56 protein-coding genes, 6 pseudogenes and 1 other annotated feature (1 of these 63 running past the window's edge) are annotated in these 57,671 nt (G+C 40.7%); of the genes and pseudogenes, 42 read left to right on the plus strand and 20 right to left on the minus strand.

Annotated features, from left to right (window positions below; all coding sequences use genetic code 11):
- Window positions 1-192: 192 nt before the first annotated feature.
- From AXI57_RS09360 to AXI57_RS09400, 9 genes are read left to right on the plus strand one after another with little or no spacing between them, the layout of a single operon-like run.
- Entirely contained in the window at window positions 193-4,071 is a 3,879-nt protein-coding gene (locus tag AXI57_RS09360; protein ID WP_061669920.1) for a phage tail tape measure protein, read from the plus strand.
- Window positions 4,071-4,910, plus strand: a complete 840-nt coding sequence (locus AXI57_RS09365; RefSeq protein WP_371845868.1) for a phage tail domain-containing protein — start codon at window positions 4,071-4,073, stop codon at window positions 4,908-4,910. Before AXI57_RS09360 ends, AXI57_RS09365 begins: the two co-directional genes overlap by 1 nt.
- Before the next feature lie 12 nt (window positions 4,911-4,922).
- Window positions 4,923-6,629, plus strand: a complete 1,707-nt coding sequence (locus AXI57_RS09370; RefSeq protein WP_061669921.1) for a phage tail spike protein — start codon at window positions 4,923-4,925, stop codon at window positions 6,627-6,629.
- Between the two features lie 35 nt (window positions 6,630-6,664).
- Window positions 6,665-9,226 carry a peptidase G2 autoproteolytic cleavage domain-containing protein gene (locus AXI57_RS09375; RefSeq protein ID WP_061669922.1) on the plus strand — a complete coding sequence of 854 codons (2,562 nt, stop codon included), beginning with the start codon at window positions 6,665-6,667 and terminating at the stop codon, window positions 9,224-9,226.
- Window positions 9,227-9,241: 15 nt separating this feature from the next.
- Window positions 9,242-10,474, plus strand: coding sequence for a phage baseplate upper protein (locus AXI57_RS09380; RefSeq protein ID WP_061669923.1), 1,233 nt, complete (start codon window positions 9,242-9,244; stop codon window positions 10,472-10,474).
- Window positions 10,471-10,833: a hypothetical protein gene (locus AXI57_RS09385; RefSeq protein ID WP_061669924.1), complete on the plus strand. Its 363-nt coding sequence runs from the start codon at window positions 10,471-10,473 to the stop codon at window positions 10,831-10,833. The genes AXI57_RS09380 and AXI57_RS09385 overlap by 4 nt, the downstream gene beginning before the upstream one ends.
- Window positions 10,830-11,018: an XkdX family protein gene (locus AXI57_RS09390; protein WP_061669925.1), complete on the plus strand. Its 189-nt coding sequence runs from the start codon at window positions 10,830-10,832 to the stop codon at window positions 11,016-11,018. Before AXI57_RS09385 ends, AXI57_RS09390 begins: the two co-directional genes overlap by 4 nt.
- Before the next feature lie 51 nt (window positions 11,019-11,069).
- A complete protein-coding gene (locus AXI57_RS09395) occupies window positions 11,070-11,492 on the plus strand; it encodes a phage holin family protein (protein ID WP_061669926.1) in 423 nt (140 codons plus the stop codon).
- Between the two features lie 49 nt (window positions 11,493-11,541).
- Complete coding sequence (locus AXI57_RS09400; RefSeq protein ID WP_061669927.1) at window positions 11,542-12,342, plus strand: N-acetylmuramoyl-L-alanine amidase; 801 nt, start codon at window positions 11,542-11,544, stop codon at window positions 12,340-12,342.
- Window positions 12,343-12,389: 47 nt separating this feature from the next.
- On the opposite strand, the gene AXI57_RS09405 is transcribed toward AXI57_RS09400, so the two are convergent.
- A complete protein-coding gene (locus AXI57_RS09405) occupies window positions 12,390-13,160 on the minus strand; it encodes a hypothetical protein (protein WP_061669928.1) in 771 nt (256 codons plus the stop codon).
- A 64-nt stretch (window positions 13,161-13,224) separates the two neighbouring features.
- Between AXI57_RS09405 and AXI57_RS09410 the strand changes: the two genes are divergently transcribed.
- Window positions 13,225-13,443: a hypothetical protein gene (locus tag AXI57_RS09410; protein WP_061669929.1), complete on the plus strand. Its 219-nt coding sequence runs from the start codon at window positions 13,225-13,227 to the stop codon at window positions 13,441-13,443.
- A gap of 41 nt (window positions 13,444-13,484) precedes the next feature.
- Here the strand turns inward: AXI57_RS09410 and AXI57_RS22020 are convergent, their stop codons facing one another.
- Both AXI57_RS22020 and AXI57_RS09415 read right to left on the minus strand, forming a co-directional pair.
- Window positions 13,485-13,673: a hypothetical protein gene (locus tag AXI57_RS22020; RefSeq protein ID WP_081112774.1), complete on the minus strand. Its 189-nt coding sequence runs from the start codon at window positions 13,671-13,673 to the stop codon at window positions 13,485-13,487.
- Window positions 13,674-13,729: 56 nt separating this feature from the next.
- The gene (locus tag AXI57_RS09415; RefSeq protein WP_061669930.1) at window positions 13,730-14,305 is read right to left on the minus strand and encodes a hypothetical protein; all 576 of its coding nucleotides are present in this window, start codon (window positions 14,303-14,305) and stop codon (window positions 13,730-13,732) included.
- A 640-nt stretch (window positions 14,306-14,945) separates the two neighbouring features.
- On the opposite strand from AXI57_RS09415, the gene greA reads away from it, so the two are divergent.
- From greA to AXI57_RS09430, 3 genes are all read left to right on the plus strand, one after another.
- Window positions 14,946-15,422: a transcription elongation factor GreA gene (gene greA / locus AXI57_RS09420; protein ID WP_003325331.1), complete on the plus strand. Its 477-nt coding sequence runs from the start codon at window positions 14,946-14,948 to the stop codon at window positions 15,420-15,422.
- 52 nt (window positions 15,423-15,474) lie between these two features.
- Window positions 15,475-17,223, plus strand: a complete 1,749-nt coding sequence (locus AXI57_RS09425; RefSeq protein WP_061669931.1) for a peptidoglycan D,D-transpeptidase FtsI family protein — start codon at window positions 15,475-15,477, stop codon at window positions 17,221-17,223.
- 72 nt (window positions 17,224-17,295) lie between these two features.
- A complete protein-coding gene (locus tag AXI57_RS09430; protein WP_010789315.1) occupies window positions 17,296-17,994 on the plus strand; it encodes a YrrS family protein in 699 nt (232 codons plus the stop codon).
- Between the two features lie 49 nt (window positions 17,995-18,043).
- Here the strand turns inward: AXI57_RS09430 and AXI57_RS09435 are convergent, their stop codons facing one another.
- Window positions 18,044-18,247 carry a YrzA family protein gene (locus AXI57_RS09435; protein ID WP_003325334.1) on the minus strand — a complete coding sequence of 68 codons (204 nt, stop codon included), beginning with the start codon at window positions 18,245-18,247 and terminating at the stop codon, window positions 18,044-18,046.
- Window positions 18,248-18,442: 195 nt separating this feature from the next.
- On the opposite strand from AXI57_RS09435, the gene AXI57_RS09440 reads away from it, so the two are divergent.
- From AXI57_RS09440 to AXI57_RS09460, 5 genes are all read left to right on the plus strand, one after another.
- The gene (locus tag AXI57_RS09440) at window positions 18,443-19,084 is read left to right on the plus strand and encodes a class I SAM-dependent DNA methyltransferase (RefSeq protein ID WP_003325335.1); all 642 of its coding nucleotides are present in this window, start codon (window positions 18,443-18,445) and stop codon (window positions 19,082-19,084) included.
- A 19-nt stretch (window positions 19,085-19,103) separates the two neighbouring features.
- A complete protein-coding gene (mtnN, locus tag AXI57_RS09445; RefSeq protein ID WP_010789313.1) occupies window positions 19,104-19,799 on the plus strand; it encodes a 5'-methylthioadenosine/S-adenosylhomocysteine nucleosidase in 696 nt (231 codons plus the stop codon).
- Between the two features lie 62 nt (window positions 19,800-19,861).
- On the plus strand, window positions 19,862-20,785 hold the full coding sequence (locus tag AXI57_RS09450; RefSeq protein WP_061669932.1) for an O-acetylserine dependent cystathionine beta-synthase: 924 nt from the start codon (window positions 19,862-19,864) through the stop codon (window positions 20,783-20,785).
- Window position 20,786: 1 nt separating this feature from the next.
- On the plus strand, window positions 20,787-21,926 hold the full coding sequence (locus tag AXI57_RS09455; protein ID WP_003325338.1) for a bifunctional cystathionine gamma-lyase/homocysteine desulfhydrase: 1,140 nt from the start codon (window positions 20,787-20,789) through the stop codon (window positions 21,924-21,926).
- A gap of 87 nt (window positions 21,927-22,013) precedes the next feature.
- Window positions 22,014-22,244 (plus strand): YrhC family protein, encoded by a 231-nt coding sequence (locus AXI57_RS09460; protein ID WP_003325340.1) that lies wholly within the window; start codon window positions 22,014-22,016, stop codon window positions 22,242-22,244.
- Window positions 22,245-22,285: 41 nt separating this feature from the next.
- Here the strand turns inward: AXI57_RS09460 and AXI57_RS09465 are convergent, their stop codons facing one another.
- On the minus strand, window positions 22,286-22,765 hold the full coding sequence (locus AXI57_RS09465; RefSeq protein ID WP_003325341.1) for a helical membrane plugin domain-containing protein: 480 nt from the start codon (window positions 22,763-22,765) through the stop codon (window positions 22,286-22,288).
- Window positions 22,766-22,785: 20 nt separating this feature from the next.
- Window positions 22,786-25,728, minus strand: a complete 2,943-nt coding sequence (gene fdhF, locus AXI57_RS09470; RefSeq protein ID WP_087941813.1) for a formate dehydrogenase subunit alpha — start codon at window positions 25,726-25,728, stop codon at window positions 22,786-22,788.
- Window positions 25,729-26,043: 315 nt separating this feature from the next.
- On the opposite strand from fdhF, the gene AXI57_RS09475 reads away from it, so the two are divergent.
- From AXI57_RS09475 to AXI57_RS09495, 8 genes are all read left to right on the plus strand, one after another.
- Window positions 26,044-26,412 carry a Na-translocating system protein MpsC family protein gene (locus AXI57_RS09475; RefSeq protein WP_003325344.1) on the plus strand — a complete coding sequence of 123 codons (369 nt, stop codon included), beginning with the start codon at window positions 26,044-26,046 and terminating at the stop codon, window positions 26,410-26,412.
- A gap of 266 nt (window positions 26,413-26,678) precedes the next feature.
- The gene (locus tag AXI57_RS09480; RefSeq protein WP_003325345.1) at window positions 26,679-27,479 is read left to right on the plus strand and encodes a formate/nitrite transporter family protein; all 801 of its coding nucleotides are present in this window, start codon (window positions 26,679-26,681) and stop codon (window positions 27,477-27,479) included.
- A 154-nt stretch (window positions 27,480-27,633) separates the two neighbouring features.
- The gene (locus tag AXI57_RS22275; protein ID WP_003325346.1) at window positions 27,634-27,759 is read left to right on the plus strand and encodes a hypothetical protein; all 126 of its coding nucleotides are present in this window, start codon (window positions 27,634-27,636) and stop codon (window positions 27,757-27,759) included.
- A 148-nt stretch (window positions 27,760-27,907) separates the two neighbouring features.
- Window positions 27,908-28,057: a YrzI family small protein gene (locus AXI57_RS20810; protein ID WP_003325347.1), complete on the plus strand. Its 150-nt coding sequence runs from the start codon at window positions 27,908-27,910 to the stop codon at window positions 28,055-28,057.
- Window positions 28,058-28,232: 175 nt separating this feature from the next.
- A complete protein-coding gene (locus tag AXI57_RS21330; protein WP_141292145.1) occupies window positions 28,233-28,388 on the plus strand; it encodes a hypothetical protein in 156 nt (51 codons plus the stop codon).
- Between the two features lie 211 nt (window positions 28,389-28,599).
- A complete protein-coding gene (locus AXI57_RS09485; RefSeq protein WP_061669933.1) occupies window positions 28,600-29,175 on the plus strand; it encodes a class I SAM-dependent methyltransferase in 576 nt (191 codons plus the stop codon).
- Window positions 29,176-29,432: 257 nt separating this feature from the next.
- Complete coding sequence (locus tag AXI57_RS09490) at window positions 29,433-30,002, plus strand: transcriptional regulator FatR (RefSeq protein WP_003325349.1); 570 nt, start codon at window positions 29,433-29,435, stop codon at window positions 30,000-30,002.
- A 37-nt stretch (window positions 30,003-30,039) separates the two neighbouring features.
- Window positions 30,040-33,207: a bifunctional cytochrome P450/NADPH--P450 reductase gene (locus AXI57_RS09495; RefSeq protein ID WP_061669934.1), complete on the plus strand. Its 3,168-nt coding sequence runs from the start codon at window positions 30,040-30,042 to the stop codon at window positions 33,205-33,207.
- Between the two features lie 193 nt (window positions 33,208-33,400).
- On the opposite strand, the gene AXI57_RS09500 is transcribed toward AXI57_RS09495, so the two are convergent.
- Window positions 33,401-34,027, minus strand: a complete 627-nt coding sequence (locus tag AXI57_RS09500; protein WP_061669935.1) for a 3'-5' exonuclease — start codon at window positions 34,025-34,027, stop codon at window positions 33,401-33,403.
- Between the two features lie 177 nt (window positions 34,028-34,204).
- A complete protein-coding gene (locus AXI57_RS09505; protein ID WP_061669936.1) occupies window positions 34,205-35,401 on the minus strand; it encodes an MFS transporter in 1,197 nt (398 codons plus the stop codon).
- Window positions 35,402-35,520: 119 nt separating this feature from the next.
- Between AXI57_RS09505 and AXI57_RS09510 the strand changes: the two genes are divergently transcribed.
- Window positions 35,521-36,420 (plus strand): LysR family transcriptional regulator, encoded by a 900-nt coding sequence (locus tag AXI57_RS09510; protein WP_003325353.1) that lies wholly within the window; start codon window positions 35,521-35,523, stop codon window positions 36,418-36,420.
- 33 nt (window positions 36,421-36,453) lie between these two features.
- Here AXI57_RS09510 and AXI57_RS09515 read toward each other — a convergent pair whose 3' ends face one another.
- Window positions 36,454-36,762 (minus strand): YrhK family protein, encoded by a 309-nt coding sequence (locus AXI57_RS09515; protein WP_061669937.1) that lies wholly within the window; start codon window positions 36,760-36,762, stop codon window positions 36,454-36,456.
- Between the two features lie 259 nt (window positions 36,763-37,021).
- Window positions 37,022-37,264, plus strand: a binding site (T-box leader).
- A 74-nt stretch (window positions 37,265-37,338) separates the two neighbouring features.
- Between AXI57_RS09515 and AXI57_RS09520 the strand changes: the two genes are divergently transcribed.
- Window positions 37,339-38,568 (plus strand): MFS transporter, encoded by a 1,230-nt coding sequence (locus AXI57_RS09520; RefSeq protein WP_061670241.1) that lies wholly within the window; start codon window positions 37,339-37,341, stop codon window positions 38,566-38,568.
- Window positions 38,569-38,905: 337 nt separating this feature from the next.
- Entirely contained in the window at window positions 38,906-39,661 is a 756-nt protein-coding gene (locus AXI57_RS09525) for a metal-binding protein ZinT (RefSeq protein ID WP_061669938.1), read from the plus strand.
- 274 nt (window positions 39,662-39,935) lie between these two features.
- Here the strand turns inward: AXI57_RS09525 and AXI57_RS09530 are convergent.
- Window positions 39,936-40,240, minus strand: a pseudogene (locus AXI57_RS09530) (hypothetical protein); the annotation flags it as partial.
- A 75-nt stretch (window positions 40,241-40,315) separates the two neighbouring features.
- Between AXI57_RS09530 and AXI57_RS09535 the strand changes: the two are divergent.
- A complete protein-coding gene (locus AXI57_RS09535; protein ID WP_061669939.1) occupies window positions 40,316-40,723 on the plus strand; it encodes a hypothetical protein in 408 nt (135 codons plus the stop codon).
- A 632-nt stretch (window positions 40,724-41,355) separates the two neighbouring features.
- On the opposite strand, the gene AXI57_RS09540 is transcribed toward AXI57_RS09535, so the two are convergent.
- Both AXI57_RS09540 and AXI57_RS09545 read right to left on the minus strand, forming a co-directional pair.
- Window positions 41,356-42,384: a ketopantoate reductase family protein gene (locus AXI57_RS09540; RefSeq protein WP_061669940.1), complete on the minus strand. Its 1,029-nt coding sequence runs from the start codon at window positions 42,382-42,384 to the stop codon at window positions 41,356-41,358.
- Between the two features lie 13 nt (window positions 42,385-42,397).
- Window positions 42,398-43,144, minus strand: coding sequence for an acetoacetate decarboxylase (locus tag AXI57_RS09545; protein ID WP_061669941.1), 747 nt, complete (start codon window positions 43,142-43,144; stop codon window positions 42,398-42,400).
- 143 nt (window positions 43,145-43,287) lie between these two features.
- Between AXI57_RS09545 and AXI57_RS09550 the strand changes: the two genes are divergently transcribed.
- The 3 genes and pseudogenes from AXI57_RS09550 (at window position 43,288) to AXI57_RS09560 (ending at window position 45,081) form a co-directional block, all read left to right on the plus strand.
- Window positions 43,288-44,172: a LysR family transcriptional regulator gene (locus AXI57_RS09550; RefSeq protein ID WP_061669942.1), complete on the plus strand. Its 885-nt coding sequence runs from the start codon at window positions 43,288-43,290 to the stop codon at window positions 44,170-44,172.
- Between the two features lie 310 nt (window positions 44,173-44,482).
- A pseudogene (locus AXI57_RS09555) lies at window positions 44,483-44,826 on the plus strand (RusA family crossover junction endodeoxyribonuclease); the annotation flags it as partial.
- Between the two features lie 39 nt (window positions 44,827-44,865).
- Entirely contained in the window at window positions 44,866-45,081 is a 216-nt protein-coding gene (locus AXI57_RS09560; RefSeq protein ID WP_061669943.1) for an XtrA/YqaO family protein, read from the plus strand.
- Between the two features lie 674 nt (window positions 45,082-45,755).
- Here AXI57_RS09560 and AXI57_RS09565 read toward each other — a convergent pair.
- On the minus strand, window positions 45,756-45,881 hold the full coding sequence (locus tag AXI57_RS09565) for a YjcZ family sporulation protein (RefSeq protein WP_061669944.1): 126 nt from the start codon (window positions 45,879-45,881) through the stop codon (window positions 45,756-45,758).
- A 180-nt stretch (window positions 45,882-46,061) separates the two neighbouring features.
- Here AXI57_RS09565 and terS point away from each other — a divergent pair.
- Window positions 46,062-46,388, plus strand: a pseudogene (gene terS / locus AXI57_RS22025) (phage terminase small subunit); the annotation flags it as partial.
- Window positions 46,389-46,551: 163 nt separating this feature from the next.
- On the plus strand, window positions 46,552-46,818 hold the full coding sequence (locus AXI57_RS20815) for an ABC-2 transporter permease (protein WP_238380183.1): 267 nt from the start codon (window positions 46,552-46,554) through the stop codon (window positions 46,816-46,818).
- Window positions 46,819-47,528: 710 nt separating this feature from the next.
- On the opposite strand, the gene AXI57_RS09575 is transcribed toward AXI57_RS20815, so the two are convergent.
- Window positions 47,529-47,735, minus strand: a complete 207-nt coding sequence (locus tag AXI57_RS09575; protein ID WP_081112771.1) for a chromosome partitioning protein ParA — start codon at window positions 47,733-47,735, stop codon at window positions 47,529-47,531.
- Between the two features lie 51 nt (window positions 47,736-47,786).
- Between AXI57_RS09575 and AXI57_RS21565 the strand changes: the two are divergent.
- Both AXI57_RS21565 and AXI57_RS09580 read left to right on the plus strand, forming a co-directional pair.
- Window positions 47,787-47,861, plus strand: a pseudogene (locus AXI57_RS21565) (sigma-70 family RNA polymerase sigma factor); the annotation flags it as partial.
- Window positions 47,862-47,960: 99 nt separating this feature from the next.
- Window positions 47,961-48,224 (plus strand): barstar family protein, encoded by a 264-nt coding sequence (locus AXI57_RS09580; RefSeq protein ID WP_061670242.1) that lies wholly within the window; start codon window positions 47,961-47,963, stop codon window positions 48,222-48,224.
- A 791-nt stretch (window positions 48,225-49,015) separates the two neighbouring features.
- Here the strand turns inward: AXI57_RS09580 and AXI57_RS09585 are convergent.
- Complete coding sequence (locus AXI57_RS09585) at window positions 49,016-49,576, minus strand: TetR/AcrR family transcriptional regulator (protein WP_061669945.1); 561 nt, start codon at window positions 49,574-49,576, stop codon at window positions 49,016-49,018.
- 178 nt (window positions 49,577-49,754) lie between these two features.
- Between AXI57_RS09585 and AXI57_RS09590 the strand changes: the two genes are divergently transcribed.
- Together AXI57_RS09590 and AXI57_RS09595 are read left to right on the plus strand one after the other, a co-directional pair.
- The gene (locus AXI57_RS09590; protein ID WP_238380178.1) at window positions 49,755-50,345 is read left to right on the plus strand and encodes a GNAT family N-acetyltransferase; all 591 of its coding nucleotides are present in this window, start codon (window positions 49,755-49,757) and stop codon (window positions 50,343-50,345) included.
- Between the two features lie 178 nt (window positions 50,346-50,523).
- Window positions 50,524-51,759: a cytochrome P450 family protein gene (locus AXI57_RS09595; RefSeq protein WP_061669946.1), complete on the plus strand. Its 1,236-nt coding sequence runs from the start codon at window positions 50,524-50,526 to the stop codon at window positions 51,757-51,759.
- 564 nt (window positions 51,760-52,323) lie between these two features.
- Here the strand turns inward: AXI57_RS09595 and AXI57_RS09600 are convergent.
- The 4 genes from AXI57_RS09600 to AXI57_RS09615 all read right to left on the minus strand — a co-directional run bounded on the left by AXI57_RS09600 (window position 52,324) and on the right by AXI57_RS09615 (window position 55,741).
- A complete protein-coding gene (locus AXI57_RS09600) occupies window positions 52,324-52,851 on the minus strand; it encodes a PadR family transcriptional regulator (protein WP_061669947.1) in 528 nt (175 codons plus the stop codon).
- The gene (locus AXI57_RS09605; RefSeq protein WP_061669948.1) at window positions 52,848-53,690 is read right to left on the minus strand and encodes a sialate O-acetylesterase; all 843 of its coding nucleotides are present in this window, start codon (window positions 53,688-53,690) and stop codon (window positions 52,848-52,850) included. Before AXI57_RS09605 ends, AXI57_RS09600 begins: the two co-directional genes overlap by 4 nt.
- Before the next feature lie 563 nt (window positions 53,691-54,253).
- Window positions 54,254-54,994: an oxygen-insensitive NADPH nitroreductase gene (gene nfsA / locus AXI57_RS09610; protein ID WP_061669949.1), complete on the minus strand. Its 741-nt coding sequence runs from the start codon at window positions 54,992-54,994 to the stop codon at window positions 54,254-54,256.
- Between the two features lie 387 nt (window positions 54,995-55,381).
- Window positions 55,382-55,741, minus strand: a complete 360-nt coding sequence (locus AXI57_RS09615) for a winged helix-turn-helix transcriptional regulator (protein ID WP_061669950.1) — start codon at window positions 55,739-55,741, stop codon at window positions 55,382-55,384.
- A gap of 224 nt (window positions 55,742-55,965) precedes the next feature.
- Here AXI57_RS09615 and AXI57_RS09620 point away from each other — a divergent pair, with 224 nt between their 5' ends.
- From AXI57_RS09620 to AXI57_RS22035, 3 genes and pseudogenes are all read left to right on the plus strand, one after another.
- A complete protein-coding gene (locus tag AXI57_RS09620; RefSeq protein WP_061669951.1) occupies window positions 55,966-56,700 on the plus strand; it encodes an NADPH-dependent F420 reductase in 735 nt (244 codons plus the stop codon).
- A gap of 241 nt (window positions 56,701-56,941) precedes the next feature.
- Window positions 56,942-57,049, plus strand: a pseudogene (locus tag AXI57_RS22485) (hypothetical protein); the annotation flags it as partial.
- Window positions 57,036-57,242, plus strand: a pseudogene (locus AXI57_RS22035) (recombinase family protein); the annotation flags it as partial. The pseudogenes AXI57_RS22485 and AXI57_RS22035, both read left to right, overlap by 14 nt.
- Before the next feature lie 423 nt (window positions 57,243-57,665).
- Here the strand turns inward: AXI57_RS22035 and AXI57_RS09630 are convergent.
- Window positions 57,666-57,671: the final stretch of a LysR family transcriptional regulator gene (locus tag AXI57_RS09630; protein ID WP_061669953.1), read on the minus strand. It continues 885 nt past the right edge of the window; 6 of the gene's 891 nt are visible here — the last part of the coding sequence; its start codon lies beyond the right edge, outside the window; the stop codon is at window positions 57,666-57,668.

Genomic DNA, 57,671 nt, shown 5'->3' on the forward strand with positions numbered 1-57,671 from the left:
TCTGAGTCAGTCCTTGATATGTATAACGCCCTTGAGGAAATAGGATATACACAGAATCAAATTGACGAAATGGACATTGTATATCATCTGAAAAGACTGGCTCGGAGAAAATCACAAGAAAACAAAACGAAGGCAAAAAATAATGAAGAGCCTATGTATATTGACCAATTTCTCGGATAAGGAGGTGCCCGATTGAGCAAAGACATAAAGGTCAAACTGTATTCGAATTCGTCTGAGTTTAAAAAAGAAATGAGCGCCTGTGCTGTTCAGATGAAGAATTTGAAGTCGGAATTTGAAAAAAACCGTACGGCAGTTGGTGTGTGGGGAAACGAATTAAAAACTGCTCAAGTAACCGAAAAATCATTAACACAACAATTGGAAACTCATAAACGCAGAGTAAAGGCTCTTGAAAAAGCTTACGCAGACTCAGCGATAAAAAAAGGGAAAGATACAAAAGAAACGCAAACCCTTGCCCGTCGTTTAAATTATGCTACAACACAGATGAACAAGACGCAAAACGCGCTAAATAGCACGACTCAGAAGATAAAAGCGTTAGAAGAGGCGACGAAAAGAGCCTCTTCCCGCGTTCGGATCATGGGCGAACGAATGGATTCAATTGGCGGAAAAATGCGCTCCGTTGGTTCGTCAGTTGCTATGACATCGGGTATTGCCTTTGGCGGCTTAGCCATGGTCATGAAAGATGCCGTCCAAGTAGGTATTGATTTTGAAAAGCAAATGAGTAAGGTTAAGGCCATTTCTGGCGGATCGGCGGCAGAGGTCTCAAAATTGAGAGAGCAAGCAAAAGAACTCGGTGCAACCACTGTCTTCACAGCAAGTCAAGCAGCGGATGCACAGGGTTTTTTGGCGATGGCCGGGTTTAAAGTAAATGACATTTACGATGCGATGCCGGGGATGCTCAGTCTTGCTGCGGCTGGTCAATTGGAATTAGGTACAGCCGCAGATATCACATCGAATATTATGTCAGCTTTTGCTCTTAAAGCTAAGGAATCAGGTCACGCCTCTGATGTCATTGCGTATGCCGCGGCTAACGCCAATACGAATGTAGAACAAATGGGCGAAGCTATGAAATTCTTAGCGCCAAACGCAAACTCTCTCGGCTGGGGAATGGAAGAATCAGCAGCCGCCATTATGGCATTTGGTGATGCCGGATTACAGGGATCAATCGCTGGTCAAGCTTTTGGTACTTCCTTGATTCGTCTTGCTACACCGGCAAGAAAAGCACAAAAAGAGATAGATAGACTAGGTTTTGAGTTTTTCGACGCTGCCGGAAATATGAAAAGCCTTCCTAAAGTAGTAGCTGAAATGGAAAAAGGCATGAAAGGCATGACGAAAGAGCAGCAGGCGGCCACATTAAAAACTATTGTCGGGGCTGAGGCCTATAAACATTGGGCAATCCTTCTTCAAAAAGGCTCTAAAGCACTTGGCGACAATACAAAAGAGCTTGAGAAATCAGACGGCGCAGCCAAGAAAATGGCTGATACAATGCTTGATAATGCGCACGGCAGCATTGTTGCTTTTCAATCGGCATTAGAAGGCGCCAAAATCAATCTAACAGAAGGGCTTTTACCGGCGCTTGGTGATTTGGCTGACAAAGGAACTGGGATCATTTCAACATTTAACAAAATGGATTCGAGTACAGTTCAAACGATTGGGAAGACAGCACTATTGGCTACAGGTATTTTAGGTGTGACAACAGCAGTTGCTGTGCTAACGGCTGGTGTTGGAGCGCTTTTGGCATTTACCGGACCGGTCGGCCTTGCAATTGTCGGAGGGACAGCGCTGCTTGGCGGCATCACAGTTGCTACTTACGCTTACTCGGAGCAATTGAAGAACCAGAAGAAGAAGCAAGAAGAAGCCCGAGAATCCGCCTTGCTTTATGGTGAGGGCGTTTCTAAGGCGACTCAAAAAGCTGCTTCCGCCTATGTGGATTTAAGAGAAAAGGCAGAACTGCAGCTATTTGAGTTAACCCAGGTATCTGGTTCAGAAGCTGAGAAAATGTCATCTAAATTAGTTAAAACCTATGCCAGCATGCGCGACCAGCTGATACAAGAACTTGAGGGGCTTAAAAAGGATGCTTTGGTCGTCTTAAAAGGGCTTTACGCTGATACCGATGAAAACACAAAAAAAGCCGGCGAAAAGATGACTGACAAGATGGTCGGTGCAATTGATGAAGATATGCAAGAGGCTAGGAAAAAACTGAAACAGTTAAATGCTCTTCAAAAAGAGACGGGCCTCGTCTCATCTAACATGAATGCTTCACAAAAGAAGCAATTCAATGACATTGTTTCCTATTTTGAATTGTCAACTAGTAAATTTGCGGCCAATCAAAAAGAAGCATTAGCAATGCAAAAAGCAGTAACAGATCAGCAAGGACAACTTTCATTCAAACAAGCTCAGCAGTACAACAACGACATGAAAAAAGTCTATGATGATGGTAAACAAGCCGCCAAAAAAGACTTGGAATATAGAAATAGTGTTATTGAGAAGTTGTTTGCGCAGGGATATATAGAGGCTGACCAAAGAAGATCCTTACTGAGCAAAAGTACAGCTGATTATAATACCGCATTAGCAAAAAACACTGACGCGTATGAAAAGAATTCAAACGCTCTGTTCTCGAAAATGTCAAGAGACGGTAAACTTCTTGATTTGGAAACAGGCAAGGCTTTAGATAGGCAAGATGAGTATATATCTAACTCAATGGGGATTATGGTCAAAACCGAAGAGTCCGAAGCCCAATACCAAGAGCGCTGGGCCAATAAACAAATAAAGTTTCTCCAGACCTTAGGGCAGACAAAAGAGCAAGCAATTCAAACAACCCAGCAAGCCCTTGAAGAGTTTTACCAAGGTATGGGGATGACACAAGAACAAGCCCGTGAAGAAGCCAGTCAGATGGTTGCTAATGTTGAAGGCGAATTAGATAAACCCACAAATGCTGAGCAGTCAGGGAAGAAAGTTGTCGCTGACTTTGCCGCGGGTTTGAAGCAGTCCACGCCGTCAGTAGTAGGTGAGGGGACAGTTTTACAGCAAGCCCTTAACAATTCGCTGTCCGCTGATAATGCCACGCCCGCCCAAGCCGGCCAGAACAAAGGGAATGCTTTTAAAACCGGTTTTAATTCTACAAAGAGCACCAATGTTCAAAGTGGTTCAGTCTTACGCCAAGCTGTGTTGAGCGAACTCAATAAGGGTGGCGGACAGGCCAATTCAGCTGGTCAGAATAAGGGGAATAAACATAAATCGGGTTTAACCTCAACTAAAGGCGCTAATACTTCGGCGGCTGGCTCGCTTAGTTCATCTGTGACAAAAAATTTAGCTAAAACCACAGACGGAGGAGGGGGTAAAAAGGCTGGTACTGATTTAGTCAAAGGAGTCAACAGTCAAAAAGGAAATGCAAGTAGTGCCGGTAAGAATGTCTCTAATAGCGCAAAGACTGGCTTGAAAAGCGCTAAAACACACAGCGTAGGTCAAGACTTTGCAACGGGGTTTATTAACGGCATGGGTTCTAAGAATGGGTCGATTGTTAGTGCTGCATGGAACCTTGGTAAAGCTGCATTAAGCACGTTAAAGAAATCCATTGACTCCCATTCACCATCAAAACTGACAGAATCAGAAGGTCATAACTTCTCAGATGGTTTTGCAATCGGTATACAGAATAAAGCAAAAGCAGCCAAACAGAGTGCCGTATCCATGGCTCGGACCACAATGGGTTCTTTTAAACAAGAATTGAGTCAAATGGCGTTTGATATAAAAGGCGCGGCCGATCAATTAATTTCAATGAAATCCGAGCTTGTTGTACGAAATGAAGTGGACACGCCTTCCTTAAATCAAAAACTTGATGCATTAATCACTCTGCTTTCTCAAAACTTCACAGGTGGAGAGGTGAACCCTACACCAACAAATACAGGGCCGATTAGAATATATCCTGCACCGGTGAACATAGATGGGCAGCAGATAGCCAATATCATTTTTGAAAAAGGTGACGGCACAATATTAGATCAAAAGAGCGGGGATCGGTACAACCAGAATGCCTATAAAGGCGGTGTAAGATCATAATGTTGGATTTATATATAGATTTTAATAACGGCATGGGGGAGCAGAGCCTAACAGGCATACTCCCCCGTTTTAAGGTGCGCAGCTTCACGGCCGACGCTCCTAATATTGATCGTGAAACAACAACACTTCAGAGGATAAACGGCTTAGTATTGCCGCAGCATCCACGGGACGTTGTATATAAGGAGAGAGGCATTAAAGTAGAATTTTTACTTGATTCTATCATTGCAGAAACGTTTTATCAGAATCGACACGAATTATATGACTTACTGGTACAGCCGTTTCCTTATTATATCTCGACGGACCTTCTTCCCAATCGACGGTTTCTTGTTACGTGTGACGGGAATTTCACCATCCCTAAGGACAAGCAGAAGAATTATGTCACGTTTACAGTAGATTTCACGGACATTCTGGGGCTTGCCGAATCGAAATATACCTCTTCTACCATCCAGAATTTTAACGGAGAGCATTGGAGTCCCGGCATGGGAATCCTGCGGAGAGATGATCTTGAATACCATTTCAAGAATAAAAAGCGATTCAGTGTATACAATCCCGGCGGCGCCGCGGTCAACACTCTGCAGCATGATTATAATGTCTTTCTGTGGGCGAAAGGAAAGAATGTCACAATCTTGAACCGGACGAACGGCGAAAAGTTAAAAATTGAGCAGGAGCTTAAACGCTCTCAAAAAGTCGCATTCATAAAACAGTACACCGTAATCGGGGAAAAACGTCTGAAAACGTCCGGCCGTCTTCCTACACTGGATGTAGGATGGAACGATTTTGAGATTTTGAATTCAGATGACTTTGAAATTCTATTTGATACTCGTTTTTATTATAAGTAAAGGAGGGATGACATGGCTGCAGCTGACTTTATAAAGAGTCTGGTGCCGGGCGCGCAGAAGGTACGAAAAAAATATAACGTCCTTGCTAGCCTTGTCATTGCTCAAGGCTGTCTGGAAAGTGGGTTTGGCACCAGCGGCCTCTCCAAACAAGCTTACAATTTGTTTGGGATAAAGGGAACATATAACGGGAAATACGTGTTGATGTGGACCAGTGAGCAGGACAAATACGGGAATGTTGTTAGGGTAAAGGCAAAATTCAGAAAGTACCCATCTTACGCTGAGAGTTTGGCCGATCTGGGAAGCTTATATAATCGCCTTGATCGGTATAAAGCAGTTGTGGGTGAAACGGATTATAAAAAAGCATGCCGCGCCGTTCAAAAAGCTGGCTACGCTACAGACATTAACTATGCTCATAAATTAATTACCATGATTGAACAGTATAAGCTGATGCAATACGATGACACATCAGAACTTCCGAATGAGCCTGATGATCCAGAAACGCCCGACATCCCAGATGAGGAGCCGAGCTTCCCCAGCAAAGAATATGCTGGTAAAGACATCCCACTTAATAAAAGATTGCCGTCAGATGTGGATTTTCCTCAACTTCACGTTTCCACGAAAGACGGCAATGATGTTGTAGAAGTAACAAACGTGATTGTTGATCTGACAGATGATACCACAGGGAAAAAGAGTTTCACTTTTACAATCACTAAAACACAGAGCAACGGGACTGAATTCGATTTGCTGGTCAATGATAATATTCTTTACATTGACGAAAGGAAATTCAAACAACAAAAATACTATATTACAGATGTAGACTTGAAACAGTCTAAAAACGTCCTGACTAAAACAATTACCGCCAATCATATTTTTACTGTTCTTCTTGCTGAGAATAGAGTGGATGACACTGTGACGAAGAAACTGACTGTAAAAGAGGCCTTTGACATGGCGTTAAAAGGCACTGACTTTTCGTATGTGTTGGAAGAACCTGAAAGTAAATTCGGAACTGCGGAAGAAGAGAACTTCGGGGATAAAAACTCTACTGAACTCACAGATCAGATCGTGAAGGACTATGAATTAGAACTTGATGTTGATAACTATAAAATTCATGTCTATAAGAAAATGGGTAAAGAGATTCCTTTCACACTTGACTCTCGTTATAATATGCCGGGCATCAATATCAAAACCAACTCACAAAACTGTTCTACCCGCGCATGGGGGTACGGCGCGATGTCTAAAGACAGTAAGAGTACAGACAAAAAGCCAAAATATGAATTTGAGCCGATCTTATACATCCATCCAGAGGAAAAGAAATTCCTGCGGGAAGGTAAGCCGAAGTGGGCCGACCCGATCAGAGATGAAACCATTAAAAAGCCGGGCAGTATGGTATCTTCGTTAAAAAAACATGTGAATCCATATCCGGAAACAGTCGTCAGTGTAGATTACCAATATGTATACGAACCGAAATTACTCAAAATTGAAAAGCCATTCTGGAAAGGCGATACACTCCACATCTTGGCCGACACAGCAGACGGCACGACTTATGAGGATGATGTACGGCTCTTAACAATTCAATACAATCCGTTGAACCCATACAGCAGTCCTAAGCTTACCTTCGCCAATTTCAGAAAAGACATACAAGATATTGCGGTGAATCAGGCGAAGAAGCTGAGAGAACAAAAACGATATATTGATCAGATACTTACAACGCTTAGATGAGCGTTTTTTATTTTGCCTAAAAGGAGTGAACACAGGTGCTGAGGTTGAAAAAAAATTATGATACCACTAAAAATTCTCGTTATGAGGCTGAGCTGTCTGGTGATATGGAAGCTATTGAGAGTGGAGTAAACGGCCTTGAAAGTGAAATTACCCGCCACAAGAAAGCTGACACAGCGCATACGTCTGAACAAATTGATCACGGTGGATTTTCTTTGCGTGCTTATATTGACGGCCTCTATAATCGGGTGCGTAATCTCATTATTAATGCTGACGGGACAAATGTAAAAGAAGTTTTGGATGCCCGTGTAGACGCTGAGGGAGATATAGCTCCACTGCTAAAAGAGCGGCTGGACAGAGAATACAACAAGCTCAACCGAAAGATTAATAGAATTGTCAACGTAGACGATTACGGGGCCGATCCTACAGGCGAAACAGATAGTTCAGATGCTTTTAAAAAGGCAGCTGGAAACGGTAAGGTGCGGCTTAATTTATCGGCCGGCATATACGTTGTCAAGGGTGTCAAACTTCCGTCATGGACATACCTTATTGGACAGGGGAAAGGTGTTACCATACTGAAGCTCCACGAGGATACGCCGGCAAGCGAATGGGTTGTTACGAATGCTGATCATGCGAAAGGCAACCGAAATATAGTTGTGGAAGGTATGTCACTTGACTGGAATCCGGATCGTCAGGGCGGCGTAGGAGCGACTGGCGGGGTGAATTCAAGCTGCCTTCTTTTTGCGCAAGTGAAATTTGGTATTGTACGTGACGTTGAAGGCATTAATCCGGGGTTGCATTGTTTTGATATTTCAGCGCCTTCATACAACATAACAGCAAAAGATTACACGGCAACCGGAAGCAAATATATTTGGATTGATCAGTGTGTCGGCTCGGGGTATGGTGACGACGGCATTACGACCCATTACAGCGAGTATATTTTCATCACAAATAATGTGATGACGAAACCGCGCGGCACTGCACACCGTAAAGGAGGAGCCAATTCAAACGGAATTGAAGTGGATGACGGCTCCAAGCATGTCTGGGTTATAGATAATTATACAGAGGGGAATGTGCGGGGCGTAGAGGTTAAAGCCCATAAGGAATGGCCGGCACCGAGTGACGTTCACATTCGCGGTCATGAATCATTTCGTGACGTTCGCTCATTTGATTTACGGCATATTGATCACCATCTTGTAAAAGACCCTTGGAGCGAGACGGCTCGTGATGTGACGTTAGTAGACTGCACATCCCGGGAACCCGTCTATAATTCGCTTTATGAAGGATTAGCCCCGAAAGCTCTTGTCGTTTCGGCATACCAGCGTGTTCAGATAATTGGTTTTAAAGCGATTGGTGATCCGACGTATGATTACAAAGATGGCTCAATCATTGCCTTCCAGTACAAGAGCAGGAAGATAACTGTGAATAACTTGCATATTTCGGGATTTAAAAAGGCTGAATATGACATCCATATTACCGGCGGCGATCAAATGACTGATGATGTATTTATCTCTGATTTCGTTATTCATGATTCGGCAAGAAATGGCATCGGGGTAGGGGGCGGCGTTTACAATGTCAACTTGTTAAATGGCATCTTGCACGTGGCAAGCGGCACGGCCGGCATCACAGCCACGAACACCCAAACCAATATTTTTCTTGTCAGAGCTTACGGCTATAAAGACGCGGCTGTTATTTCCGGGCAGAAGCATTCAGTGGTCCCGAATAACGTCAAAGGAGGCTTTCGAGCAGCTTCCGGGTCCGGCCATGTACTTACAAAATACGGTGCAATCATTGCGTGTACGGGGGCATCTTATGCGAAGGGTGAACGCAATCTGCTTGCAGGGAATGCCGGCGGCTCTTCCACAGAAGGCTCACGCAACGGCGTTATGTTTTCATATGACTCTCATACAACAGGAGACGGAGCGTCTTCCGGTGTCATGTTCTCTAAGGCCACAAAGAATAGTAAATCTTACACTATGGTTTTAGGCCACGGAAATGGCAAAGCATCGGAGGCGAATAAAAAAATAGAATTAAACGCAAAGGCTGGAACAGTGCGGTCCACTGGCGCCATCGAAAGCGTATCTAATTTAAAAGACTTGGCCGAGTATTTTGAATCGGCTGACGGGGCAAAGATCGAGGCGTCTTATCTTGTTGCGTTAGAAGGGGACAAAATTCGAAAAGCACAAGAAGGCGACAAGATACTTGGTGTCGTTTCCAAGACTGCCGGCGTTGTGCTTGGAGGTGCTGCCTTCTATTGGAATGACCGTTTTCTCCGTGATGAATTCGGCGGGATTATCTACCGGGAAGTATTTGACGGTGACGACATCATTACGATTCCCGCAGAAAATCCGAATTACGACCCAGAAGCAGAGTACAAGCCGCGAGAGGAACGGGACGAGTGGCATGTGATTGGATTAATTGGTCAGGTCTTCGTAAGAGTGGATGAGACTGTAAACGTCGGTGACAGCGTTTCAGCAGTTGACGGTATCGCGACTAAGGCAGAAAGCGGCGGTTACGGAACCGTTATGAGGGTTGAAACACCGTACGATGCGAAAAAAGGGTATGGCGTGGCCCAAATGATGGTTACGCCGCAGCACTAAGGAGGGAATAAAGCGATGTATAAAACGGGCGGCGTGCCAATCGACATTAACACAAACCCAGTCAATAGCCGAACCACAAATATACAATTCATGACACAAGACACGGGCAGCGCGAAGCTGTTTTTTTCATTTACAAAGGATGGCGTACCGTTGCCTCTGTCAGCCGTAGACGCAAAAATCGTTTTACTATATGCTGACGGATCGTTTTATAAAAAGAGTCTTACGCTTATAGACAAAGTCAATGGGACGGCTGAATATATTCTGTCTAATAAGGAATTGAAGCATTATGGAGAAGTAAAAGCCGAAATCAAATTATATTACACAAATGGGCAAGCACTGGCAACTTCCCTTTTTACCTTCTCTATCGCTAAGACATTAGAGGATCAGAATATTATTCCGACAGCTGATTATTACATTGATGATTTTGAGTCATTAAGAAACGGTATAAACAAAACCGTCGAAGAAATCAGCCAAACCGTTGAGGAATTACGGGAGAAATTTGCCGATCTAGAAGCCATTGAAACGAAAAAAGGCGCGCAGGAGAAGGCGGATGATGCAGAGCAAAACGCCAAGGCTTATACGGATGAACATGCGAATGATAAAGAGAAGCATATTACAACTAACGAGAGAAAGGCGTGGAATGCCAAGGAAACGCCAACCGGCGCCCAAGAGAAAGTAAACATCCATGCGAAGGATGAAGAAAAGCACATTACTGCAGCTGAACGGAAGGCATGGAACGGCAAGGAAACAGTGGAGGGAGCACAAGCCAAAGTCAATACTCACGCCAATAACACGGACATTCACGTTACAGCCGAAGACCATGCTCATTGGGATGATACGGTCCGACAGTTCAAAGCCCATAATTATAACCAAGATCGTCATATATCTGCGGCTGAGCGGAAGGTATGGAACGGAAGTGTTAGTTACGCAAATATCACTCTGAAAAATGGGGCTGTCGCCGGGACGCGTACACCAATTTATGCAAAGTGGGGACCGTTTTTAATCTTGCGCGGCCATGTGAAAACAGAACCGGAAATCATATTCGGCTCCATCCCCGCGGCATACGTACCGGTAGGCGGCGCCGTCGTTTCTATCGCACTCAGCGGAACAGGCGGAACAGCTAATCTGATTGTCTATGAAAATGGGGATTTGAAAATCAAGTATCCGAACCCAGCTGATTCCAGCAAACTGTCCGGGGGTTATTATATTGATGTTCCTATCGGTTTTCAAGAAGGAGGGACAACATGATTCAGGTTTATGAATACGATGAAAATTTCATTTTAACCAATCCCGTTCCGATTGAGCCGGACGAAGACGGCGAGTATGTGATACCGGAGAATTGTACAACCGTTCAGCCTCCTTCCTTCGTTAAGCCTATGTTTCATCCAGCAGAGAAGATATGGACGGAGGCAGCCACACAGGAAGAGAAAAAAGCCCTAGAAAAGCAGATTGAAAGCGGGCGGGTACCTTCTCCCGTTGATGAATTGAAAGCTCAAAATGCGGCCATCACAGCACAGCTTGCGGAGGCGCAAAGCTTGGCCGAGTCACAAGCTCAAATGATAGCCAATCTTTATCTAATACTGGCAGAGGGAGGAAAAGGGGTATGATGGATTGGTTTACAAGCGTAAAAACCATATACGGATGGGGGCCGCAGTATTACAGCAATGCAGACGTGGCCCGTTTTGTTGAGTGGGGAAGAATCACAGAAGAACAATACAAACAAATAACCGGCTTGACCTATCCCATGACGGAACAGCCCGTCAGTGTGGATTTAGGCGGCGTCGCAAACTAACCAACACCCTAAGAGGTGTTTTTATTTTGCCTCGAAGGAGGTGATTAAGAGATGGAGGAAACGAATGTGTTTATTAACTTTGAAACGTTAGACTTGGCAAGAGTTTATTTATTTGGGGGTGTGAAGTACCTTGATTTGTTGTTAATTCTCAGCATCATTGATGTAATCACAGGAGTGATCAAAGCGTGGAAATTCAAGAAACTCCGCAGTCGGAGCGCTTGGTTCGGTTATGTTCGCAAGATGCTCAGCTTTCTTGTGGTCATTGTAGCTAATATCATTGATACGATTACAAACCTGAACGGTGTTCTGACTTTTGGGACCGTTCTTTTTTATATTGCAAATGAAGGTTTGTCAATTACGGAGAACCTTGCACAAATCGGTGTAAAGATTCCGGCTGCTATTACAGATCGACTGCACGTAATTGAAAATGACAATGAACACACAAATGAAAAGGATGAACAGGCTGCTGGATAATCTGGCGGCTTTTTCTATATAAAAATATGATGAATGGAGACGATGAAAAATGACAAAGAAAATTATGATTGATCCGGGACATGGCGGGAAAGATCCGGGAGCTGTAGCAAACGGATTAAAAGAAAAGGACCTCGTGTTGACGATTGCAAAGAAAACTAAAAAGATTTTAGAAGATCAATATGGCGCAACTGTTAGGCTCACGCGGTCCAACGATAAGTTTATTGAGTTGTCAGAACGTGCAAGGCTGGCAAACAATTGGGGAGCTGATTATTTTGTTTCAATCCACATCAATGCGGGCGGCGGCACGGGATTCGAAACGTATCGTTATGAAAAACTTTCTGCTTCGTCCGCCACAGGTAAGCAGCAAACAAAAGTTCATGACGCCATTTACAAGAAAATTGAAGCTCAGGGTGTAAAGGATCGAGGTAACAAAGCGGCAAACTTGGCTGTCTTGCGAGGTACATCTATGGCAGCTACTCTAACGGAAAGTCTTTTTATTGATCGTAAGGAAGACGCTGCCTTGCTTAAGCAAGGATCATTTATCAATTTGCTTGCGGAAGGCCATGCGGAAGGAATCGCGTCGGCTGTTGGCTTGAAAAAAACTGAATCAACCTCTAATAAGAAAGAATCTTCAAACGGCGTTAAATTAGCCGTAGTGAAGCCTAACGCCGATGGATGGCTTTGGGTATACAAAAGCGCAAACTGGAATGACAAGGCGCAAAAAGTAAAGCCGGGGGAAGCTTTTACAATCGCTTCAAAAGTAACAGTCAAAGGATCAAAAATGTACAAGCTGAAATCGGGTCTGTATATTACGGCTGCTGATAAGTATGTTCAGGTTAAAACCAAGTAAGCAAAAAGGGCCTTCTCATAACGAGAGGGCCTTTTTTTGTTTGATTTTTAGAACCATTTCCCTGTATAGGTTGTACTTACTTCACCTTTTGCGCTTTTCTTAGGAGTGATAACGGTTGTGAAGTAAAACCTTCCAGCTTGAAATCCATAACCTTTAAATCCGAGTTTCATTCTGTAGCCGGCCTTTCCATAAAATTTACCCTTACTAATATATTTATCGCTAGTGCCTCCGATCCTGCTTATATCATATAAGAGAAACAGAGGATTTTTATATCCAATATGATTATCCCATTTGTCATCTGAAATTGCTTTAGAGCGGTCTTTCGTTGTAACTTCTGCAACCCATTCATAAGTGAAAGCGTGTATACCCGCGCCTTTCATTTGTTTTCTCCCACTATATCTTATTTTAATATCTTTCATAGGTTGAGCATCAAAAACAGAATTGTCGTTTATAATGGTACTGGTTACTCTTTCCGATGAAGCGTCTTGGTTTGATTTCTCCAACTCCGAAATTAGCTTATCAGGATTTTGGAAAATGTCGAGAAGCTCTTTTTTTTCAGAATCCGTTTTGTTTTGAAAAACTTCATAATTCGCTTTTGCCTCTTCTTTGGTAAAACCCTTTGGCGGATTAACAATTTGTTCTTTGAGCAAATCATCAATTTCATGTACACTGGAAGGAACTTGATTTTCTTTGAAAATCGAATTAAGTTCTTGAGTGTTTTCAGCAGCTTTAACGTTTGGCCCGAATACAGAAGTGGCAAGAATCATCACTAAAGACAAAATACCAACAACGAAAATGTTCTTCCTGATTCTTTTCAAAAAATCACTCCTATTGCCTATTTTTCTAACATTTACCATTATAACAAATTATGGGAGGTAAAACATGAAAAAGTTTGCAGAAAGAGAATATTTATTTTATTCTGTGGTTGCCATATTAGCGTTTTTAAGTTTATTAGTCACTGACAAAATATTTTTTGTAATCTTAATCATTGGCATACTGATCAACACTTATTATTGCGGTTATACAAAAAGTAAAGTAGGGGTAAATTTGCTTGTAGCTGGGGTTCTAATTGTTGCTCAATTATCTTGGTCTTTTTATTAAACAGGATATGAAAAAAGGACCCTTCAATGCAGAGGGCCTTTTTATATAATCCATATTTTCTTATCTTTGTTCCAAGAAAGTTTACCTTGTCGTATGAGATTTTTTGTAGCAGCACGTATCTCTTGTTCGGACTTCCCGGTCTTCCTTTTCAAGTCATTTAAAGTCGGGTTTCTTCTATATAAACTCATGTTCAATATGATCTGATACAGTTTCCGTTCAAAATCAGTTATTATAATCATCTCCTTAGGATGATTATATAAGAACGTATGTTTTTGTTGCAATAATATTATGAGCGGACCTTTGGTTTGAACTCAATAATATATTTGTGTTCTGAGGGCTGCAAAATGAATTTCATTTCACAAATATCATTTGATACCGAGTAAACAGGATCAGCTTTTTCTAAAGCTTTCTGCAGGGTATCTTCTTCAAAACCTAGAGATTTTAACATTGAATAAGCAGCTCTAGTCCCTTTTTTTGAGGACTTAAAAATTTTATCTTTATCCGGAATAAGATCAACACTTATATTCATCCCTGTAAGTATCTTGTCTTTGTTGTATAAGCCTGCTATTTTATAGCTTTTTTCACTATCGTTGTCTACTTCTTTTACAAATACATTTACATAATTATTCTTTGCTGTCTTGTAAAATTCGTCATCTGTAATGAGATGGGACGGGCGTTTTTCAACATCATCATGGATATTATCAATATTATTGTTATATTCGTCAATGAATTGATCCAGGGAGAATACGAAAACGTTCTTTTCCTCACCTGGTAATACCTGTTTATCTGTCGACTGACTTCCAGCATCGACACCACCGCAGCCAGACAAACCTAATAATAAAACAAATAAAAGCTTTTTCATGTGAACCCCCTAAAGTTTAGCAATGATTTCATTTTAAAACAGTTAAAGGGCTATTACCATAATAGGTCAGTTTTTCATTGAGGTTTTCACAAAATCCCTTGCTTGCGGTCATAAAACTTGTTAATGTATAAGAAACTCATACAGTTAATGAAAGGCAAAAGAACGTAAACGGTTAAACTGTACTTACCTGAGTTGCCCACGTGCCCACACTTTGCCCACACTTTTTTACCAACCAAGGCAATTCACCTCAAAATTAATGAAATCTAATTATCACGAACCCCTTAAACAAAAGGCTTTTGTTGGTACTCAATTGATATGTAAATAGTACGGGAACAATTGATCTGATGGTCACGAAAATACAAACTATTCTTGAACAAAACGCAATTTTGTAATACCATAGCATAGACATAAACAACTCTGACCATATTATGTATAGACTGGAAGGGAATGTGTGATTCCCTTCTTTCCCTGTTTATAAACGCGAAATATTTGCAGAAGCTCATGATTCAGTTTAAGATAAACAGTACCAATATGGGAGAGAAGAACGAGGACTGCCTGTGTTCTCATTCTTGTATTTTTCAGTTTATGCTCTCATACATAATCGATAATGTTGAGGGACATCCAGAAGGAGTGAAGGGACATGGCACAAGAAAAAGTTTTTCCAATGACAGAAGAAGGAAAACAAAAACTTGAACAAGAATTAGAGTATTTGAAAACGGTTAAACGCAAAGAAGTAGTCGAGCGTATCAAAATAGCGAGAAGTTTCGGAGACCTTTCTGAGAACTCTGAGTACGACTCAGCGAAAGAAGAGCAGGCATTCGTGGAAGGGCGCGTCACCACTCTTGAAAATATGATCCGCAATGCAAAAATCATCGAGGATGACGGCGGCAATTCAAACATTGTCGGTTTAGGTAAAACCGTTACATTTATCGAACTTCCTGACGGCGATGAAGAATCTTATACCATTGTCGGAAGCGCTGAAGCGGACCCGTTTGAAGGGAAAATTTCAAACGATTCTCCGATTGCAAAAAGTTTGATAGGCAAACAAGTAGGCGATCAAGTGACCGTGCAGACACCAGGCGGCGAAATGCTAGTGAAAATTGTGAAAATTTCATAATATCCGTTTAACAATGAAACACCTCGTCCACAATGTGGGGGAGGTGTTTTTTATGAATGTATCTAAAAGGATGAAGCGGGTTGTGGTTTGTTTTCTTATTGTATTTTTTCTTCTTCTTGTAAGACTCGCGGAAATTCAGTTGTTTTTCACAGAATCATTTTCAAAGCTGAACATTAACCTGATTCAGGAGAGCGTAAACCAACGAACGGAAGAAGTTCTGATTTCTGACGGCAGGGGTTCTTTTCTGGATCGGAGTGGCGAGGCGTTAACCGGCAAGAAACAGCCGGCGATCGTCTTATTTCCTTTCCTTATTACGCAGGATTGGCCGATCAAGAAAGCCGCCGATATTCTCGGCATTTCCCAAGATGAGCTTCAACACGAACTGAAACAGGCAAAAAAACCAGTCATTTTAAGTAAAAGGACAATAAAAGATCTTTCTAAACAATCTGTCAAACAAATCAATTCTTTGAAATATCCCGGCATTTACGGCGTATATATGGAAGAGGACGATAAACCAAGCCTTGCCTCCCATACCATAGGAATGACCAATCAGGACCCGTCGCTGCTCAGGAGTAAATATCCCGATAAAAATGACCTGCCGATTCAAACCAAAATCGGCACTACAGGCTTGGAACGGACCTTTGATGAATTTTTGCTTCCGGAAAAAGACACCAAGCTTTTGTATCATGTAGATGGAAAGGGAAACCCTTTGTTCGGCATGGACGTCAAATATACAGCGGAAGCCAATTCGTTTTATCCGCTGCAAATCAAAACAACACTAGATCAGGACATCCAACAGGCAATGGAAGATATTGTTGACAAACAAGGTCTGAAAAAAGGGGGAGCGGTCCTGCTCGATATCGAAAAAAGCAGTGTATTGGGGATGGTAAGCAGACCGAATGCTGACGTATCAAAGCAAAGCACACTGCAAAATTACATGCTGAATCCGATCTATCCGGGGTCCGTGTTCAAAACAGTTATCGCCGCAGCAGCGATTGAACGTGATGCAGTCAAACCGAATCAAACTTTTAACTGCAACCTCAATCTGTACGGCGAACCGGGTGATGACAAAGGCAGCCTCACCTTTGACGAAAGCTTTGCCCAAAGCTGTAATTACACATTTACCAGTCTGGCCGAGGAGCTTATGAAGAAAGACGAAACAGTTATTGAAGACATGTCTGAAAAGCTTGCGCTGACAGATCGTGCCGGCTGGGAAGGGAAACTATACCACGAATCAGATTTTCGCCAATTTTATAATGAACAAAGCGGCGTAATATGGGGGGATCAAAAGGATAAAGCTGTGAAAAAGGCCATTGCCCAGACTGCAATCGGGCAAAAAAATGTAAAAGTCACTCCGCTCGAAGTCGCCAATATGATGGCAACCATCGCCCGCGGCGGTGAAAAAAAACAAGTGAAAATCGCCGATCACATTGAATACAAAAATGGGACCACCATGGTGAACTTTAAAGACCAAAAGATAGGCGGAAAAACGATTGACCGATATACGGCACAGCAGCTTCAAAAAGTGCTCCGGCTAGTCGTTACGTCTGAGTCAGGCACAGGCAGAAGGTTTCAGGATCTGCCTTATGAAGTAGCGGGGAAATCAGGTACGGCACAGACAGGAAAGATGTCGAAGGATAAAAAAACGCTTTATCAAAAGTGGTTTGCCGGATATTTTCCAGCGGAGCATCCTAAATACGCTTTGGTTGTTTTGCACATGGACACGCCGGGAGATAAGGCTCTGACAAATGCAGTGTTTTATGATATTGTTAAAAAAGTACATGAAAATGAAATAAACTAGACATAGAAGAACGTCTCAGCCCATGTTAAAATATATGCTGAGCCAAGAGGGATATAAAGGAGTGCAGAATTATTGAGCAATCATAAACAATCTCGATTCGAAAACCGTGATAAGCGCAGAAAAGCAAATTTGGTGCTTAACATTTTAATCGCAGTCGTTTCTATTCTTATTGTAGTAGTGGCGATTAACCTCTTCATCAACAGTCCTTCAACCAATGATGTTGCTAAGGATACTGAAACGAGCCAGACAAAGAAATCTCCTGCATCAGGAAAGACGGAAAAAAAATCAGATGAAGATATAAAAGACAGTAAAAAAGATACATCTGACAGTGACAAAGATTCCGATTCAAAACAAGATGATTCATCGAAAAGTGATGATTCCGATTCGAAAAAAGACTCCGACACGGACTCGGACCAAACAACAGATGACCCATTTAAAGATGCAACAGTAACAGAAGGCGGTTCATCCGGCAACGTGGAAAAAACGATCGTAAACAAAGACTGGAAGGCAGTCGGAACAGAGCAGTCCGGAGAACATACAGCAACATATGACTCTTCTTCACAAGACTGGTCTGAAATGCTCAAAGCTATTTCTTACGCCACAGGGGTTTCAAAGGATCAGATGACGGTGCTGTGGCTTGGCAATAACGGAAGCCCTCAAGATGCAAAAGGAAAAATTCTGGACAAAACGAGCGGCGCTAAATATCAAGTAACGATTACGTGGGAAGATAAAAAAGGCTGGAAGCCGACAAAAGTAGAGAAATTAAAATAAACGAAAAGCAGCTGGATGATGTCTCAGCTGCTTTTTTGTTCTCGAAATCTCACGCCTCAGCTGCAAAGTGTACAACTGCGCTATAATAAATTCTGTCATCCACTACCGCGCTTTGGTGAGAGACAGAGCGCACCCGAAGCAAGATCGCCTGATTGTTTTCGATTTGGGTATTGATTTTCTTTTCAAGCTCCTGTAATGAAGCGGCTTCAAAAAACTCTACTTTATCTTTGATCAGATCCAATTGAAAATTCATCTTAACAGACCCTCCAGCTTTTACAAGATCATATGAAAGTATAAACGGTTCGCTTCATTCAAGCAATATATTTTAATTATCATTACCTGAGATATTTTAGTACCTTCTTCAAAAAAGATATGGTAATATAGGAACTGTTCCATCGATAATTCATACTATGCTTATAGGAATTATAAAATATGGAGAGTGAAGAAAATGGGCCGTGAATTTATTCCTTTATTTGAGGATTGGGCAGCTACCTACGACCAAACCGCAAACGGATTTGATATTGAATATAAAGAAGCCTTCAGAGGCTACGAGCAGATTCTTAATGGCATTGTCACCCGTTCCGGGTCACACGTTTTAGAATTTGGCCCGGGCACAGGAAACTTAACAGCCAAATTGCTAGAGGCAGGAAAAACAGTATTTGGTGTCGAACCGTCTCCGGCGATGAGGAAATTAGCGGCTGACAAGCTGTCAGGCCAATCTCTCATTGTTGACGGTGATTTTTTAGATTTTCCTGAACCGCCCTTTGCTGTCAATACGATTGTCAGTTCTTATGCTTTTCATCATTTAACAGACGAAGAAAAACGGACGGCTGTAAAGCTTTATGGCAAATACCTTAAAAGGCATGATAAAATAGTGTTTGCCGATACCGTCTTTGAACATACTGATGCTTATAAGCAGGCTATCCAAAACGCCCGCCATCAAGGTTATCATCATTTGGCACAGGATTTGGAGACGGAGTATTATCCAACACTTGATACGTTGAAAGAGATTTTTTCAGCTGAAGGATTTGCCGTGCAATTCATTCAGCAAAACGATTTTGTTTGGATATTGGAGGCGATCAAACGGTAAAGTGAAGGGAATGTTATAGATGAAACTAGCAGTCATCGGAGCAATGGAAGAAGAAGTAACCATTTTAAGAAGCAAGCTTGAAAATGCGAAACAAGAAACAATCGCGCATTGTGAATTTACAACAGGGCAATATGAAGGAATCGACGTTATTCTTTTAAAATCAGGAATCGGAAAAGTAAATGCTGCGATCAGCACAACGCTTCTTCTTGATCGTTATAAGCCCGATTACGTGATTAACACAGGCTCAGCAGGCGGATTTCATCATACACTGAATGTAGGAGACGTGGTCATTTCAACAGACGTGCGCCACCATGATGTCGATGTCACCGCTTTTGATTATGAATACGGCCAGGTTCCAGGGCTTCCGGCTGCCTATCTTGCAGATGAAAAACTGATAAATATCACAGAGGAAGCTGCTTCAGAACTGAACGGCATTCAAGTCGCAAAAGGAACAATAGCTACGGGCGATTCTTTCATGAACGATCCTAAGCGGGTGGAAGCGGTACGCGCCATATTCACTGATTTATATGCGGTTGAAATGGAAGCTGCTGCAGTGGCTCAAGTTTGCCATCAATTCACAACGCCATTTGTTGTCATAAGAGCTTTATCAGATATAGCAGGAAAAGAGTCGGATGTCTCATTTGATCAATTTTTAGATCAGGCTGCCCGTCACTCAACAGATCTGGTATTAAAAGTAATCAAACGAATTCATTAAACGGGGGAGCGTTCTCCTCCGTTTTCCCTAAAAACGAACCTCTTTAAAGGAGGAGGACATACATGAATGTCATAACGGACATAACTGAGCTGATTGGAAAGACTCCGCTGCTTCGGCTGACAAACTTTCATGTCCCGGAGGGTGTTGCAGTTTATGCCAAGCTTGAAATGATGAACCCGGGCGGAAGCATTAAAGACAGACTCGGGGACATGCTGATTCAAGAGGCGCTTGCTTCGGGCAGAGTTCAGCCTGGAGGCGTCATTATCGAAGCCACAGCCGGCAATACGGGCATCGGACTTGCTCTCAATGCCAGAAAACACGGATTGCGCGCCATTTTTTGCGTGCCGGAGCATTTCAGTATCGAAAAACAAAAGATTATGCAGGCGCTCGGAGCAAAAATCATCCATACACCGAAAAAAGACGGAATGCAGGGCGCGATTGAGAAAGCCATTTTACTGGAGAAGGAAATTGAAAATTCCTATTGCGTTTTGCAATTTAAAAACCGAGTAAATCCATTGACTTACTATAAAACTCTAGGGCCTGAATTATGGGAAGCCCTTGACGGCAATATTCATACCTTTGTTGCCGGAGCAGGCTCAGGCGGCACTTTTGCAGGAACGGCCGCTTTCTTAAAAGAAAAAAAAGCTGACATAAAAACGGTGATTGTCGAACCGGAAGGCTCCATCTTAAATGGCGGAGAGCCTCACGCCCATAAGACGGAAGGCATCGGAATGGAATTTATCCCTGATTATATGGATAAAAGCCATTTTGATGCAATTTACACGGTGACAGACGAAAATGCGTTTTCATTCGTTAAAGAAGCGGCGGAAAAAGAAGGCCTGCTGATCGGAAGCTCATCAGGAGCAGCGCTTTTTGCGGCCTTGGAAGAAGCGAAGCGGGCGCCGGCCGGCACAAACATTGTCACTATATTTCCTGACAGCAGTGATCGTTATATCAGTAAAAACATTTTCGAAGGAGGAATATAATATGAAGAAAAAAACATTGATGATTCATGGCGGGATTACTGGTGATGAAAAAACAGGCGCGGTTTCGGTGCCGATTTATCAGGTGAGCACTTATAAGCAGCCAAAGGCGGGGCAGCATACGGGTTATGAGTATTCCAGAACTGCCAATCCGACAAGAACGGCTCTGGAAACCCTTATTGCCGATCTTGAAGGCGGTGAGGCGGGCTATGCGTTCAGCTCAGGAATGGCAGCCATCAGCGCCGTTATGATGCTGTTTAACAGCGGAGATCATGTCGTCTTGACAGATGATGTCTACGGCGGAACGTACCGGGTGATGACAAAGGTGCTGAACCGTCTTGGCATCGAATCTACATTCGTTGATACAAGCAGCAGAGAAGAAGTGGAAAAAGCCATCAGACCGAATACAAAAGCCATTTATATCGAGACGCCGACAAACCCGTTATTAAAAGTCACAAACCTCTCACTCATCGCCGATATCGCCAAGCAGGCAGGGGTTTTATTCATTGTGGATAATACATTCTACACTCCGTACTTCCAGCAGCCGCTCCAATTCGGCGCTGATATTGTACTCCACAGTGCGACAAAATATCTCGGCGGCCACAGTGATGTAGTCGGAGGTTTAGTCGTGACGGCATCGAAAGAGCTTGGGGAAGAATTGCATTTCGTGCAAAACTCCACCGGCGGCGTGCTCGGGCCTCAGGATTCATGGCTGCTCATGCGGGGCATCAAAACGCTGGGGCTCAGAATGGAAGCAACAGACCAAAATGCGCGTAAGATTGCAGACTTTCTTGAGAATCATCCCGCTGTTCACACATTGTATTATCCGGGATCTTCCAACCATCCGGGCCATGAGCTTGCCAAAGCGCAAGGTTCAGGTTTTGGCGGTATGATTTCCTTTGACATCGGAAGTGATGAGCAAGTAGATGCCTTTTTAGGGAAACTGAAGCTGTTTACCATTGCAGAAAGCTTAGGGGCGGTTGAAAGCTTAATTTCTGTTCCGGCCAGAATGACTCATGCCTCTATTCCGCGGGAGCGCCGCCTTGAACTTGGCATCACAGACGGGCTTGTCAGAATTTCAGTCGGTATAGAAGACGCGGAAGATTTATTAGCAGATTTGGAGCAGGCCCTCGCTTCTATATAATAAGGAATGGATAGATTTACATTCTCTGTCGCCTGTCAGGATATATTATAATATTCATATACTATGAATATGGCAGGTGACGCTTTTATGGATAAGAAAAGAATGAAATCTTTGAAAGAGGACTACAAGCATTTTGCGTTTACCTTGCTTGCAGTCAGCACTTTTTTATATATAGGCGCGGTTCTTCCAGATCAAGGCTTGAGCTTAGCCCAAAAATCAATCATGATGATAACGGATTGCTTGTTTCTGACAGGCGCTTTCTTTTGCGTGAACCGTTCACTTATTTACAAAAAACGTATAGAACAAGCGGATGAATAAAAAAAGAGCCATTGTCTGTTTCAAGACAATGGCTCTTTTTGTTAGTCGCGCAATTCTTTTCCCATGCCCTTTAAAAATTGAAGGCCGAAGCCGACCGCACGATTAATATCCGGATCGTTCATCGCTTTTAACAGGTCAAGAACGCCTACCTTTTTATCTTCTTTTAAGAAGCTTTGCGCTTGCTCTGTACCTGCCAAGACACTCTCCAAGAGCTTCCCTGTAAAGGCAGGATCAGCTTTTGTTAAAGCCCCGCCTGCTGCCATCATCGTATTGATCAGGTTTGTGACAGGCTCTCGAGAAACTTGACCGAGCGCGATTTTTGCGATTTCTTCCTTCGCTTGCAGCATGCTGTTTGCAGCATCAAACACGCCGAGGCTGTTAAGCTCTCCCATTAATTTCATCGTTTTAGAAACGGAATCTTCGTTTTCCGCAAGCAGTGCTTTTAGTTCTTCAAGTTTTTCAAGCTTTACTTGCTCCTCTGTTTTTGTTTCTTTTTGAATCGTTGAAATAGGTATGGCCATTATCGTTTTCCTCCTTTCTGTCAGTCTGTAAGATGGACATATCCGGGACGGTTCCATTTCCGTTCCGCTTCGACCCCATTTTGCGGATAGCGTTTTTTGTTCCGCGGATTGGTTTTTGGCAGCGGCGGAATCTCACATGAACCAAGCACTTCCATACGGACTTTGGTTTGCTTATAGGCTGGCGTGTGAGTGCGTGTATCGTATGCCGGACCAGTCAAAAAGTTAATGGCCGAATCTTTGTCTGTTGAATTCATCGGAAGATACAATTCATTCGAACGAACACGGTCTGTGATCAGCGCATTTAATTTTACCGCGCCATAAGGCGAAACAAGCCGCACCATTGTACCGTCGCAAACCCCGCGTTCTTTTGCAAGCTCAGGGGAAATTTCAACAAATACATCCGGAACTTTCGATTGGATTCCTTTTGATTTATTAGTCATATTTCCCTCGTGGAAATGCTCAAGCATCCGCCCATTGTTGATGTGAAGGTCGTATTCTGCAGGGAATACTGCCGGTTCCACCCAATCGGCCAGCGCAAAGCGGGCTTTTTTATCAGGGAAGTTAAACCCATCTTCATAAAGAAGCGGTGTGCTTTCGCCTGTGAAGCTGCCCCATAGGAAGCTGTTCCAGCCCTCAAGGACATCATAGCTTGCTTTTCCAAACAACGGAGAAAGGCTTGCCATTTCTGAGAAAATGTCGCTCGGATGACTGTAGTTCCAGTTAGCGCCTAAACGATTTGCAACCTCTTGAATGATCCACCAGTCCGGTTTCGCCTCACCAAGCGTCGGAAGTGCTTGATACAGTCTTTGTACACGGCGTTCAGTATTTGTAAAGGTTCCCTCTTTTTCAAGAGAAGGAGCGGCAGGTAATACAACATCAGCGTATTGTGCCGTTCTTGAAAGAAAAATGTCCTGTACAACAAAGAAATCAAGGCTAGACAGAATGTCATGGACATGATTGGCGTTTGAATCTACAAGCGCCATATCTTCACCTACAAGATACATCGCTTTCATGCCGCCTTCTTCAATGGAATGAAGCATTTCAATATTATCAAGGCCAGGCTTGCCGTCAATGGTTACGCCGTAAGCTTCTTCAAATTTTGCGCGCGCCTCATCGTCTGTAATGTGCTGATAACCCGGCAGCCATCCCGGCAGCGTGCCCATGTCACAGGCTCCTTGTACATTGTTATGGCCGCGAAGAGGATATGCGCCAGCGCCCGGACGTCGGTAATTGCCTGTAGCGAGAAGCATGTTTGAAATGGCTGCGGATGTGTCGGAGCCGCCTGTGTTTTGGGTAACGCCCATTCCCCATAGAACACAAGTGCCGTCTGCATCGCGAATCATTTCTGCAATTTGGATGATCGTCTCTTTTGAAAGGCCTGTAATGCTTTCCGCGTATTCAAGTGTATATTTTTCTAAAGTTTGCTTATAATCTTCAAAGAAATTTACGTTCTCATCAATAAATGCTTGATCGTGCCAGCCTTGGTCGATTATGTATTTTGTCACAGCCATTAACCACACTTGGTCTGTACCTTGCTGAGGGCTGATAAAGAGATCAGAGCGTTCTGCCATTTCGTTTTTGCGAAGATCGGCAACAATGAGTTTTTGGCCGTGAAGCTTGTGGGCCCGTTTCACGCGAGTGGCAAGCACCGGATGGCCTTCCGCCGGATTGGCGCCGACAATGATGACAAGACCGGCTTTTGCAATGTCTTGAATCGTTCCGGCATCGCCGCCCATGCCGACAGTGCGGAATAAACCGTCAGTCGCCGGAGATTGGCAGTAGCGGGAGCAATTGTCCACGTTATTGGTTTCAAAGACCTGACGCGCTAATTTTTGAATCACATAGTTATCTTCATTTGTAATTTTAGAAGAAGAAATAAATCCGACAGAGCCTTTCCCGTATTGCTCCTTAATGGCGCCGAGTCTGCTGGCGACAACATCAAGCGCTTCTTCCCAAGTTGACTCGACAAATGTTCCGTTCTTCCGGATTAAAGGTTTTGTGATACGTTCTTCTGAGTTGACGAAATCCCAGCCGAATTTTCCTTTGACACAAGTGGAAATGGCGTTGACCGGTGCGTCAGAAACAGGCTGGATTTTTAATATATCCCGTCCTTTTGTCCAAACCTCAAACGAACATCCGACACCGCAGAACGTGCAGACGGTTTTCGTTTTTTTCGTCCGTGTGTCGCGCATGGCGGCCTCCACTTCAGAGATGGCGAAGATGCTGCTGTATCCTGGTTCAACATTTTTGACAAGGTCAACCATCGGCTCCATGACATCTTCTTTAATGCCTGTCATAAAACCTGCTTGGCCGAGCATTGATTTCTCCATAAGTGCGTTACAAGGACACACGGTTACACATTGTCCGCAGCTGACGCATGAAGATTCATTAATCGCCACTCCTTGATCCCAAATGACCCGCGGGCGTTCCCGTTCCCAGTCAATAGATAGTGTTTCATTGACCTGGAGATTTTGGCAAACCTCTACGCATTGTCCGCAAGCAATACACTGGTTCGGATCGTAGCGGTAAAACGGATGTGACATATCAACCGCGCATGAAGGATCTTCTTTCGGTGTATAAGGATATTTTTGGTGTTCAATTCCCATCATCTCCGCCGTATTATGCAGCGTACAGTTGCCGTTGTTATTATCGCAAACCGTACAATAGAGCAAATGATTTTCAAGAAGACGGTCCATTGCTTCGGTCTGTGCTTCTTTCACTCGTTCCCCTGAAAGACTGACAGACATCCCGTTTTCAGCAACGGTCGAACAAGACCGCTTCAATTGTCCGTTTACTTCAACGATACAAGTATCACACGTTTGGATTGGATCTACTTCGGGAACATGGCAGATTTGAGGAATCTCAATCCCGTTTTGATTCAAAATGTCTAAAAGCTTAGTCCCCTCTGATGCTTGATATTCTGTGCCGTCTATATTGACGCTGATCGACTTTGCGTCCATCATATTCCCCTCCATCTTTCATAAGAAGTCAAAAAAAGCCATGCATAGATACACCGGTCCTGATCAAAATCAAAAGGCGGTATAAACACACATGGCGGAATAGTTCACTAGCAAGTCTTACTAACAGACCAATCCTGATTTTTATAAAATGATAGATTCATAACACGTTTCCTATTACAAATCCATCAACACTGCTTTTATTATAATGTGATATTTATTATAATACAATATGGCGGGAAAATTTTAACCTAGTGAAATGTAAAAACAGGGGACCGGGAAAATGCCTAATCAAAAGGCTTGAATCGGAAGGGGTAAAGGATGTCTAAAAAAATTCATGAATTTAACGATATCATTCGTAAGCTTAGAAAAGAATTATTCGGAAAAGGGCCTGAGCGAATTCATACTGTATTTGTGGAGAATATGGCAGTATCAACTCTTTATGGCAATTTGAGCGCCAGTGAACAGTTTATCGCCCGCACGCCGGAAGGAAAAGAAATGGTGCATGCGGCGCGCACGAGTCTTATTCAGGATCTTTATTCGAAACACACGCCTGAGGGGATGGAGGAACTGATCGGCGCAAAACTTGTCCATTTATTCTCAGACATTAAGATTGAGGAGAATATAGCAGTCTCTGTTTTTGTATTTGACCGAAAGATTGATGATCAAACAGAAGCGGTAAACAGCTGATTAAAATGTTGTTGACACGAAATTGTCACATTTGATATGATAATCGTACTACAGTCATATAAGGAAAAAGCAATGGAATGTATGCACGTTCTGTATATGTTCTATGCCAGAAACTTAATTCTGCTTGATATTGTTGTATGGGTATGCATACAAGTTAGGCGGCATTCAAAACTCCTGTGTTACACAGGTTATTTGAGTGCCGCCTTTTTTATTGCGATTCTTTTGTGCACTGTCAAAAATGAAGAGATAATGGAGGCGTTTTTAGTATGGCTTTTCGCAGACCGGATGAAATAGCAGATGCTGCGATCGAAGCAGGGGCAAAAAAAGTAAATCTTCCTATGCCGTCACTGCTTGTATTGGGATTTTTAGGAGGCGCATTTATCGCTCTCGGCTATTTGCTTGATATCAGAGTGATCGGGGATCTTCCAAAAGAATGGGGGAGCCTGTCAAGCTTTTTGGGAGCTGCTGTGTTTCCCGTTGGATTAATACTTGTTGTTCTTGCGGGGGCTGAATTGATTACAGGAAATATGATGTCTGTGGCAATGGCCTTATTTTCAAAGAAAATTTCTGTATCACAGCTCGCGATCAACTGGATAATTGTGACATTGATGAATTTGGTCGGCGCTCTGTTTGTCGCTTATGTTTTCGGACATCTGATCGGTTTAACAGAAACAGGACCTTATGCAGTTAAAACCATTGCGGCCGCACAAGGAAAACTGGATTTATCTTTCGGCCAAGTTCTCATTTCCGGAATAGGGTGTAACTGGCTCGTCTGTCTTGCTGTATGGCTTTCTTTCGGAGCTGACGATGCTGTAGGAAAAATAGCAGGAATCTGGTTTCCGATAATGGCCTTTGTTGCAATTGGATTCCAGCACGTAGTTGCCAATATGTTTATCATTCCGGCCGCTATTTTTGCAGGCTCCTTTACGTGGACGCAATTTATTGGCAATCTGATCCCCGCCTTTATCGGCAATGTTATCGGGGGAGCGCTTTTCGTCGGACTTATTTATTTTATTGCTTATCAAAAAAAGGACCGCTCAACAAAAGAAATGAAGAAAGTGTCTTAAGCAGGAGCCACGGCGGTCAAACATCTTGGCATAGGGACAAAGCCAGTGAATGAATGGCACAAATAAAGTCCATTTATTGAAAAAATTGTTTACAAAAAGGAATTTGATGGATATACTTACAAAGTAAGAAAAAAAGCAAAGGAGGTTGAATCAAATGACAATGCTAAAAAGATGGGAACCTATGCAAGGCGCAAGACATATTTATGCAGTTGATCATGATACATTCAGCCTGTGGAAGAGTACGTGTCCTTCCTTAACCGATGCTTATTGCACGTTTTAAACTCGGATTAATCGGACCATACGCTACTCCCCGCAGGAGAAGAAGCTTTATTGTCTTCTTTCGTCTGCGGTTTTGTTTTGCCCGCAGCAGAAGGATAGATGCCGCGGGTTATTTCGCTTTGTGCGAACACTGAAAGGGGGTGAGCGATATGACCATTAACCTTTTCTTTTTAACATTAACGATTAAAAAGCGACGTAAAAGTCTGGAAGAGTATGAACAGGAACAGCAGATTGAACGATTTTACAACGAAACGAAGGAAACCCAGCTGAAACACCTTTACTTGACCAATTGGCGCTAGGCGGGAAAGAAAAAAACAAAAGGAGGAGATGGCACATGTTTAGAATTGAATTATTGACTCATTACACGATGGAGAAGGACCAGGTTTAGCTGGTGATATAAAGAGCCGCGGTCAATATCTTGCCATCCCGCATATGATAAAAAAGCAGTATCATTTTATCTAAGCAGGTGATGGCATGAACAACAATCAAAAGAGAATGCCTTCGATTGGGCATGGCTATGCTTCCATTCCGCACTCCTTTAAGCACGGTTATGGCAACCCGTACCGCCGGCAAAGGTTAGCGGCAATGCAGCAGCAGAGAATGTATATATCCCCATATTATTGGTTTTAGAAAAGCGCGGAAAACATTGTTTTCTGCGCTTTTTTTTGTATTTGGACTTCTTTTGAAATATGAATGTTCACTTAGATCGAAACATTTCGATAAAAGTGACCGTCTAGTTGTTATCTTCATCAATGCTCAACCAAAAGTGATGAGATAAGGGGAAATTTTTATTATATAAAAATAGTAAATAGACCAATGAAACCAAAAGCGGGTGTTGCAAATGCTGCAAAATAGAATGAGAAAGCCTACTGCTGCTTTAAAGACGATTATGGCAAAATGCTTTGCACGTGAAAATACACGTAAAAAAATCATTCAATATATGATGATTGATTCTATAGATATACAGGAAAATGACCGAATTTTAGAAATTGGCACCGGAAGCGGTGAAGTTTTTAAAAAAATAACTGATAAATTAGACAAAGGAAGCCTAAAAAGCATTGAGCCTTCTAAAAGAAGAGTAAGGCGGGCGACTCGAAGAAATTCGGATGATCTCGAAAACGGGCGCGGTGAAATCGTATATGGTAAACCGGAAAGCATCCCATTTGCAGACCGCACCTTTAATAAAGTGTTTTCTTTACATACGGTTCAATCGTGTACAGATGTAAAGCTGGCATTAAAAGAAATTTACCGGGTGCTGCAGGTTGACGGACGTTTTTATATCAGCATAAGCGCGGCAGACAAACCGGCAGCAGGATTAGACGAAAAGAAGATCATACAGTTATTGAGTGAACAATACTTTAGAGACATTTCTGTTACACGGCGTGATGATTATCTTTGCATTATCGCAGTTAAATAGAAAAAATTTCTTGGGAAATATTCCGAACTGCACTTCAGCATTCAGCTCTTTCTTCTGGGAGTATTGAGGGAGTGACCAGCAGGTGTCAGTTTGGGTATATTTCCTTAATTTGATAATATCTGTCCGTCATTTATATTAAAATAAGTTTTTTTCATATAGACTATAAGCAGAAGCAGACTTGATAGTGATCCAGATAAAAAAATTTGTGAACAAGCGGAATGAATATTCATTCCGCAAATGGCGGTACGGAGGTTTCAATGACAACTGCACTTAATAAGTATGACATGATCTTGAAGGCGTCACTCTCTCTATTTACTGAAAGAGGCTTTGACGCCGCCACGATTCCTATGATAGCCAAAAGGGCTGATGTAGGAGCAGGCACTATTTATCGTTATTTTGACAGTAAAGAAACGCTTGTAAATGTATTGTATCAAGAGAGCGTGCAGCGCTTCACAAAAAAAGTGAGGAAGGATTTTTCAAGCATCCCGGTACGGGAAGGTTTTGAACACATTTTTTATTGCTTAATCGATTTTACAAAAGAAAGCGAGTATGCGTTATTCTTTCTGGAAACAAAGAAGAATTCACATTATTTAAATCAAACAAGCAGGCAGCTTCTTGATCAGCTGCTTCATATGCTGGATGACTTTTTTAAACGTGGAAAAAGTGAAGGCGTGATTCGTTCCTTGCCGTCGAATGTTTTAATAGCGATTGTTCTCGGGGCTTTTCTTAATATATATCAGTTAGTGCAAGCGGGTGATGTAGAGATAAACGCTGAACTGATCACTGAGTTGGAGCAATGCTGCTGGGACGCTATTAAACTTCACTGATTTTCTGCGAAGAGCATAAATGGAAAGGAAGATGGTTATGAAACAAGCAAGCTTAATTCCGCAGCCGAAAACATACGGACCTTTGAAAAATTTGCCGCAGTTAGATAAAGAAAAGGTCTCGCAATCCCTTTGGCGGATAGCTGATGAATACGGACCGATTTTCCGGTTTGAATTTCCGGGAGCCGTCGGCGTTTTCGTTTCCGGCCATGAACTGGTTGCCGAGGTGTGTGATGAATCTCGTTTCGATAAAAACCTGAGCAATAGTTTGCAGAAAGTACGTGAATTTTCCGGAGACGGTCTATTTACAAGCTGGACTCATGAACACAATTGGCAAAAAGCCCACCGTATCCTTTTGCCGAGCTTCAGCCAAAAAGCGATGAAAGGCTATCATTCGATGATGCTTGATATTGCTGAACAGCTGATACAAAAATGGAGCAGGCTCAACCCGAATGAAGAGATTGATGTTGCCGAAGATATGACTCGGCTGACGCTTGACACAATCGGGTTATGCGGATTTAACTACCGTTTCAACAGCTTTTATCGGGATACACAGCACCCATTTATAACAAGTATGCTTCGCGCTTTGAAGGAGGCCATGCGCCAAACGCAAAGACTCAGTCTGCAGGATAAGCTGATGGTCAAAGCAAAGCAGCAGTTTCAGCATGATATTGAAGTCATGAACGCGCTTGTGGACAGAATTATCGCCGAACGAAAAGAAAACCCGGATGAAAACGTGAAGGACCTTCTATCCTTGATGCTTCATGCTGAAGATCCGGTAACAGGGGAAAGGCTTGATGACGAAAATATCCGGCATCAAATTATTACGTTCCTGATTGCGGGACACGAAACAACGAGCGGCTTGCTTTCCTTCGCTATATATTGTCTGCTCAAAAATCGCGATAAACTAGAAAAAGCCTGCCAAGAAGCAGAGCAGGTATTAACTGGAGATACACCGACTTATAAACAAATTCAACATTTAAAATATATCCGGATGGTTTTAAATGAAGCCCTCCGTCTATATCCGACAGCTCCTGCATTTTCAGTCTATGCAAAGGAAGATACGGTTTTAGGAGGACAGTATCAAATCAGCAAAGGACAGCCCGTTTCTGTGCTGGTCCCGAAATTGCATCGTGACCAAAGCGTCTGGGGAGAAGATGCCGAAGATTTTCGCCCTGAACGGTTTGAGAACCCGTCCGACATACCGAATCACGCCTATAAACCGTTTGGTAACGGGCAGCGCGCCTGTATCGGGATGCAGTTTGCGCTTCAGGAAGCGACAATGGTTCTCGGGCTTGTTCTCAAGCATTTTGAATTGATCGATCACACCGATTATGAGCTGAAAATAAAAGAAGCATTAACAATTAAGCCGGATCATTTCAAAATCAGGGTAAAACCGAAGAAAAGCGCACCGAAGTCGTTTTCAAAACAAACGGCAGAACAACCAGAACAAACAAATAAACGGGCGGAGACAGCAGGCAAACCATCTCATGGCACCCCTCTCCTCGTGCTTTATGGGTCAAATCTTGGCACGGCGGAAGGACTGGCGGAGGAGCTTGCAGATATCGGACGCTATCAAGGCTTTCAAACTGAGACGGCGCCGCTGGATGATTATATTGGAAATCTGCCCGCTAAAGGTGCTGTGGTAATTGTGACCGCCTCTTACAACGGTGCTCCGCCGGATAATGCAGCAGGCTTTGTGAAATGGATTGAAACCCTTGAAGCAGGTGAATTGAAGGGAGTCAACTACGCCGTGTTTGGCTGCGGAAACCGCAACTGGGCCGGCACATATCAGCGAATTCCCCGGCTGATTGATGAAACGCTGGCAGCAAAAGGAGCAAATCGGCTGATACCGATCGGTGAAGGCGATGCAGCGGATGACTTTGAAAGCAGCCAAGAAGAGTGGGAGCAAAGGTTTTGGGAAGATACGCTGAAGGCCTTCCATCTTCAAGCGTCATCTGCAAAAGAAGAGAGACCGGCTCTGTCGATTGAGTTTATGAGTGAAACGATAGGTACCCCGCTCGCTAAAACATATGACGCTTTTGAAGCAATTGTCGAAGAAAATCGGAAGCTTCAAACGAATACCAGTCCTCGCGACACGCGGCATATCGAATTACAAGTGCCTGTTGCCGAAGACTACAAAGAAGGCGATCATATCGGGATCCTTCCGAAAAACAGCAAGGAGCTTGTCGGCAGAGTTATCAAGCGTTTCGGCCTGGCGCCGCACAGTCTTGTTAAAATCAGCGGCGGCCGGAATGTATCCCACCTTCCTTTAGAACAGCCGATCAATGTAGCTGATCTTTTATCGTCAAATGTAGAACTGCAGGAGCCGGCTACACGGGCGCAGCTTCGAGAGCTTGCCGCATATACAGTGTGCCCTCCGCATAAGAAAGAGCTTGAGATGCTTCTTTCTGATCAGACATATAAAGATCAAGTGCTGAAAAAACGTATTACAATGATTGACCTATTAGAGGATTATCCGGCATGTGAAATGCCGTTTGAACGATTTTTGGAGCTGCTGCCATCGTTAAAGGCGCGCTACTATTCAATATCAAGCTCGCCCAGAGTTTATCAACATAAAGTCAGTATTACAGTGGGAGTCGTGGCATCTCCGGCCTGGAGCGGCCGCGGAGAATATCGGGGTGTCGCCTCAAATTATTTAGCCGGACTAAAAGCCGGGGACCGTGTGGCCTGCTTTATCAGAACGCCTCAATCAGGCTTTCGTCTGCCTGAGAGCTTTGAGACACCTCTTATCATGGTCGGTCCCGGAACTGGAATTGCGCCATACAGAGGGTTCATCCAAGCGAGAGGTGTATGGAAAGAGAAGGGGAATAAACTTGGCGAAGCCCATCTGTACTTCGGCTGCCGCCATCCGGAACAAGATGATCTTTACAGAGAAGAACTTGATCAAGCAGAAGATGCCGGCTTAGTAAATGTGCACCGCAGCTATTCACGCAGAGAAACGGAACCAAAAGTGTATGTCCAGCATCTGTTAAAACAAGATGCTGAACAAGTCATTGCACTGCTTGATCAAGGCGCTTATTTTTACGTGTGCGGAGATGGCAGCCGAATGGCTCCTGAAGTAGAAGAAACGCTCCGTGAAGCTTTTGAAGCTGTAAAAGGAGAAAGCCGTAAAGCCTCAGCAGAATGGATCAGCAAACTGCAAGAAGAGGGGCGATATGTGAAAGATGTCTGGACAGGTGTATAAATAGGTAATTTGTAATATAAAACCCGCCGATCTGATGAAGATGGCGGGGTTTTTATCATATAAAAGTATAAAAAACCGGCGCGATATTTGAAATCTACTGATTAAAAGGATAGTTATAGGGAGTATCGCGCCGGTCTTAGTATTATTATCGTACAAAAGATACAAAAGTTTAATATTTTTTTGTGCTTTTTACTTAACTATTCTGTTTGGTTGGTTTTCTAGTCTTTGATTTTGGCTTGATCAGACGGGAAGGTGTATAACCACCCGCATACAGTGTGCCTTTTTTGATGTCCAGATGATTCAAAAGTTCTGTAAAATGAAGGGCTTTATACTGCTCTTGAATATGTAAAAAGATAAGCATGGCAGCCTTCGAATCTTCCCGGGCATTATGATGGTTAAATCGGAAGTTGATTCGATCTGCGAGAAAGGAAAGTTTATAGCTTTCAAGTTCCTTCCAGTGTCTTTTGGCCATTTGCAGAGTGCAAGTATATTCAAATTCCGGGTAATCTAAACCATAGTCATCAAGTGTGCTTCGCAAAACACTGATATCAAAGCTCGCATTATGGGCAATGACAAGACCGTTTGTCAAATACGGCTTTATTTCAGGCCAAAGCTCATCAAAACGCGGCTCATTCGCCACCATGTTTTCATCAATGCCATGCAGAGCGGTATTAAACGAATGAAATCTATTCTGTTTGGGCTGAATCAGCCATTCATGATTCATAACAATGCTGTTATTTTCAAATATGGTCATTCCTAAGGAACAAGCACTGTTTCTGGAAGAATTGGCCGTTTCAAAATCAATGGATACAACTCTCATTTTGATCCTCCTGAGTAAGCTATCTATTTCATAATCTATCGTTTGAGCGGTCAAAGCAGAAAAACTGCCTGAGCCATAAGTATACAGGCTGCTGCTGCTTTTAAACAGTAAATTGCACAATATCTGAGTGCAACAAAAGAGAAAATGGATCATAGAAACAGAAAAGCAGCCATATTGTTATGCCTGCTTTTCTTTGTGATGTGCAGATTCAGCGAGTAAAATAACCGGATATGAGAGAAGAAGCAACCCAGTGATAAATGCAATGATTCCAAGCCAATGAAAATGGGTCCAAAAGAATCCGCCGATTGATCCGGCCAAACTGGAGCCGAGATAATATGCCAGCAAATAGAGAGAGGATGCTTGAGCGCGATATTCAGCCGCGGCACGCCCGACCCACGAGCTTGCGATAGAGTGAGAGCCAAAGAATCCGAAAGTAAAGACTGCGATTCCGGCGATCTTCAGAGGAAGCTGGGGGAAAAGCGTCATCAATGCGCCCCCTCCCATTAGGGCGATTGAGACTTTAATCGTTCCAGAGCTGCCAAAACTGTCCGCTTTTTTTCCCATGTAAACAGAACTGAAGGTTCCGGCGAGATAGACAACAAAAATGAATCCTATTATTGTTTGCGACAGGTGATAAGGAGCGCCCATTAATTGGAAGCCGATGTAATTATATAACGTGACGAAGCTGCCCATTAAAATAAACCCAAGCGAGATTAAAAGCAGCAGACGCTTATGGGCAAAAACAGCGCAGTATTCCTTAAACGCCATTTTCAAACTGATATGCCTTTTAACCGAATGCCGGGGAGCAGGAAGGAAAATCCAGAACAGATAGCTTAAAATAATTGATAATATGCCGATGATTCCCAGCGCTTGCCGCCAGCCGAAAAGGTCTGTCAGCAGCCCCGTTAACAGCCGTCCGCTCATACCGCCTATGCTCGTGCCGCTAATATAAAGACCCATCATTCTTCCGAGCCCTTTAGGATCGAATTCTTCCCCTACATATGTCATAGCGATAGCGGGCACACCTGCGAGAAAGACGCCAAGCAGCCCTCTCATCGCCAACAATGCTGAAAAAGTGGGACTGAAGGCGGTCAGCAGGCCGAGAATCGATGTAGCTGACATCGAAATCACCATCAGTTTTTTTCTGCCCAGCCCGTCTGATAAAGACGCGGCCGCCAATAAAGAGAACGCTAAAACACCGGTTGAAATTGACAACGTGAGACTTGCTGCGGCCGCAGATATATGAAATTCCTTTGCAAACAAGGGCAAAAGCGGCTGCGTCGTATACAGCGTGGCAAATGTGACAAAACCGCTGATAAATAGAGCCCAACTCGCTCTCCGATAATCGTTCGTATGAGGCTGAATGAAACCCATGATGTCCCTCATTTCTTAGATTTGGTTATACCATCCATCCTACGCTTCACATTGTTATGTGTCTAATTTATAATTGCTATCAATACGATGTGTTTTTGTTATGATTGGGGGATTCAAAAATGGAGCTTCATCAGATAGATAACTTTATCGCGGTAGCCAAACATCAGCACTTTACAAACGCCGCGCGGGAGCAAAGAATTTCCCAGCCGGCTCTTAGCAGATCTATTCTGAAACTTGAAGAAGAGCTGGGTGTTCCTTTACTCACCAGAACATCGAAAGCTGTCAGGCTCACAAGGCACGGCGAGCAGTTTCTGATAAAAGCAAGACAGGCGCGGCGCGCGCTTAATGAAGGGATTGAACAAATTGAAAAAAGCATGAGCCTTGAATATGGAGAAATATCGGTTTCTTTTTTACATACACTCGGCTCTCGGCTCATGCCGCAGCTCATTGCAGAATTTAAGAAGCATTATCCGAACGTCACTTTCAGGCTTTACCAGGGGGCAAACGAAACGCTTCATCAAATGGTAGAAACGGGAGAGGCGGATATTTGCCTGAGCTCACCGCCTCTTCCAAACGATTTGCTGGAATGGACGATTTTAGATAAAGAACCTTTATATTTGGTTCTTCCCGAGGCTCATCCGCTCGCAAAGCAAAAGGAAATTGAGATTCAAAGCTTACAGTATGAAGACTTTGTAGGCTTTAAACCAGGATATGGACTGAGATATATGTTCGATCTCATGTGCAATGAGCTGCAAATCAGCCCGCAGCTCGCCTTTGAAGGGGAAGAGGTCTCAACTATACTCGGCCTGGCAGCCTCAGGATTAGGCGCGGCTGTATTGCCGAAAACTGCGGAACACCAGCACTTTCCTGTTGTGTTTTGTCATGTCGCTGATTATAAATGCGAGCGCACCATCGCCTTGGCCCAGCTGAAGGACCGGGATTTGCCCCCGGCGGCCCAGCGTTTTAAAAGCTTTGTCATTGATTTTTACCGACAGCACAAAGACCAGAGCTTCATGTAGGCTCTGGTCTTGACTTTCCATACAAACAGCCAATCAATCAAAAGACTGGCTGTGACCAGCTGCTTGTCTATGTGGCTTATACTGTTTTTTAAGATGTTTCCGATAATGAAAATCGTGGATCAGACGGATCGTAGGCCTGATCAAAAGCAGGAAGCTTCCGATCACAAACAGCCATATTCCCGCAGACTTCATTTTTTCAGAGAAGAAAAAAAAGCTCCCGACAAGAAATAATACGCCAATCATAAAATCATTTACAGTATAAAGGACTTTATATCTTTTTTTGAAAAACATCTCATATCGTTCCATACGAGCCTTCATGTCACGCTCTTCTTTGTGTTTCATTGACCTTCCTCCAATCTCTTTTTTTGTTTCCCAGTTTTAAATGGCTGCTAAACAAAACAGTTTGTAATATATTGATCATTCTGAATATTCACTTGAACAATATATTAAAGAGTGTCTGTTACTGATCAAAACAAAGTGACACAGTCTCCTGCGGATAAGCAGCAAGGGGGGACGTAAACGCATTTGTTAGAAATTTGTATTGACGTATAAAGGAAAGTAAGGTAATTTATAATGAATAAAAATATAAATATTTCCATATATAAAAGCGATGAAGAGAAGAGTAAATACATTAATTCTTTACAGAGAGCTCCGGAAGCTGGAAAGGAGCATGAGTGAATGTATTGAACCAAGCCTCTCAGCTTCACATCGGAATCCTTACAAGGAAGATGGTGTGACAGGTACTCCTGTTATCGAGATGGGTAATCTTAGTTACCTGCTAAGGTTTGTATGGTGACATATAAACAAACTGAGGTGGCACCACGGGAAAAATCTCGTCCTCAAGACATGACGTCTTGGGACGGGATTTTTTTTATTTGTAAAGGGCGAAAGCTTTCGTAAGGGGGAAGGAAGATGCATATGAAAAGATTAATAGAATCTTGGAAATATCCCGCGTTTCTCTTGGGGGCAATTGGAATTTCAACTATTGGTGAATGGATTTATTTTATATCCCTCAATCTCATTGTACTTAAAGAAACCGGTTCGGCTTTGGCGGTGTCAATCCTTTATATCTTAAAACCGCTGGCTGCTCTGTTCACAAATGTCTGGTCCGGAAGTTTAATAGATCGTTTACATCAACGAAACCTCATGATTGCATTAGATTTCATAAGAGCTGTATGTATTGCGGTGATTCCGCTCCTTCTCTCCATATGGCCTGTCTATTCAATTTATTTCATTGTCTTTTTCATCAATATGGCAAATTCTATGTTCAGACCGGCCTCTATGGCTTATATCACCAAATTAATTCCCCCTGATCACAGAAAGCGATTTAACTCCCTTCGCGCCTTGCTTGATTCCGGAGGCTTTCTGCTTGGTCCGTCTATTGCCGGAATGCTCTTTTTAATAGGCACCCCGATATTTGCCATCTATATCAATGCGTTTGCCTTATTGATATCAGGAGTCATAACTTCGTTTATGCCCAAGCTTGAAAAAAGGGCTGAAATAACAGAAAAGCTTTCTGTTAATCTGCTAAGAAAAGATTGGAATGTTGTGATCCGATTCAGCCGCAAAAATAGCTATATCATGTGTATCTATTTTTTATTCACTTGTGTGTTAACAGTCATGATGACAGCTATAGATTCGCTTGAAGCCGCTTTTTGTAAAGAAATTCTTCAATTATCTGACACAGACTATGGATTTCTTGTCAGTGTGGCAGGAGCTGGAATTATCGTCGGGGCTTTTGTGAATTCTGTTTTTGTGAAAAAACTGCCCACTTCTTTATTAATGGGGCTGGGTTCATTATTTGTCTCAGCCGGCTATATCATCTATGCCTTTTCAAATTTCTTTCTCATGGCGGCATGCGGCTTTTTTGTTCTCGCTTTTTTCTTAGCCTTTGCTAACACAGGCTTTATGACCTTTTGTCAAAAAAACATACCAGTGGAAGTGATGGGAAGGGTAGGCAGTATATATGCGCTGAGTGAGGCCGCATTAATAATCATTGCCACACTCTGTTTTGGCATCGGTGCCCAGTTTATATCCATTCAGTATGTTGTCATTCTCGGAGCTGTCATCATGTTTTTATTTTCAATCATATTATGTATATTTCTGTTTCAGCCGAAAAGGGCTGGGACGCATGAGACATACATTTAGAAAGAGCAAAAAGCAGCAGATGACGTCAATTAATCTGCCGCGAGTTTTTTGAAGGATGACTGACATGAGGCGAAGTCGCTTTTATCATTTCCCCTTCGCAATTTCCCTTATTTCGAAATAGAGATTGGAAAATTACCAGATTCTATATATACACCAAAAGATCCGCCAGTTTTGGTTCTTTTGTTTTCCATTTAAGAAAATTGAAGGCTGTCGAAATTTTCTCGACAGCCTGAAGTTCTTAAAGGGCTATTAGGGTCATTTTACCTTTGATGTTTACACAAGATATATGTATAATATAAATCGTAATGTTTTCGATTTGTATAAAAGGAGTGGTGTAATGAAGATTTTATTGGCAAAGAAGTTAGGTATATTAACAATTGGTTCGTTACTAGTATTGGCAGGATGTCAGACTTCAGGTTCATCCGAAGGTGAGTCTAATAAAACAACATCATCTTCGTCAGCGACAGAAGACTCTTCTAAAACGCAAGAGCCAACATCTGAAAGTCACACACACGAACATGCTCACGATCATAGTCATGCACATGATGAGAAAACAGAAAAAATTTATGAGGGCTATTTTAAAAACAGTCAAGTAAAGGATCGTTCACTTTCTGATTGGAAAGGAGACTGGCAATCTGTATATCCATACCTGCAAGATGGTACTCTTGACGAAGTATTTTCTTATAAAGCAGAACATGAAGATGATATGACAGCTGAAGAATATAAAGAGTATTACAAAAAAGGGTATAAAACAGATGTTGAACGTATCTTAATTCAACAAGATACTGTAACATTCTTCAAAAATGGAAAAGAATATTCTGGTGAGTATACTTATGACGGGTACGAAATTCTAACATATGATGCGGGCAATAGAGGGGTAAAATACATATTCAAACGGACTAAAGAAGCTGAAGGACTTCCTCAGTATATTCAGTTTAGTGATCATAGTATCTATCCGACTAAATCCAGTCATTACCATCTGTATTGGGGTGACGACCGTGAAGCTTTACTTGATGAAGTCAAAAACTGGCCTACATACTACCCGTCAGAAATGGATGGACACGATATTGCCCACGAGATGATGGCGCATTAAATGGGAGTGAAGAAAGGGCACGCCTAGATCTTTATGAAGCTTGAACTCTGTGCTTCACTGAATGTATGACTTGATCGTCTTCTCATCACCCGTGGCCTTTCTAAAGATTGGTCAAAGTTCTTTCCCCCTGAACAAAATCTAAGTGAGTTGGAAATACTGGGCGGAATATTGAATACATCATTCGCGAATACTAATACACACTATTTATATGGATCTCTACAGTTAGATGCCCCTGTGTTAGCTGCTGACTCCTCGTCAGCAGCTTTTTGCCCTCTTCACATTTCTTCCGTTTCTCCCTCTCCGCCCGGTAGAACTCATGAAACATCTTCATCAGCGTCCGTTTCTCATTCCGAGATATATAGCTGTGCAAAATACTGAGTTCTTTGGCAATCTCACGTTGCGTTTTTTCATTCTTTAAATCAAGCCCAACCCGCTCAACTTTCTCACGGTCATCTAAAATGTCAATGTATTGCTTCAACTTTTTAAAAACTCCATATTAAGCTGGATTGGATCAATCACATCTTCATTTTCTGACTTCAGAACGTCGATCAGGATTATTTCATTCCCTTCTTTATCCTTAGGGAAGATACAACTTTTTTAGGGAAAAAACGTCCAAAAGATGGGGGATATCCTGTTAAATGGATTTTTGCAACAATGGTTCGTGTGGAGGGGTTTAATATCGACAAAAAAACTTTTAAAAGGTTAATGATTATACCCATTATATTGGTTTGTTATGTTTTATTCTTAAACCCAGAAATTGTTCTTGAGGAGCAATGTCCTAATAAGCTTTACAGTTTAAGAATCGTAAAGCACGGATCGGGTATTTTTGATAAGAAAATTGTTTTCATATATTATAAGATTAACGGAAAAACAGTAGCAATTGGGAATTTGGCGTTTTTTGAGAATTTTGGCAGGGATATAGATGTTACTTGGGATACGAATACTGATGATGGTACTTGGTGGATAGATAAAAACGTACATTTAACTATGACCTATGCTGAAAATTTTAAGGGGAATTTAGATAAGAAAGAAATTGTTTTTGATTATAGTACTGTACAATAAATAACGAATTTTTTTCTTTAAGTTTATTTAAAGTATGGATTGCACAAAAGAAGCGCCAGTTGCGGCTCTTTTGTGTACTGATTTAAACTGATTTAGCAGCAGTCTTTCATTTTCTTTTCTTACAAAATATATCAAAGTTGATATAAAGTGGCTGAAAGAATCTGACCCAAGCGGGCAGATATATCCACTATTTACAGGCAGGTCGAGCGGGAGGATGTTGATTTTGCACTAGTGTTAGGGCCTAAAACACCCATTCCTTCTGCATTTGATACGGCTGCTACCATGTTCGCATCCGTGATCCAGCGCATGGGCTGCTTGAACCATGGGTTATGATCTCTTAAAACCTTTGCAAAATGAAAAGCAGACAATTAAATTGTCTGCATCAACAAGGTATTTTGACTGGTTGAATTTCAAGAATGGAATAAGAATAACTTACTCAAAATCATTTAATTAACTAAGTAACGTATAACGTTGTTTTACTGATGTATACTTCCCTTCGCAATCCGTTCATTCTGTAGGGTGGAAATAAATTTAAATAATCGTATGTCTATTCATCATAAGTTTCTCAAAATCCCTTTGAGGGCGAAGGTGTACTAAGATAAAAAGCAATTTTTAAATTTCACTGGGGAAATTTAAGCACTAATCAAATCTTTAAAGAACTTAATGTTGACATCAAAATTTGGAACAGTTTGATATTGTTCGGCTGTTTTGACTAATTTAACAACTATATCATTATAAGGAGTTGAAATGCCTGTCCCTTCAGCTAATCTTGGAACAACTCCATTAATGTAATCAATCTCAGTTTTGCGTTTCTTTTCAATATCCTGAAGCATACTCGCTTTTAACAATCTTGATGATTCCATTGCTGCCCTAAACGTTTGGATACGATCAGGAAGGTCATTTTCGCTTGTTAATTCCAATGATTCTATATCAAGGCCCCCCATTTTAGCAAATGTGACACCATTTGCGTGTCCAACCTTGATTGTCTCATCTGCAATATGAACTGCACTAACAATGCCAATTTCATTGTCAAGAATGTCTCCATATTTTCCGTTTAATGCTGCCGATAAACCACTGAACGCATTATTAATAAGTAGTTTTGACCACTTCGTTCCAACTAAATTGTCGGAAATATGCGTTCCGCCCACAAGGTCTAAAATAGATTTAATTCGCTGGATTCTTTCTGTTATTTCACCGTTTAACTCTCCAATTTGAAAAGCGTACTTCTTAAAGTGAGCATATTCGGTTGTAAGACGAGACACGCCTGGTTCAATAAACGTAGCACCAAATTCAACAGAACCTGCAATTGTACGTTCACGACCGACAATGGATGCTACTTTTTCTTCTGGTATACCGTTTTGTAAGGAGCATACAATGCTATCGGCCCCTAAAAACGGAAGCAACTCTTGCAGCACTGAATCGTTATATAATTGTTTCGTTAGAAGTAAGACTAAATCATATTTTCCTGACTTGTTTTCAGGGGTAATGGCTTTCACCTTTGCTTGAAAGTCTGTTGTACCGATCACTTTTGCACCTTTATGATTTAAAGCATCTACATGTGCTTGATAAGTATCGATTAATTCAACATCCATTCCGCCGGCAGCAAGATACGCTCCAACTATGGTTCCTAAAGAACCTGCTCCTAACACTGCAATTCTCATTAGAAAATCCTCCTTATTTTTCCTCTAAATAATTATAAACAGGTCGTACATTATTTAAGGTCAAATCCGTTAAGATATGTGATGCCGAAACGACTTCTAATACGGGTAAATCAGCTAAAGGTGCTAAAGCATGTTCGAACAATTGAAGTCGTGCGGGACCTGTCCATGCCCCTTTAATTTCAATATCTGTAATTTGTGTTCTTACCAAGTCACAAACCCTTAACTTACCACTATAATCTGTTACGATTTTAACCATGAAATTAGGTCGGCAAATTTCACTTTTAGCTTGTTCTTTATCCATTTCAACGTGTTTATATCCCATCGTAGCCGTTGCCACACGAAGTGAACCGTAATCAAGCGTACCAACAAGGGTATCGGAATCTACATATAGATTTGGATTTCCCAATTTCTTTGGATAAGCACTAAGCTCTCTTCCACTGGCGATCGCGGGGAAGTTGTCCACGTACATTGAATGTACATAATCACCTTCCTCACCATTAAATGAAACAGGAATGACTTGTCCAGCCTCAGTATAAGCACCTAGCCCAGAAACATCGGGCATCCACATCACTTCAAATTTAACCAAAGGCTCATTGATTTCAAGAGGTTCTGGCACTGCCGCTCGTAAAGCTTTTTCATCTGTTCGGTAAATGATATTAAGGTACTCACGGTTAACAAATTTATAGGTTGGTACGGGATATGATGGAGCTGTTAATGGTGTATTGAAGTTTTTTGCTATGTTATTTACATCAATTTTCATGTCATGACACCTTCCTTTTTTCACTCAAAAGCGATTCTTTTTTCATATGTCTTACGTAATTAGATTACATCTATATTTACATTTAATCTAATACATAATAATGTATATATATATTTATTGTAATAAATAAGGAGTCTAAATAGATGGAATTACTTCAGCTAAAATACTTTCAGACAGTTGCCTTTACAGAACACATGTCTAAAGCAGCCAAACTATTAAATATCGCCCAGCCTTCTTTAAGCCTGACGATTAGAAGACTTGAGGATGAATTGGGAACTAAATTATTTGAGAGGAAAGGGAGGAATATCCAATTGAGTTCGTCAGGAAAAATTCTGTTGAAGCATGTAAACAGGATTTTTACTGAGATCGAAAATGCACAAATGGAAATTCAATCAGAGGAACATCAAATTGCGAATGCCATTAGAATATCGATTTCCAATGCTAGATTCCTTAGCAAGCTAATCAGTGAATATATTAACCGCTTTCCTGAATCAAAAATTCAGCAGGGAATCGGAGTAAAAAGCGGAATAATGACGAGTTTAAAAAAAGGGGATATCGATTTAGGAATAGCAAGTCATCCTATTCAAGATGAAGAGATAGAGAGTTGTGTGCTGATAAATGAAGATATTGTTCTGGTTTTACCCTCGAACCACAGGTATGCAGATAAAACTGAAATTTCGTTAAGCCAAGTCGCTGATGAGCCATTTATTTCACTTGCCAATAATGAGGAGTATAGTGGTTTTACAACCTCACTTTGTGAGAAAGCAGGCTTCAGCCCAAATCATGCATTTGAGGTCGATTCTAATTTACTGGTCGAAATTATAAAGCTTGATCAGGGTGTTGCTTTACTTCCTATTTCAGTTTGTAGAACATTGGGGTTACATTATATAAAAATTGCTGATAATTCTGCTACATATCCAGTCGGCTTATCTTGGATAAGGCATAAAGTATTATCTTCTTCGGTAAGAAATTTTCGTGATTTTATTATTTCATACTATAAAGATAACTATGAGATGTTCAAGGTTTAATAAAGGTGTTTCCATTAGTACTTTAGAAAATTTTTAACGTATGCATTCATTTCATCATCGACACGTTCATAATGAAAAAATCTAAAGGCAATTTCAGAAAAAATTACTTAAAAATGAAGGAGAGGGATAGCGAAAAGTTATCCTTTTTTGTGTGGAATTTTTGACGCTCTCTCCTTTACCGGAAGCCTCGAAAGTATTGATATTGCCGTAAAAAAAGAAAATCATGTAACAAAATGTACCTTTTTAAATTAAATATTAGATGGCTTTTCGGTCTGAACAGCTGGACGGGAGTAAAGAACAGTTGGATTGCATGCGTGATCCAGCGAAATCAAAGCACTTTTAGCAGTATATGGGGATTGGTTGGTCTCAGCATCGACCGAAAATCTTATAACTGGGCCTAACGCAATGAATGTCAAAGTGTACAGACCTATGCCGAAGTCGGTTTCAAACTCATCAAAGAAGAAAGGAAAAGCTGAAAAAGGTCTTCTGCGGCCGACTACAAAGCCCGACGTTGATAATTATGTAAAGGGTGTGAAAGATGCTCTGAACCATCTTATTTATAAAGATGATAGTCAAGAAGTGGATCTGAAAGTCAGTAAGTTTTATAGCGAAGACCCAAGGATGGAAGTCATGATAATCGAGGTTTCTGCCTAAAATAAAAAACACCGAAGCGCTTAGCCTCAGTTGTTTTGAGTGTACAATCCAAGAGAAATAAACATTAGAAAAGATTTTACGATTGAGGAGAAGATTGACCCAGGGAAAGTTCAGATCATTGTTTTAGATGGGAATCAAGGTACTGCACATGTCTTAGAAGCTCCTGAACATGGTAAAACAGTGATTCATACTTTCCATATGGACCAGAGTCTAGCTTTAAAAATTTCAAAGAAAATTACAATCCAGCCAATCTAGTTGAACTAAAAGCGTTTCTTTTAAAAGATAATGGGTCATTAGAGGATATTGATGAAATAGACTCCATTTTTAAGAAAGATATATTGATCAAACATAGGAAACTATTTGAGAGACATGAATTAGAATATCAACATCACAAGGCAATAGTGAAAAATAAAAACAAATTTTAATTAAAGCATCCTAACCGGATGCTTTTTAAAATTCTTTTAAGCTTCTTTCAATATAAAACATAGCGAGACAGACAATGGGCTGCTACATTTGAGTATGAATTGGATTAGGATTAAAGAGAAGGATCATCGTTCGGCAAATTCTGCAAAGGGTTTTTTGCTTAGATCTCTTGCCGATATATAGGTAGGAGGTGAAAACATGACAAGAACAATTGAGCTTTTAGGGATCAGTAAAGAAGATTACATAAAGAGCAGAAAATAAAAAAGCATCCTTAGGGGTGCTTTTAATATTTCACCACTGAACCTGGAATGTAAAAGTAGCTATAAAAGAAAATAAAAAGAGAGGCTTTAGAATGATCCTCTCTTTTTATTTTAACGCTGATTTAGAAACTTTGGCAGCATCGGTAAAGTTAATAACATAGCATAACGCCATAAAAACTTCTTATGGCGTCTGTCGTACAAGGAGGTGAATTCCCAAAAGGCCGTTTGGATTAAAATGCCTCAAGACTAATAAAGGAATGTAGCGCCAACAATGATTAACAAAATGAATAGCACCACGATCAAAGCGAAGGAGCTACCATATCCATTTGAGTAACCAGTATTTCCGTTAGAATATCCACCGAAGAATCCCATATTTCCACCTCCTTTAGGGGAGATAGTATAAGGTATGCCAAACAATAATTTTTGACATAGATTTAAGTCTAAAAAGAAGAAATGAATATTTTGTCTAAAGGTGCCATAGCGGACACATCAGCAAAAGCTATTAAAACAAACACAAACTCAAACATGAGGTCCGGAGGTGGGTGAGATGTAATGCCAAGACCACGAGATCCACGTAGAGACAAAGCTTTTCGTTTGTGGGAAGAGAGCTGCGGGAGTAAGAAGTTAAAAGACATTGCTGAGCAATTAAAAGTAACAAGCAGCACTGTCCGCAAATGGAAGGCAAACGATAAATGGGAAGAAAAAATTAACGTGAGCGCTCCTAAATCGAAAGGGAGCGCTCTTTTTTTCGTCCAGGCGCTCCAAAAGGTAACAAAAATGCAAAAGGGAACAAGGGAGGAAGGGCACCGCTTGGTAATAAAAATGCAATAGGGAATAAAGGCGGTGCTGCTCCACTAAGAAATCAAAACGCTTTAACTCACGGCTTTTTCTCAAAATTCTTACCTCAAGACACACTCTCTATCATGGAAGAGATTCAGGAGCGCTCACCTGTCGATATGATATGGGACCAAATCCAGATTCAATATGCTGCAATTATTAGGGCGCAAAAAATCATGTTTTAATGTTTATCGTATGCCTTGTGATGGTATCTGCTTCATTTATCTTTCCATTTAGTTATCAGTTTAAAAGCCAATATTTGTTCAAAGGCTCACTTATCTTACTTGGTATTTATATGGTATTAGTTAATACCTTGTTCCGAAATTTGAATGATATAATCAGAGAATGTATTCGAATATTATTATCATTACAAAATCTTAATGTTTATTTGTTAATTCTGTTTTCGGTTATGATTCTATATGTTTGTTCTTGGCTTCTATCGATACGTATTTATAGAAATAAAGTATTTTAAAGGAAGGGGGTAGAATTCTACAGAAAGAGATTTTTACTGATTGGTTTAATCATCCCAATTCTCATATGTTGTAGAAGGAACGGTGTCTTAAATCAATGTTTGTGGTGTATTTTGAAGTTAGGTGTTACTCATACATTGGATTACCTGATAGAATTTACGGTCCAAAAAAGCGAAATCCAAACAATATTGAAGTGAAAAAGAGCCCATCTCCTTCTATGAGAAGGGAGAAGGGCTATCCACATATTTAACATGAGTTTCTGAGTGATACATAGCTTTTTCAAATGCAGCTATTCATTTTTATCTCCGTAATCAATATCCTGCCCGATCGAATCATGAAGGGATACGTCTTTTTTGTTGTTTTCATTTCGCGTTAATGCATGATGAGGATTTCATTATTAATTACAAAAGGGGGGAGCATAGATTTTCCGTCACTGATTGTTAAATAAATGTTGGGTCAGCTTCCTGTAATACATGTTCAAACGGGGTCTGTGTATGTCTTAGAAGCTCCTGAGCATGCAGAACAGTGATTAAAACTGTAAAGGGCAGCCTTGCGCAGGTTTAATAATAAGATAGATTTTATGGTTATGTAAATGAATAATTGAAAAAACCCACTAAAATGTGGGTTCTTTATATGCGCTAACGGGGTAATAACTATTCTTCATCTTCAAAGAAACCGAATAGTTTTTCTTCATCATATTCATATTTACGTCCTAGATTATCTGTATCTCTTTCGTGCTGTAAAAGAACTTTATAGTTTTTTCCTTTGAAGATTCGTTTTCAGTAACACTTAAGACGGTTACTTTATCGTTCTCATATGTCTTTGCAAAAAGTCTAATCTCCTCAATTGTATCCTTTACATCTGTTTCATCACCATTAAAAAAGTCTAAAGAAACTTCAGTTATGTATTTTTCAATCATGGCTAGCTCCCTGCTAATATGTATTAGTTCTTAAAGGATAACGGAAATCTAATCAACAGCTATCACTGGATGGTGAAAGAGGTTCAACAGTTGCAGAGAGTACTCTATGGTTCAGCAACTCCGATGCTACTTTTGATAAATTACCTTTTTTGCTTTCCCATCCTAATTTTCTTGCTTCTCCTTTATTTATGTAATTTTCCGGCATCGGCCATTGATCGCCATCTCATCCATACTGAGCAACACCCCGATTTTACATTAGGGTTACATAATGCATTAAAAGATAAATTAGACTTACCAGACTACTATGGGGAAAATTTAGACGCTTTATGGGATTGCCTTACAGGGTGGATAGAGTTGCCGCAAACTTTAGTTTGGAGAAATTTTGAGTCTAGTAAAAAGTTTTTAGGTTCATACGCTGATAATACATTAGAAGTTTTACAAAGGGCTCAAAAGGAATTAGAAGATGAGTTTAAAATAATAATAGAGTAGACTTTCTTTTTTGGTTTTGTGAATTTGAAAAGAGTTGCTTAGCGGCTTTACTTGGGTTCAAGAATGCTGCTGAGGTATTTTATTTTCAAGAAAGCTTGTCCTCATAAGTATACTTTATACTTTGAAATAATGTATTGGCGCACTATGGCCTATCACTACAGCCTTTCTTAACGAGCCCTAAGCAAGCTATTTTTACGATCGTTGTCGTTTCCGCTTGGCAGGGAGGGGTTTAGATGCTCATTTTTTTAGCTTTGGTAGTACTGTTATTCTTGCAATAGTTGAATAAAAGGCATCGACAAAATATCTACTATTGCAAAAGCTGATTCAAAAGTTACTACCTTAAAAACATTAAAAGCATCCAAAGTCAGTGCTAATAAAAATGGTGAATATGTTAAACTCCCAAATGTTTTTGAACTGCAATATGCAATTGCTGATGGCGGATCATTTCCTTTTAACACAATCGATGAAGAAAGTTATAAAAAATCTGTATTTCACCTATTTAAGCAGTCTTCCGAAACAAATAGCACATGCGTGTAGCTACCCGAGCTAGCTATATATAATCGAGAACAGGTTTCGCGATTCGCTTTTTCATTGTCTTTATGCAGCAGTTGAAAGAAACAGGTCATACACGTTCGGTACCACCAGCATATCCGCAGGTACTCGAGCATTTCAGCAAACAATTCTTCTTCCCCCAAGGAGACCAAATTCATAAGGTTATATGCATGTGGAATAACACAGGGCTTCTTCGCGAAAAATCTATTGGATTTACAGAAAGTCTCCTTCTCTTCATGCTAATCTTCAAATTTTAATAACAATTGATGAATGATATTAGAGATACAAGTAGGTGTTTTTATCATCCCATTGTTAATCCATTCCTCTATAATTCCTACTACACCTGAAACGATAAATGTTGTTTCGAATTTCTCAGTTTCCGTAATTGAATTTGCTGATTGTCGTATCATGCTCAATTCCTCAATTACTTTCGTTTTAAAAAACTCTTTCAGTTTGTTGGTTGAAAGGACATTCATTTTTGGTTTTGTTAACAATGTAAAAATTTCGACGTTTTGATATATGTATTCTGTAGTTTTTTCTATAAAGGTCAGCATGCTTAGTGGATCCTCACTTGGAAATGATGAATCATAAAAGCTTCCTAGCTGTTCAAATATCTCGTCTTCGATCTGCTCATATAAGTCAAACACATCTTTGTAGTGAAGATAAAAGGTGCCTCGGCCTATATCGGCTTTTTTAGATAAATCGGAAACAGTTATTTTGTTGATTTCTTTTTCCTGAAGCAACTTTAAAAAGGCATGTTTTATAGCACTTTTTGTCTTGATTGATCGTCTGTCCCCCATAGCGTCCTCCGTTAATATACAATTCATCATGTATTGTTCATTAATGAACATGTACAGCTAAATTGCAGATTGATACTCGAATTTTCTTACCATTATAATGAACATGTGTTCATGAGTCAAAACATGTTTATTGGGAAAGGAGGTGTATCAATGTTTCTTTATCGACAAGCAAGAGCTGATGAATGAAGCAAAGTGCCAAAGCAATCAATATCCTTTTATGGATTTACTCGTAAAACGCGGAAAAAATGATCGTTCATTTATTTTTGAAATGCATAAAGGACTAACAAAAGCATATTTTAAAAAGCATTTCTGTTTTTTAGGCATTCAGAATGGTGAAATTGTTGTTGCAGCTCTATTAAAACATCGTGATAAACCTGACATTAGCTTGATCGATTATATAGCAGCAGGGGGGATAAAAATAATAAAAATGGGGGGATTTTTAGTATTGAACATGTTGACGGTGACTAATGAGGCTGAAAAATCTTACAAATCCTTAAAAGAGCCGGCATGGTATTTAGAAGTATTAGGAGTATTGCCATCTTATCAGGGAAAGAGTTTGGGCAGCAAAATGATCAATGACTGTCTAATACCTTTTATTTCAAAAAGCAGGGGCGGCGTCTTGGCCCTATTCACCAATACTGATCTGAACAGATCATTTTACAGAAAGAACGGCTTTGAAGAATTTAGTGAATCCCGTATCAGGCGATTTAATTATGAAATTTGTAATTGGGGATTTAAAAGAAAAGTCCTTTTTAAAACATATAATTAGGAATCTTTTTTGTGGTAGATAATGACTTTAATATTTATATTTTTTTAATTATGGGTGAGATTGATTGATCGAAGCCTTCATGAAATGAAGGCATTCAGATCAATAGAAAGTTTTACAAATCGTACTGATTTTATATTTAGAGATATCATAACCTTTAATGAAGATGGAGGTTGAATGAATGTCTTCAAAACAAAAAAAGAGTGTAACTATTTTGACGGAAAGTCAATTGTCTTCCAGGGCATTTAAAGATGAAGCGTATGATTTTTACAAAGAATTGCGAGAATCACACCCTCTCTACCCATTAGCTTTAGGAACTATGGGGGATGGCTGGCTCATAACAAGATATGATGATGCAGTACATTTATTAAAGAATGAAAAATTAAAGAAAAACTATGAGAATGTAATTACTGCAAAAGAAGAAAAGCGTCCTGTTCTATTGAAGAATGAAGAACCTTTAACAAAGCATATGCTTAATTCAGATCCCCCCGATCACAATCGCTTGCGAACTCTTGTTCAGAAAGCATTTACTCATCGGATGATTTTGCAGTTGGAAGACAAAATCCAACATATAGCAGATTCTTTATTAGATAAAGTACAGCCCAACAAATTCATGAACCTAGTAGACGATTATGCGTTTCCTTTGCCGATTATCGTGATAAGTGAAATGTTGGGCATTCCACTAGAAGATCGTCAAAAATTTAGAGTTTGGTCGCAAGCAATTATTGATTTTTCAGATGCCCCTAAAAAACTTCAGGAGAATGACCAAAGGTTAGGGGAATTTGTTGAATATCTGGAATACTTAGTTCGTAAAAAAAGGAACGAACCTGCAGGAGATTTAATCAGTGCCTTAATTCAAGTGGAAAGTGAAGGCACACAATTAAGTACAGAAGAACTGTACTCGATGATTATGCTGCTTATCGTTGCAGGTCATGAAACAACCGTAAACTTAATCACCAATATGACATATGCTCTGATGTGTCACGATGATCAACTAGAAAAGCTTCGCCAGCAGCAGGACTTGATGAATTCAGCCACAGAAGAAGCATTGCGGTTTCACAGCCCTGTTGAGTTAACGACTATTCGCTGGACGGCTGAACCGTTTATACTGCATGGGCAGGAGATTAAACGGAAAGATGTGATCATAATTTCCTTAGCATCAGCAAACCGTGATGAAAAGATATTTCCAAATGCCGACATATTTGATATTGAAAGAAAGAATAACCGCCATATTGCTTTTGGCCATGGCAGCCATTTTTGTCTTGGTGCACAGCTTGCCCGCTTAGAATCAAAGATTGCTATTTCCACTTTATTACGCCGCTGTCCAAATATACAGATAAAAGGCGAAAAGGAACAAATTAAATGGAAAGGGAATTTTCTGATGAGAACACTTGAAGAACTGCCGCTCAGTTTTTAATTTTTTGGGGGATATGTAATTTTCAAACATTTCTCATTTTTGAGAATGTGGGCAGAGATATAGATGTTACTTGGGATACAAATACTGATGATGGACCACTGAAACGTAAGATTAAGAAATTAGAAGATAATAACAAGCAACTTAGGATCAATTGAAAGTTGCTTACGCAGAGGTATATAAAAAATTTTAGTTTATGTCGAGAAAGATGTTCACCTTCACTGCTTGTTAGAGGAAGTGATTCTTCCCTTAAGGGAGATCACTTTTTCTTATTCGACTAAAGCAGCAGTTTAGCGGAAGAAGGAGAAAAATCAGTTGACTTACTTGAATACTAAATAGGTGTAAAAAGTGGTTATTAATACGAAGGATTGAAAAAGAAGAACACGCAGCAGATTCATTTGCTCTTGTTGGGGGGCAAGTGTTGACAACTCTATTAGCTGGTTTAATTAAAGAAGGAGTATAAAACCTGTATCAATGATGTTACTAGATATCTACGACACAGGTTTTATTTCTAGGTAACTAATATTCTTATATATTTAACATTACATTTTTTTATTATGCAATAGTTCACTCTATTTCTGCTTTCAATTTTTCGAACCACTCTAAATTAACCAAGTGATGTGAACGGGAATTTTCGTTCATACGGCGAAAGTAATTGATTGTGCCGGGAATTTCTTGAGTAATGGACAGGTATTCATCAAGGAGCTCGATTCGAGTTTTAGTCTGATCGATTTGTGATTGGATCAGATCCAGTAATTTATTTTTGTCGAAATCATCGGCAAAGAGTAACGCCCCATAAAATTGCAGGTTCACATATTCCGATTTGGTGCCGTATTTGATCATTAATTTTTCGAATTCTGCCCTTCCCGATTCTGTGACTTTAAAGTTACGGATTTCACGCCCGCTGGTTGAGGGTTTCTGCTGAATCTGTTCAATAAAACACTTTTCTTCAAGTTGCTGCAGATTGTAATAAAATGAACCTTTCGTGAAGTTAACAATGTATTTGTAATGACGTTTTTCCATTAAGGCCAGAAGTTCATAGCCGTGAGCTCCGGGGTTTTGGATTAGCAAGCCAAGGATAAGTAAGGGAATTATGGTTTCATCACCTTCGCCATCCGCGCCTCAAATTCCGCGTACGTGATTTTACCCGAAGCCAAATCCATACTATGAAGGTAAATCTGTTCTGTTTTAGAATAGTCACCATTCACTTTCAGTGATTGCTCCTCTCCCGAAATGGGTTTCAGGATATGGTACTTTTTCGAAAAAGCCTCGAAATAGCGGTAACCGAATTTGCGTTGTGAAGCTGCGTCTAAATGAATGCCATCAGGATTCGCAGTCAAACCTGCTGCAGTAACAAAATAACAATTCTGTTGATCATTAGCAAAACGCAGCAATTGTTCATTAACCTGTCGAAATTCGGTCGCGTGCTGTCCAAAACCGGTCTTCCCAAGAAAGTCACCAAGCCCTCCAATAATCAACGGTACCTCATCAAGTTTCAACTCGTTTCTTAGCGTCTCGATGATAAGAGTTAATTTCTCGTAATAAGTTTCATGTAGCGAACGATAACTGTCACTCTCACCCTGGTGCCAAAGGATTCCACAAATTTGACTGGACCGGAGGGCGAAGCGGGCTTCGGACAAAGCATGCTGAAAAAGGATGCCTTCCGGATGCCAGTCATTCAATAAACTGCCACCTTCCGCACAAGGGATCAAGCCAATTTCTTCATCGGGATGAGCTTTCGACCATGCATCTGCAAAAGATGCCGCCAGGCCAACGCCGGAAACCGGACGGTCATAATTAATCGGCTCTGTCATCATCTGCCACTGTCCATTGCGCAGCATTTTTATTTTTTCATTATAGATAGGGTCTACTTCATTCAAAAATCCACGGCCCGCCATATTCGACTGCCCCAACATTAAAAAAGACTTTATCATCTCATTTTTCACTTCTTTACATCAATATTTTAGTCTAATTAGACTATAGTCAATTCAGTTTGTCTTGTAAAGTTATAACAAGGTTTTATTTTTTTATTAGTATGTATGAAAAACAAACTAACATTGAAAATTTGGTGGATGTATTTGAGAAATAGCAAGTTCTTTGCTTTTTCTTATCCAACTATCGGGGGTTTTAGTTTCAATAACGATCTTCCACAATCGGGCGCGATTATTGAACAAGAACTAAAGGAGTGATACATATTGATGTATAATATGTATCACTCCTTATTTTTTACGGCTTTTTTTGATTTAGGTCTTGATAAACAACGAAAAAACAACAAAAACCCTGTCATGTAAGGGTTCCTATGAGGTTCAAAATCATTTTTCATAGGAAATACGTTCAATGATGGAGGTGTATCCCAAATGAAATGGATTGTTAAAAAGGGAGGGCTATGTTGAAGGGGTTAAATATCAATAAAAAATTTTTAAGCATAAAGAGGAAGAGCGTCAAAACTCTTCCTCTTTTATTTGGATGGAATACCGAAATTTTCTCTTGGGAAAATTTATTTTTTAGCAAATCCCTGTTTATTTAAATACTCAAGCATGAAGGGGAGTTTGCTTCTTTCAAGATGATCTTCAATATGATCTTTCCACCCCTTTACTTTTTTCACTGTGAAAGGCACTTTAACAGGACGATTCTGGTAATACTCACTCATCTGTTGATCATAGGTTGCTAATTTTTCATCATCTAGTGATTCATACTGATTATCAAACATGACCATTGATTGAGGCAAGCGTGGTTTTAATCCAGGTTTCTCTTCAGCAGGGTGGCCCATGCATAGCCCTACTAAAGGAACCACATGTTTTGGTAAATGTAATACCTCAGTTAATTCTGTAATATGTAGTCTAATTCCACCGATATATACGCCACCGAGTCCCATTGATTCGGCTGCAGTCAAAGCATTTTGAGCCATTAGCCCAGCATCAAATGTACCTATTAAAAGGTATTCAATATACTCAAGATCTACATCGGGAGCGATTTGATGATTTCGGTTAAAATCTGCACAAAAAATCCAAAACTCTGCTGCCTCTTCAATATAAGGCTGGTTCGCAGAAAGCTCCATCACTTTTTTTCGAAGATCTGGATCTGTAATTCTAATGATAGAAACGGCCTGAAGAAGGCTGAAAGATGAAGTTTGATTAGCTGCCTTAAAGATTGCTTCTCGTTGCTCCTTTGTGAGAGGTTGATCTGTAAAAGACCGAATGGAAGTATGATTACAAAGTAATTCAATTGTATTGTTCATATTGACACTCTTCCTTTCTTACATATTAGATTCAAGCTGATTAAGTTGGGCTAGAGTTACTTTTGAAAAATAGTGTAACTTGTATACAATATGATAAAATCAGCACTCTAATTTATGAAGAGGGCAATTTAAATTGCCGTAGTACATTTTTTTGTACTTAGTACCAAAAACTAGATAAAAAGGTGGCTAGATTTTGTTAAAACGGATATGAAAAAGAATTTAAATGGAATAAACAAAAGATTATTAATCCGGCAAATGTCCCGAAAAAGGAAGCTTGTGTCAACCTGCTTAGTTAGTAAAAAAAAGCTGTCACATTCGACAGCTTCTGATCTTTTAACTCTTGCCCCGTTACTTTAATACATTTCTTCACAAACTCTTATCGTAAAATTACTCTATCTGCTCCCCAAACTTCTTTCCGAACTCTTCCATCAAATCAATTATAGGAATGAATTCTTTCCCTTTTGAGGTTAGTGAATACTCTACACGAGGAGGAACCTCAGGAAACACCTCTCGCTTAATTAATCCATCTGTTTCTAGTTCTCTCAGTTGCTTTGTAAGAGAACCTTGTGAAATGTCCCATAAAAAAGCTTTAATTTCGCTATAACGACGTTTTTTTGTTTTTAAAAACCAGAGAATAATATATTTCCAGCGTCCCGAAAGCATATTTTGGGCATATGCAATTCCATATACTTCTCTTTGTTCCTTTATACACTCTTTGTCAAATCCATCCTTACATATTTTATACACCTTTTCACCTGCTTTCAGCTGTTAAGTACAGAAAAATGTACTACGGCAATTTAAATTGCCTACTTTAAATAGATGAGAAACGGTTTTATTCTAGTATATGTAAAAGAAATACTCAATACTCATTGCGCTTTTCTTAATATATGTTTACGATTTGGTGAACATATAATGGTATAACTTTAAGCAGAAATATTCTTTTATATACAAATTCTTTAGGAGGGAAAATAGTGAAATTCGGAATTATAGGTGCAGGAACAATTGGGTCAATTATTTCTAAAAAATTAGTTGAGAATGGGCATGATGTCAAAATTGCAGATGCAAGGGGAATTGAATATTTAGAAGGAAAAGAGCTTGCTGGAACCCCTGTGCGCGTAGAGGATGCAATTGAAAATATTGATGTTCTTATCATATCTCTTCCTACAAAAGCAATGTCAAGCATTCGAAATATGATCGATCAAGCCGGAGAGGAAGTAATCATTGTAGATACTTCAAATTATTATCCTTTTAGAGACGACAAAATTGATGAAATCGAGAACGGGATGGTTGAAAGTGTTTGGGTTTCAAATCAATTAGGCAGACCTGTCATTAAAGCATTCAACAATTTATTAGCCTATACTTTAGAAAATGAAGGAACAACCGTAGACGCTAATGAACGAATTGCGATGGCAGTTGCTGGTGATGATGCATCACAAAAACATGTAGTCATAGACGTAGTATCCGAGTTAGGCTTCGATGCAATAGACAGTGGTTCTTTAAGTGATTCTTGGAGACAGCAGCCAGGAACTCCTGCTTACTGCACAGAGCTAACAAAAGATGAACTTACGAAAGCGTTGAAAAAGGCGAATAAAGAAAAAGCACCGTTACTACGCGACAAAGTGATGGAAATATTTGCAGAGAAAAAGGATGTTAAATTTTCACACGAGGATGTTGTGAATCTAAACAGAGAAATATACAATTCATAAAAACAAGCTATCATAAGGAAGAAATTAAAAATTATAGAAAATGAAAGTAAAGAGTATAATAAAAATAAACATTCATAACGTGCAAGATGGTTTTATAATGTTGAAGGCCTAATGAGTGTAGTAAAAACCGGTGGTTTAATACCATCGATTTTTTTTACTGCTTTTATATACTCATTGAAAATCACCTCATTATTAGGACAAACAGTTATTACATAGCATTACCCGAGGGGTGATGCATTTTATGAAGGTAATAATCATCGAGGGACCTCAAGCTGACAAATGCATTAACGATTGCTATCATTATTTAATAAAACGTTATAGGAAGGAGATCCAGGGTGATAGCAATATATGTAAGGGTATCAACCGAGGAACAAGCGATCAAGGGATCGAACATAGACAGCCCAGATCGAGGCCTGCATAAAGAATGCAGGGACTAAGATGTGCTGAAGTATGCTGATGAAGGGTTTTCTGGTGAGCTGCTTGAACGTCCAGCTTTTAACCGCTTAAGGGTGGATGCAAGTAAAGGACTCATAAGCAAGTTATCTGCAATGACTCAGCTATATTGATGATGATTAGTCTAATTCCATTTGACAGTAATGGTAATAAGTAGCATCTTAATATTTACTCACTTTGTAGATACAGACAGAGCTTCAAATGTTGGTTTCATAATAGTTGGAGATCAAGTTAGGGACTAAAGGAAGGAAAGAACCTTTCTTTTTTGCTTGGAAGGAAAAAACCGTGCCCATTTTGTGCCTAAAATAGATATAAAATGATGCAATGAGTGTATTGGATAACTTCAGATGCTTGAAAGCTTCTGTAACTGACAATATACTTCCACTTTATTGAGGGCCTCGAACTAATAAAGAGATACCAAAGCCATATTGGTATCTTCTTTGTTTTTGCTTTAGAGCTATTAAATCCATCTAGGAGTGCCATGACTTGAACTCAACAACAGTAACTTAATACTATAT

Source organism: Bacillus atrophaeus, from assembly GCF_001584335.1.
Taxonomy (GTDB): domain Bacteria; phylum Bacillota; class Bacilli; order Bacillales; family Bacillaceae; genus Bacillus; species Bacillus atrophaeus.

Excerpts from the sequence above, each read along its gene's own strand:
- AXI57_RS09465 (WP_003325341.1), bottom strand. The coding sequence starts at position 22,765 with ATGGCCATACCTATTTCAACGATTCAAAAAGAAACAAAAACAGAGGAG.
- AXI57_RS09590 (WP_238380178.1), top strand. The coding sequence starts at position 49,755 with ATGAATGAAGCAAAGTGCCAAAGCAATCAATATCCTTTTATGGATTTA.
- AXI57_RS09495 (WP_061669934.1), top strand. The coding sequence starts at position 30,040 with ATGAAACAAGCAAGCTTAATTCCGCAGCCGAAAACATACGGACCTTTG.
- AXI57_RS09550 (WP_061669942.1), top strand. The coding sequence starts at position 43,288 with ATGGAATTACTTCAGCTAAAATACTTTCAGACAGTTGCCTTTACAGAA.
- AXI57_RS09540 (WP_061669940.1), bottom strand. The coding sequence starts at position 42,384 with ATGAGAATTGCAGTGTTAGGAGCAGGTTCTTTAGGAACCATAGTTGGA.
- AXI57_RS09520 (WP_061670241.1), top strand. The coding sequence starts at position 37,339 with ATGAAAAGATTAATAGAATCTTGGAAATATCCCGCGTTTCTCTTGGGG.
- AXI57_RS09605 (WP_061669948.1), bottom strand. The coding sequence starts at position 53,690 with ATGATAAAGTCTTTTTTAATGTTGGGGCAGTCGAATATGGCGGGCCGT.
- AXI57_RS09435 (WP_003325334.1), bottom strand. The coding sequence starts at position 18,247 with ATGAATTTTCAATTGGATCTGATCAAAGATAAAGTAGAGTTTTTTGAA.
- AXI57_RS09545 (WP_061669941.1), bottom strand. The coding sequence starts at position 43,144 with ATGAAAATTGATGTAAATAACATAGCAAAAAACTTCAATACACCATTA.
- AXI57_RS09475 (WP_003325344.1), top strand. The coding sequence starts at position 26,044 with ATGTCTAAAAAAATTCATGAATTTAACGATATCATTCGTAAGCTTAGA.
- AXI57_RS09380 (WP_061669923.1), top strand. The coding sequence starts at position 9,242 with ATGTATAAAACGGGCGGCGTGCCAATCGACATTAACACAAACCCAGTC.
- AXI57_RS09500 (WP_061669935.1), bottom strand. The coding sequence starts at position 34,027 with ATGAGAGTTGTATCCATTGATTTTGAAACGGCCAATTCTTCCAGAAAC.
- AXI57_RS20810 (WP_003325347.1), top strand. The coding sequence starts at position 27,908 with ATGACCATTAACCTTTTCTTTTTAACATTAACGATTAAAAAGCGACGT.
- AXI57_RS09385 (WP_061669924.1), top strand. The coding sequence starts at position 10,471 with ATGATTCAGGTTTATGAATACGATGAAAATTTCATTTTAACCAATCCC.
- AXI57_RS09425 (WP_061669931.1), top strand. The coding sequence starts at position 15,475 with ATGAATGTATCTAAAAGGATGAAGCGGGTTGTGGTTTGTTTTCTTATT.
- AXI57_RS09575 (WP_081112771.1), bottom strand. The coding sequence starts at position 47,735 with ATGATTGAAAAATACATAACTGAAGTTTCTTTAGACTTTTTTAATGGT.
- AXI57_RS09565 (WP_061669944.1), bottom strand. The coding sequence starts at position 45,881 with ATGGGATTCTTCGGTGGATATTCTAACGGAAATACTGGTTACTCAAAT.
- AXI57_RS09415 (WP_061669930.1), bottom strand. The coding sequence starts at position 14,305 with ATGAAAAAGCTTTTATTTGTTTTATTATTAGGTTTGTCTGGCTGCGGT.
- AXI57_RS09510 (WP_003325353.1), top strand. The coding sequence starts at position 35,521 with ATGGAGCTTCATCAGATAGATAACTTTATCGCGGTAGCCAAACATCAG.
- AXI57_RS22275 (WP_003325346.1), top strand. The coding sequence starts at position 27,634 with ATGACAATGCTAAAAAGATGGGAACCTATGCAAGGCGCAAGACATATT.
- AXI57_RS09535 (WP_061669939.1), top strand. The coding sequence starts at position 40,316 with ATGGTTCGTGTGGAGGGGTTTAATATCGACAAAAAAACTTTTAAAAGG.
- nfsA (WP_061669949.1), bottom strand. The coding sequence starts at position 54,994 with ATGAACAATACAATTGAATTACTTTGTAATCATACTTCCATTCGGTCT.
- AXI57_RS09505 (WP_061669936.1), bottom strand. The coding sequence starts at position 35,401 with ATGGGTTTCATTCAGCCTCATACGAACGATTATCGGAGAGCGAGTTGG.
- AXI57_RS09480 (WP_003325345.1), top strand. The coding sequence starts at position 26,679 with ATGGCTTTTCGCAGACCGGATGAAATAGCAGATGCTGCGATCGAAGCA.
- AXI57_RS09370 (WP_061669921.1), top strand. The coding sequence starts at position 4,923 with ATGGCTGCAGCTGACTTTATAAAGAGTCTGGTGCCGGGCGCGCAGAAG.
- AXI57_RS09585 (WP_061669945.1), bottom strand. The coding sequence starts at position 49,576 with ATGGGGGACAGACGATCAATCAAGACAAAAAGTGCTATAAAACATGCC.
- AXI57_RS09440 (WP_003325335.1), top strand. The coding sequence starts at position 18,443 with ATGGGCCGTGAATTTATTCCTTTATTTGAGGATTGGGCAGCTACCTAC.
- AXI57_RS09390 (WP_061669925.1), top strand. The coding sequence starts at position 10,830 with ATGATGGATTGGTTTACAAGCGTAAAAACCATATACGGATGGGGGCCG.
- AXI57_RS21330 (WP_141292145.1), top strand. The coding sequence starts at position 28,233 with ATGAACAACAATCAAAAGAGAATGCCTTCGATTGGGCATGGCTATGCT.
- fdhF (WP_087941813.1), bottom strand. The coding sequence starts at position 25,728 with ATGATGGACGCAAAGTCGATCAGCGTCAATATAGACGGCACAGAATAT.
- AXI57_RS09525 (WP_061669938.1), top strand. The coding sequence starts at position 38,906 with ATGAAGATTTTATTGGCAAAGAAGTTAGGTATATTAACAATTGGTTCG.
- AXI57_RS09460 (WP_003325340.1), top strand. The coding sequence starts at position 22,014 with ATGGATAAGAAAAGAATGAAATCTTTGAAAGAGGACTACAAGCATTTT.
- AXI57_RS20815 (WP_238380183.1), top strand. The coding sequence starts at position 46,552 with ATGGTATCTGCTTCATTTATCTTTCCATTTAGTTATCAGTTTAAAAGC.
- AXI57_RS09455 (WP_003325338.1), top strand. The coding sequence starts at position 20,787 with ATGAAGAAAAAAACATTGATGATTCATGGCGGGATTACTGGTGATGAA.
- AXI57_RS09485 (WP_061669933.1), top strand. The coding sequence starts at position 28,600 with ATGCTGCAAAATAGAATGAGAAAGCCTACTGCTGCTTTAAAGACGATT.
- AXI57_RS09400 (WP_061669927.1), top strand. The coding sequence starts at position 11,542 with ATGACAAAGAAAATTATGATTGATCCGGGACATGGCGGGAAAGATCCG.
- mtnN (WP_010789313.1), top strand. The coding sequence starts at position 19,104 with ATGAAACTAGCAGTCATCGGAGCAATGGAAGAAGAAGTAACCATTTTA.
- AXI57_RS09450 (WP_061669932.1), top strand. The coding sequence starts at position 19,862 with ATGAATGTCATAACGGACATAACTGAGCTGATTGGAAAGACTCCGCTG.
- AXI57_RS09395 (WP_061669926.1), top strand. The coding sequence starts at position 11,070 with ATGGAGGAAACGAATGTGTTTATTAACTTTGAAACGTTAGACTTGGCA.
- greA (WP_003325331.1), top strand. The coding sequence starts at position 14,946 with ATGGCACAAGAAAAAGTTTTTCCAATGACAGAAGAAGGAAAACAAAAA.
- AXI57_RS09410 (WP_061669929.1), top strand. The coding sequence starts at position 13,225 with ATGAAAAAGTTTGCAGAAAGAGAATATTTATTTTATTCTGTGGTTGCC.
- AXI57_RS09515 (WP_061669937.1), bottom strand. The coding sequence starts at position 36,762 with ATGAAACACAAAGAAGAGCGTGACATGAAGGCTCGTATGGAACGATAT.
- AXI57_RS09365 (WP_371845868.1), top strand. The coding sequence starts at position 4,071 with ATGTTGGATTTATATATAGATTTTAATAACGGCATGGGGGAGCAGAGC.
- AXI57_RS09490 (WP_003325349.1), top strand. The coding sequence starts at position 29,433 with ATGACAACTGCACTTAATAAGTATGACATGATCTTGAAGGCGTCACTC.
- AXI57_RS09595 (WP_061669946.1), top strand. The coding sequence starts at position 50,524 with ATGTCTTCAAAACAAAAAAAGAGTGTAACTATTTTGACGGAAAGTCAA.